Source organism: Pectobacterium carotovorum (assembly GCF_033898505.1).
In the GTDB taxonomy this organism is placed as follows: domain Bacteria; phylum Pseudomonadota; class Gammaproteobacteria; order Enterobacterales; family Enterobacteriaceae; genus Pectobacterium; species Pectobacterium carotovorum_J.
Window position 1 is genome coordinate 171024 of sequence record NZ_JAXAFK010000006.1, and the last position, 57671, is coordinate 228694.

Sequence of the window (57671 nt, forward strand, 5' to 3'; positions counted from 1 at the left end):
CAGATCTGCTGGCTGGTCTTTATTTTCGAAATGCGACTCCAATGCTTTTGATGCTATCCAAGCCTTATATAAATTCGTTCGCATTCTGGTTATTTCTTTTTGGTTCACAGCCAATGAGCATATATGGTTATTAATGTTTTCGATTTGAGTTAAAATTTCAGTAATAACTTCCCCTGGCCTTTTATAGGCAAGAGCATTTATGAAGCATTTGATATCAGCATCAAAGAGATCATCATTAGTTTCCACTTGAGATAGGTTATTAGATGCTCCAGATCTGATATGGAAAATATTGTTTTTTTTCATTTTTAACCCACTGCTATTTATTGATATCTATTGATGTGGCGCGGTCTTTCAGCCACTCATTTATTTCTACTGCATTGAATGCAGTTACGCGCTCAGAAATTTTTAAAGGGGATGGTAAGGTATGATTTTTCACCTTTCGCCAGATCGTAGACTCATGCACGCCTAGCAGTTCAGCTAATCGTTTAGGTCTGATGTAGCCGCTAGTGGGGATAGCTGTTTGTGATGCAGCTTGATTCTTCATGGTGGCCTGTTACTCCGTATAGGTGGTTATGCGAGGAACAGGCTTAATGATGTAAGGAAAAACAGTTGAATACAGGAAAACATCAGATGTTAATGGAAAAGATTGATGTTTTCCTAACGTGATTTAGCTCTTTTAATCCAATTTTCCAATGACTTGGATGCAAAATCTTTATAGGGAATACCTTTCTCACTGAATTTTCTTGTGATCTGAGTCTCAAGGCTCTCTCTACTTAACTTGTCGATCCCACCATCATCAATAAAAACTAACTGTAGGAGGGAATAAATGAAATCAGCCTGTACCGGAGATGTCTTAATTTTCCTGTCTTCATCATCCAATGGCGATTGTTTAATTTCGTCAGTGGGCATGGGATTACCACTGATGGAGTGGTTATATATCTTCTCAATATCATCTCGTGTTATGAAAATATCATTCCATTTATCAACTAATGATTCTTTCATTATTACAGAAACTGAATAATCATCGTTGGATAAACGGTAAATTCCCAAGGTCTGAGCAATTGATTGTGATGATAGTATTTTCCACAGTCCTCCTAACTTGCCAGTAACAGTATATAAAAACTCCCCTTTGTTTTCTATGAATCTCTTTTCTATTGGTATTGTTGGTTCATAAGTTAACATTATTCCATCTATCTTTAGCTCTTCGTATATGAAATCGTCCAACTCATGGTCAACATGTTTAACGCTTAATACATTGTTGTCCGAGTCCAAATCTCTTTTCGAATAAAAACGCATTGTACCTAAATAGCCTTTGGGGTTAATTAACAGTTCCAAAGCGCTTATGTCATGCCAATGTAAAAAGTCTTCTGCTTCACATTCCAATAATTTTGCAGCGCGCGTTATTGAGCAATATTCTAGTGGTGCAATTCTTTTATCCTTCCATATATTTTTTTTGTTCTGATTGTTATGTGATTCTGTCATAGCGTTACCTTTCACGCTGTGCCTTAAATAGGCGATTGGGCCAGATGGGTAAGGCTTCCCACTTTTCACCCCGTCGAGTTAGGCTCAATCTGTTCGGTTAATTTGTCTTTCTGATAGGTGTCACGTTGTAATCTTCGCCATGCTCCAGAGCCACCAGCAGGTTAGCCCACAGAGTTAATGCCGCCTTACGTTCGTCGAAATACTGGTAACGGTTATAAATCCCCTCAACGCCTTTTATCCGGTGATTCAGGCAACGTTCAGCCACCACGGGATCAACACCTAACGCGGCCAGATGAGTGCGTGCTGTACGCCGGAAATCGTGAATAGTGAAGTTAGGCACATCAGTCATTACTGCCCGTACTTTCACCAGTGCGACGGGAAGCGTGCTTTCCTGAATATGTGGGATCATGCGATTTTGCATCTTTCTAGCTGGAAGAACCCATGCGCTATTGCACGAAAACGAATGAAGCTCTCTCAACCATTCGAGTGCTGGTGGAGGGAGGGGAATATCTATTGGATCGCCGTTCTTGCTGCGTTCTTCTGGTAAATGCCAGATGGCAGCGTCTAAATCAAATTCTTCCCAGCGCGCTGCGCACAGTTCCATTTTACGCACACACAGTGTTAGCAATAATTTAAAGGTAAGCTCATTCTGGCGACTGAATCCCTTTGCTTTCCGCATAGCCTGAAACAGTTGGATAAGCTCATTCCGAGTGAGCCACCGTTCACGGGCCACCTCTTTGCCGCCAGCATCTGATACTTCAAAGGCTGAACACGGGTTTATTTCTAAAGCATGCCGTTTAATCCCATAGTCGAATATGCGACGTGTCCAGCGCAGAACGTCCGTTGCTATGGTTGGCGCTCCGCGATCTACGATGCCTTTTAGCATGTCATCAATATGGCGTGGTTTAACGTCATCGACCTTCATGTGACCAATGCAGGGGTTTATATCCTTGTCGATACGGCGGCGCAAAATGTCGGGGTGCTTCCAGCGGGGTAAAATCTGGCGTTCAAAGTATTCGGTAGCTAGGGCAGAAACACGCAGCGCGTTTTTTTCGGCATCCATCTTTGCTAATGCCTCGGCTTTTCGCGCCTGCTTCTCACCTGCTACGTCATGCCCCAGCGCAACGCGGGCGGATAACTCTTTGGCTGTTTCTCTGGCCTTTGCCAGTGATAATTGCGCATAAGAGCCAATTAGCATGGCACGGGGCTTCCCAGATAACTTGTAGCGAAATCTCCACGTGGGGGTTTTATCAGCCTCCCGGTATCTGAGGTAAAGCCCGTTACCGTCTGAGCGGCCTTCAAATCGCTCCCCTGCCTTTATCCAGGCGCGGATCTGCATATCTGTTAGTTTTGGCATTGCGAATACCTGAACATTCAATAATGGGGTGTACCCAAGTCACCTTGCATTTTTACTAATAGGTACACCTCTGTGTACACGGTAATCATGCGCTGTTGTGGTTCCTTATGCGAGTATATGATATTAAAAAAGCCCGGCATAGTGCGGGCTTATTGGTTTTTTGCTACTTTGTGAGAGTTTATGCGATTTTACTCGATATTCTGAATCTGTTCCCGCATTTGCTCGATCAGTACTTTCAATTCAATGGCTGAAGCGGTGACGTCGGCGTTGATGGATTTCGAGGCCAGCGTGTTCGATTCGCGGTTGAATTCCTGCATCATGAAGTCGAGGCGGCGGCCGACGGCTTCTTCTTTTTTCAGGATTTTGTAGGTTTCTTTGACGTGAGCGTCGAGGCGGTCGAGTTCTTCGGCGACGTCGACGCGCTGTGCCATCAGCACCAGTTCCTGTTCCAGACGGTTATTTTCCAGCTGTACCTGCGCATCTTCCAGCTTGCTTTGCAGGCGTTCGCGCTGCCAGAGCAGGATGTTCGGCATCTGGGCGCGGACTTTGACGACTTCGGCGCTGACGCCAGCCAGACGCTGTTCGATCAGCGCTTTCAGCGCGTTGCCTTCGCTTTCACGGGCGGCGATGAAGTCATCCAGCGCGCCTTCCAGTGCTTTCAGCAGTTCAGCGCTGATGGCGTCTAGATCCTGCTCTTCTGCCGACATTACGCCAGGCCAACGCAGAATATCAACCGGGTTGATTTCCCCTTCGTCGCTTTGCATTTTGACCCAGTTGGCGGCATTAACCAGCTGTTTCGCCAGCTTTTCGTTCAGGATCAGTGCACTTTGCGCACTCGGGTCGAGTTCAAAACGCAGGTTGCATTCGATTTTGCCACGGGTCAAACGAGCGCGGATGCGCTCACGGGCTACAGGTTCGAGGCTGCGGAATTGTTCCGGTAAACGAAGATAGGTTTCCAGATAGCGCTGGTTAACGGAACGCAGTTCCCAGGCTGCGCTTCCCCAGTTGCCCTTGATTTCTCGGCGGGCGTAAGCGGTCATGCTGCGAATCATTGGTGCATACCTGTAAAGCAAATGATGAGAAGGATTATAGCGTTGAGCCCCCGCAGGGGATAGGAAAAACCGTCCGCTGCGTGCCGCCTATCGTGAATCAGGCGGCGTTAAGCAAGGCCTCGTTCTGTCTGGCGATGTCGCGACAGCGGTTTTTCATCATCTGTTTCAGTTGTAGCGTCGCCTGTGATTGCGGGTTATCACGGCGGCTGATCAGCGTGACTTCAAAAGGCAGCGGCTGGTCGATAGGGACGATTTTTAGCTGATCCGCATAGCGACAGGCGGTAAAGAGATCGACGATGCCTGCACCGCCGCCCGCCAGTACCATGTCGGCAATCACCGAGTAGGTTTTGATGTAGAGCGAAGCGGCTGGCTGTAGCGCCTTGTCGCGTAACGCACGGTGCAGTACCTGACCGAGCGGATCCTGATGCTGCATCATTAGCAGGTTGTTGTTGCACAGCCATTCCAGCGAGACCGGGCCGTTTATCGGGCTGTCTTTCGGCAGCAGGGCGACCATGGTTGACTGGAACAGCGGTTCTGCCAGCAGCTCGGACGGCACCTGCTGACCAAAGATCAGCGCGAAATCGAGCTGGTTTTGCAGGATGTTCTGGCACAGCGTGCTGAAGTGTTCAGTGACGAGTTCGACGTTAACCGAGGCGGCCTGCTTATGAAACTCCACCAGCGTCGGCGCGACAATCATCTGGCCGAATGCATGTGCCGCGCCCAGCCGTACGGAGTGTGCTTTGCTGGTTTTGATTTGTTCGGTGAGGGAACTGATGCTCTGCAAATGGCTGAAAAGCTCCTGCACTTTCGGGATGAGGCGTAGTCCTTCTTCGGTGGCGACCATTCCCTGTGTGCGACGTTCAAACAGGGAAAAACCGAGCTGCTGCTCTGCGTGATTCAATACCCGGCTGACGTTCGGCTGCGACACGTTGAGCAAGCGGGCGGCGCCGCTGATGGTGCCTGCCTGAACAATGGCCTGGAAGATTTCAATATGGCGTAATCGCATGAGAGCAGGCTCCGGCTGACGCTTTCTGATGAGCATCGTATGAGTAATGACCAGAATGCCTGCAATTATTACGCCAGGTTATAAGCACCTGGTAATAGTGCATAAGCTGCCAATGAGAACAATTCACGCACTACCGTGATGCGCTAAAATGGTGCTAACGCACTTATTTTGTGCATTTATCGTTTATACCACTCGCCATTGCTAACTTAGCGATAGATATCGGCGACGGGCTCTTCGCCCACGTAGCCATAGCCGCGGTACATGCCTTCGCTGTTGAACGGCAGGGCGATGTTGCCGGCTTTGTCCACGGCAATCAGTCCGCCGCTGCCGTCCATCTGCACCAGTTTCTCCATCACCACGCGATCGCTGGCCTGCTGTAGCGTGAATCCGGCGTATTCCATCAGCGCCGAGACATCATAGGCGGCGACGGCACGCATAAAGACTTCGCCCGTGCCGGTGCAGGAAACGGCTACCGTCTGGTTATTGGCGTAGCAGCCTGCGCCGATAATCGGGCTGTCGCCCACGCGTCCGGCCTGCTTGTTGGTCATGCCGCCCGTTGAGGTGGCTGCCGCAAGATTTCCAGCGCTGTCGAGCGCGACCGCGCCGACGGTGCCGAATTTACGGTCGGGATCGATAGGGTCATTCTGGCCGTCATGGTCGAGGATGACGCGGCCTGATCCTGCCTGCGCGTTATGCAACTGCTGGCGGCGTTCGTCGGTGGAGAAAAACGCCGGGTCAACCATCTCCAGGCCGTGCAGTTGTGCAAAGGCTTCTGCGCCGTCGGCGGTAAACATCACATGCGGGCTGGCTTCGAGTACGGTACGCGCGGCCAGAATCGGGTTACGGATATGGCTAACACAGCTCACCGCACCGGCATCCAGCGAACGTCCGTCCATGATGCTGGCGTCCAGTTCGTGGGTCTCCGCGTGGGTGAAGACCGAGCCGTGTCCGGCGTTGAACAAGGGGCACTCTTCCAACAGGCGGACGGCTTCTGTCACGGCATCCAGCGCGCTGCCGTTTTCGGCCAGAATGCGTTGTCCACTGGCGACAATCTCGGACAATGCGGCCAGGTAGCGTTGCTCTTTTTCAGCGCTCATAGCCGAGCGGGTCAGCGCACCTGCGCCACCGTGGATCACAATCACGGGTTTCGTCATGCGATAAATTCTCTTTTCAATCGGTTTACGCCCCAGAACAGGGGCGGATAAACCGGAATCAGTTTTGCGTTGTCGCCAGATAGGAAAAGGCGCCCAGCAGGCTGGTGATTTCCCGCATGCTCTGCGCCGTATAACCTACGGTTATGGCATCCAAACGTTCAACGTTCGGCAGCAGACAGAATAGATCGGCCAGTACCGGTTTTGCCACCATCAGTTCGAGGCGGTAGGGGGCCTGAATCCGCGAGTTCAGCGTCCGGTGTGCTTTTTCCACCGCCGCTTTTGCCGCGTTACGAATCACCTGACGCGCCTGTTCGGTGCTGAGGGATTCCGCTGCGTGCTGCGAGATAGCGCGTTTGACGCAGGCGTAGTCGGTGGCGGGGTAGTAGCGGGCGATCCAGCTCTGGAGCGTGTCGTCGCCGCTGACCAGCCAGAGTGGCGTTTTTTGTTCCACGCCTGCGGCGGCGTAGATGTCGCTCTCGCCCATGATCTCACCGTTGATGCGCACGCGGTAGAAAGCACGACCGTTGATGGTATGCGACAGCACGCCAAACTCACCCGCCGCGCTGTGATAGCCGATGAACATCAGGCCATCAAACTGCTGCTGCTCTAACCCTTCAACCATCGAATAGCCGCGCGGTTTGCCCTGTACCAGCCGGGCACGGGCGTCGATATTCTCAGCACGTAGGTTGACCATGGCCGCATGGCTGTCGGCGACCACCACCTCGGTTGCGCCACCCGCGAACGCACCGTCAATCGCGGCGTTCACTTCCTGTTCCATCAGACCGCGTGCAAGTTGATATTCCGCAGTGCCGGGGCTGCACTGTTCCGGGCGCATCACGCCGGCGATCCCTTCGATATCAGCAGAGATAAACACTTTCATAATCAGTTTCCTACGGAAGAATTTGCTTATGGATAAAGAGCTGCGGCCAGTCGATCCAACGCCTGTGGCAGTGTCGGGCGGTGATGGCCGCGAAAACCGGTCACGGCGTCTGCCTGAAGCATGGCGTCGAGCACCGCGTGTTCAGTCGCGTCGGCGGCGGCGTTTAACAACGGTTCAAGCTGCGCATCCTCCGGCGGCTGCGGCTGCGGGCAGGTGGAGAACGCGACGGCGATATCACCGGAGCCGTGTCCCCAGTAGCTGCCGAGCCGACCTAATCCCGCACCGGCGCGCTTGGCGATGCGCTTGAGCTGGCGCGCATCGAGCGGGGCATCCGTCGCCATGATAATGATGATCGATCCGGCGTCCTGCTGCGGTGCAAGCTCCGGCAGGATGGGCGCGAGGGCGTTCCCCATCTGTACGCCGTCCAGCGTGAGCGCGGAAAGCGTGCCGAAGTTTGCCAGCACCAACACGCCAAGCGTGGCGTTCAATTCAGGAATCAGGCGTGATGCGGTGCCGATGCCGCCTTTCAGGCTAAAGCAGCTCATGCCACGTCCGGCACCGACGCTACCGCGTGTGAAACTCTCAGCCGCACTGTCCAACGCTTGTCGTGCCATGTGTTCTGTTACTGCCAGCGCCTGAATATCGTTTAGCCAGCCGTCGTTGCACTCCAGCGCCAGCGGGTTCACCGTCGGCAGTGTGCGACCTAGTTCAGGGTTGCGGGCAATGGCATCGCGCACCAGCGTGGTAAACAGCGTGCCGGTCGCCAGCGTGTTACTGAGCAGGATGGGCGTTTGCAACTGTCCCAGCTCCTCAATCTGTACCAGTCCGACGGGCTTGGCGAAGCCGTTCAGTACCGCCGCGCCGCAGGGCAGAGGACGGGTGAACAGGTTCTCGCCGGGCGGCACAATCGCCGTGACGCCAGTTTGCACTTCGCCTGCCGCCAGCGTGCAGTGGCCGACGCGCACGCCTGCCACATCACTGATACTGTTATGCGGTCCGCTAGCCGAGCGCGGCGTACCCAACTGCCGCGTCGTTTTCCAGCGTTGTAGCAACAGCGCCTGCTGCTGTTGCTGATAGTCGTTCATCTGGAGATCGCCGTGCATCGCCTTCCTCAGCTTTTCAGTTTGGGATCGAGCGTATCACGCAGCGCATCCCCAAGCAGGTTAAACGCCAGCACGGTGAAGAAAATCGCCAGACCTGGGAACACGCTGACATGCCAGGCACCCGCCATCATCAGGCTGCGGCTCATCGCCAGAATATTGCCCCATTCCGGTACGTCCGGCTCTGGGCCAAGGCCGATGAAGCTCAGACCTGCTGCGGTCAGGATGCTGGTGCCGATACGCATGGTGAAATAGACGATCACGTTAGGCAGCGTGCCGGGCAGGATGTGGCGCATCAGCACGATGCGATCCGGTGCGCCGGCGCAGCGTACCGCTTCCACATAAGCCGCCTGTTTCAGCGACAGCGTAGAAGCACGCACGATGCGGGCGAAGACCGGTACGCTGAAGACCGCGACAGCGATAATCACGTTGTTCAGGCCGGGGCCGAGGATCGCGACGACCGCAATGGCCAGCAGCATGCCGGGGAAGGCGAACAGCACGTCGGAACCGCGCATGATCAGCGTATCCACCCAGCGGCCATAGTAGCCTGCTAGCAGACCGAGCACGATGCCGACCAGCATGCCCAGCGTGACGGAAAAGATACCGATGTATAACGAGATGCGTGCGCCGTAGATGATACGGCTCATCACATCGCGCCCCAGATCGTCGGTGCCCATCCAGTGCGCCGCTGAAGGCGGTGAAGCCAGCGATACCCAATCTGGCTCCATCGGGTTCCACGGTGCCAGCCAGGGGGCGAAAATCGCGACTAGTACCAGCAGCAGAACGAAGCCGCTGGACACCAGCGCCATCGGGTTACGGATAAAGACCTGAACGAAATCGCGCCACGGCGAACGTATCGTCTCTTCATCAAGCGTGGCTGCGGCCACGACGGGTTCGGAAGGAAGGTTCATCGTGTCTCCTAACGTAGGCGAATCGCCGGATTGACCACCGCGTACAGCAGGTCCACCAACAGGTTAATGACAATAAATTCAAACACGAACAGCATCACCAGCGCCTGAATAACTGGCTGATCCTGCGTCTTGATGGATTCAATTAACAGCCAGCCCAGACCCGGCCAGCTAAACACGCTTTCAACCACGATGGATCCACCGAGCAGGAAGCCGAATTGCAGCCCCAGCATGGTGATGACCGGAATTAGCGCGTTACGCATCACGTGCTTCCAGGTGACCAGCCGATTGCGCAGCCCCTTGGAGCGAGCGGTGCGCACGTAGTCTTCCTGTGCGACTTCCAGAAACGCGGAGCGGGTAAAGCGCGCCATAACGGCAGCCACCGATGCCCCGAGCGTCAGGGCGGGCAGAATGATGTCGCTGGGCTGATTAAAGCCGCTGACGGAAAAGACGCCGAACGGCATGGCCACAAACTGAATCAGCAACAGGCCGAGCCAGAACGGTGGCATGGAAATCCCACCGACGGCGAAGCTCATCAGCGTCCAGTCCTGCCATTTGCCCCGCTTGAGCGCGGAAACCACGCCGATCAGCAGGCCGAGCAGCACCGACCAGACGAAGCCCGCCAGCGCCAGCCACATGGTGGGCATAAAGCTCTTGCTGATAACGTCGATGACCGGTTGCTGGGTGCGGTACGTCACACCCAGATCGCCGCTGAACAGGCCGCCGAGCCAGTGGACATACTGCTGCGGCAGCGGGTCATTTAACCCTAACTGCTGACGGGCGGCTTCCACCGCCTCAATCGTCGCATCAGCACCAGCGTAAATACGTGCCGGGTCACCCGGCAACAGCTTGATAAAACCGAACACTAACAGGGAGACCACCAGTAGAACCGGGATCATTTCCAGCAAACGTCGGACGATATAAGCAAACATGGCGTTCTCCCTGACCGATTACTTAAATTCAGCCTGATCGAAGATCAGTGAGCCGTCTGCCAGCATGTACACGCCATCGAGGTTCTTGGTTTTACCGACAATGTTGTCCGGCGAGCCCAGGAAGACCACAGGCGCATCCTGCCAAATCTGACGCTGTGCATCAGCGTAAGCCGCGGCACGTTTGTCGGCATCGGCCGTCGCCAACCCAGCGGTAATCGCTTTATCCGTTACCGGATTGCTGTAGTAGGAGACGTTATAGGCAACCGGCACCCAGGATTCGGTAGCGAACAGCGGACGCAGTGCCCAGTCAGCATCACCGGTAGACGGAGACCAGCCGTTGTAGAACAGGTCAAATTCGGCGTCTTTCGGATCTTTCACACCAAACAGTTTGGCGTTACGCATCCCGGAATCCATCGGCGTGACGGTGACTTTGACGCCGACCTGCTCTAGCTGCTGTTTGAAGAACTGCGCGCTACGGATGTAGTCGGTGCGGTTCGTCGTCCACAGTTTCAGGCTCAGGCCGTTGGCGTAGCCTGCTTCTTTCAGCAGCGCCTTGGCTTTCTCTGGGTTATAGGTGTAGTTCGGCGAGGTTTGGCGTGCGAAGAACTGCACGTCCGGTGCCATCGCAGAGGAAGCAGGAACGCCCATGCCGGCAAAGCCGACCTTCAGCCAGATATCGCGGTTGATGGCGTAGTTAAGCGCCTGACGCACGCGGATATCGTTCAGCGGCGGACGCAGGTTGTTCATCGCCAGCCAGAATTGATAAATACTTGGGTCGCGCTGAATCGCCAGCTTGCTGTCGCTTTGTACGGTGGCGATCAGATCGGAAGGCAGCGGATACACGGCATCGACCTGGCCGGATTTCAGTGACGCCACGCGGGTGGAATCTTCCGGCGTCGGGTAGAAGGTCACGCTGTCGACTTTCGGCCAGCCTTTCTGCCAGTAGTTGTCGAATTTTACCAGCTTCACGTCTTTACCCTGCTGCCATTCGGTGAACTTGAACGGACCCGTTCCGACCGGGTGTACGCGCAGCTGTGCTTCATCCGGGTATTTCTTCAGTGCTTCCGGGCTGTGCATGACGGCAGACGGGTGCGCCAGCGTGTTCACAAAGGCACCGAAGGATTTGTTCAGCTCGATTTTGACCTGCGTCGGCGACAGCACGGTGACGCTTTGCACCATGTTAAACAGGCTGTTGCGCTTCAGGCCCTTGCTCTGATCGGCCAGACGGTCGAGGTTGGCTTTAACGGCGTCGGCGTTGAATGGTGCGCCGTCCTGGAAGGTGATGCCTTCACGCAGCGTCACGACGAATTCGGTAGCGGTGTCGTTACTGGTGTAGCCCGTCGCCAGACGCGGTACCAGCTTCATTTTATTATCGAACTGGAACAGGCGCTCGAAGATGCCGCTCTGAATGGAGTAGCTCAGCGTGTCCGAGGTATCGTGCGGGTCGAGCCCGGTGATATCGGCATAGATGGAAATGCGAAGGTCTTGCGCCTGGGCAACAGCCGCCAGACACAGTGAGAGCCCGAGGGCAACGGCAGAGCGGCGAACAAATGGCTTCATGGTTATCTCTCCTGGTCAGCATTGAACGTGTGTTGTGTTTTATAAATACGTTGTTTTTTATAAATAAATTGTGTTTTATGGCTATTTTCTTGTCATGACGTCGTGTTTCAGGCGGCCGATTCGTTGTCGGCGACCCAGTGCTGCGGCGCGACCTCTCGGTAGCGCGTTTTGGCGACGGCCTCACCTGCTTTACGCAAAGGGGAGGGGATTTCGCTGTCGTCAAACTGGCGTGTACCGCGACGCGTTGGATCGGCAATGGGAACCGAGGCCAACAGGCGGCGGGTATACGGATGCTGGGGATCGTTAAATACCGACTGGCGCGGGCCGATCTCCACAATTTGGCCGAGGTACATCACCGCGACGCGGTTGGCGATACGCTCAACGACGGCCATATCGTGCGAGATGAAAATCCACGACACACCGGTTTTTTTCTGGAGATCCATCATCAGGTTGACGACCTGCGCCTGAATCGACACATCGAGCGCCGAAACGGCTTCGTCAGCAATGATGACCTGTGGCTGTAGCGCCATCGCGCGGGCAATCGCGATGCGCTGACGCTGCCCGCCGGAAAATTCGTGCGGATAACGGCGTGCATGTTCTGGCAACAGACCGACGCTTTTTAACAGCGCCTGCACCTGCGGTGTCGCTTCTTCCAGCGATTTCACCAGCCCGTGCAGCAGTAGCGGTTCAGCGATGGTGAAGCCGACCGTCAGGCGTGGGTTGAGTGAGGCGTACGGATCTTGAAACACCATCTGCATTTCCCGGCGCAGCGGCTGGAAATCACGCTCTTTCATCTGGGAAATTTCGTTGCCCTGAAAATGAATACTCTCGGCTTCGCTCTGTACCAGACGCAGCAGGGCACGTCCGGTGGTGGACTTGCCGCAGCCGCTTTCCCCGACGATAGCCAGCGTTTCGCCCGGCCAGACGTTGAAATCAATCTGTTCTACCGCGTGAACGTGGTGAGTAACGGTGGATAAAATCCCGCTGCGCATCGGGTAATACACTCGCAGCCCGCGAATATCCAACAGCGGTTCGGCGTCATAGCGGGCGGTGACCTGTTCACTATTTTCCGGATCGGCAGCCTGCCCCAGTAAAGGAAAGCGCTTCGGCCAGAGGCTATCGCGCATGTCGCCCAGCTTCGGTACGGCAGCCAGCAGCGATTGGGTATAAGGATGTTGCGGTGCGGCAAAAATCTGTTCGACGGTGCCTTGCTCCACGATCTCGCCGCGGTACATCACCACCACGCGGTCGGCGATTTCCGCCACCACGCCCATATCGTGCGTAATAAACAGCACCGCCATGTCGCTCTGCTGTTGTAGGTCGCGCAGGATTTGCAGAATGCGCGCCTGCACGGTGACGTCCAGCGCGGTGGTCGGTTCATCGGCAATCAACAGTTGTGGGTCACAGGCCAGCGCCTGTGCGATCATCACACGCTGACGCATCCCGCCGGACAGCGAGTGCGGGTAGCTTTTCATCACGCGATCGACGTCTGCAATACGCACCTTGTGCAGCAGTTCACGGGCTTTTTTGTCCGCGCTGGCGGCATCGCAAATTTTGTGATCCAGCAGTGCTTCGGTGAGCTGGTCGCCGACTTTCAGTACCGGATTGAGCGAGGTCATCGGTTCCTGGAAAATCATGGCGAGATCGCGGCCGCGCAGTTTACGACGCGCTTCCGCTTTCATGCTCAGCAGGTCATGTTGTTGACCGTCGCGCGCGGTGAAACGGAGCGCGCCGCGTTCGATGTTGGCAGAGTCCGCCAGCAGCCCCATCACGGTGAGTGACGTCACGGACTTGCCTGAGCCACTTTCGCCGACCACGGCGACGACTTCCCCTTTATTCACGGTAAAGGAAATACCTTTTAGCGCCTGATGCGTGCCGGAGCGGCCGCTAAAGCTGACGCTCAGATCGTCGATTTCCAGCACAGGTCTGGGGGCGTTACCGGGTGCTGTGGCGGCACCCGCGTGCATGATATCCGTCATGGTCACTCCGGTTGAAGGTTTTAGGGTTACTGCGGTTGATTGCGTCATAGCCAGATTCGGCCAAGGTTATAGGTCAGATAAGGCGAGCTGTCGGCGGCCAGCCAGATAGGGCCGTCGAGATCGACATGCTCGGCATCTGCGGCGACGGGCAGGGCGGCCTCCATCGCCATCGACGAACCCAGCGTGCAGCCGACCATAATGCGCAGGCCGTGAAAGTGAGCCTCACGTACCATCGCCAGCGCTTCGGTCAGCCCGCCACATTTGTCCAGCTTGATGTTGATCATGTCGTAACGGCGGCGCAGCCCGACGATGTCAGCGCTGTGGCGGCAGCTTTCATCCGCGCAGATGGGAATCGGATGGGTGAAACGCTGTAAATCTTCGTCTTTACCGACAGGAAGCGGTTGCTCAATCATGGCGACCTGATAAGGCAGCAGAGCCGTGGACAGGCTATGTAAATCCAGACCGCTCCAGCTTGCTCTTGCATCGATAATCAATCTGGCGTTGGGTGCGGCGGCACGAATGGCGGCGACTTTCTCCAGAATCAGCTCGCGATCCAGTTTGATTTTCAGCAGCAGGGCGCCGTGGGAAACAGCATTGGAGGCGGCCGCAGCCATTCTCTCCACGCTGTCGAGCGCCAACGTTTGCGCACAGACCACGGACGTGGGGGGATGAATGCCGATGCGCTGCCACAGCGTCTGTTTTTCCAATGCGGTGTTGAGCCGCCACAGCGCGCAGTCCAATGCATTTCTGGCCGCACCCGGCGATAAATCTTTCTGGAGTTGTTCGATGGTCAGGCCGTGTTCTATTGCCTCACGGATCGCTGAGAGCTGGCGACATACGCTGTCGGCGGACTCGCCATAATGGGCGACTGGCGTACACTCGCCTTGTCCAATAAATCCTTTTTCTTCCAACGCGACGCGAATAACGGTAACCGCGCGACGCGTACCGTTCTCAGCCGCCATAGGACGGGCTAGTGGCAGATTGACGGTTTCAATTTGCATATGCCGCATCATGATTTTTTCTCATCAACGCTCAGGGGATGAACGGACTATTTCATGATGCATCATCACTGACGAATACTTGTTCATCAGTAGGGTATAACCTCAGGTTATACCATAAGTTCAAGGTATGGCTTTCTGGTTGCGCTTTGCCGCAACGCGAAGGATTTCGTGTATAATACGCGCCAGTTTTCATTGATCCGCCGGAGATGAGCCATGCGCCCAACAGGCCGAAGTGCACAGCAAGTACGCCCCCTCAAATTAACCCGTCATTACACGAAACACGCCGAAGGTTCCGTTTTAGTCGAATTTGGCGACACCAAAGTGTTATGCAATGCCACGGTAGAAGAGGGTGTCCCGCGCTTTCTGAAAGGCCAGGGGCAAGGATGGGTCACCGCCGAATACGGCATGCTGCCGCGTGCGACGCATAGCCGCAACGCCCGTGAAGCCGCCAAAGGCAAACAGGGTGGGCGGACGCTGGAGATTCAGCGCCTGATTGCGCGTTCCCTGCGTGCGGCAATCGACCTGAAAGTGCTCGGCGAATATACCATTACGCTCGACTGCGACGTCTTGCAGGCGGACGGCGGCACGCGTACGGCGTCCATCACCGGTGCCTGCGTGGCGCTGGCCGATGCGCTGAACCAAATGGTTGCCAACGGCAAGCTGAAAAAGAACCCGATGAAAGGCATGGTCGCCGCCGTTTCCGTCGGTATCGTGAACGGCGAAGCGCTGTGCGATCTGGAATATGTGGAAGATTCTGCCGCTGAAACCGACATGAATGTGGTGATGACCGAAGATGGCCGCATGATTGAAGTACAGGGAACCGCCGAAGGCGAGCCGTTCAGCCACGAAGAATTGCTCTCCCTGCTGGCACTGGCCCGAGGGGGAATTGATATCATCGTTCAGGCGCAGAAAGCCGCCTTAATTGATTGATTTTATAAGCGACCAATTGGTCGCTTTTTTATACCCGTCATACTTCAAGCTGCATGTGCGTTGGCTTTCCTCGCTCACCCCAGTCACTTACTTGTGTAAGCTCCTGGGGACTTACTGCGTCGCCGCCTTCCTGCAACTCGAATTATTTAGGGTATATATAAATGACCAACAACATGATTAACCCGTAAGACGAGGAGATACCGTAATGAAAGCCTACCAGCGCCAGTTTATTGAGTTTGCACTCAGCAAACAGGTATTGAAGTTCGGTGAGTTCACCCTGAAATCTGGGCGTACCAGCCCCTATTTCTTCAACGCTGGGCTGTTTAATACCGGGCGCGATCTGGCCTTACTGGGGCGTTTTTATGCGGAAGCCCTGGTTGATTCCGGTGTGGAGTTCGATCTGCTGTTTGGGCCGGCTTACAAAGGCATTCCGATTGCCACCACCGCCGCGGTGGCGCTGGCAGAACACCACGATCGTGACCTACCGTACTGCTTTAACCGCAAAGAAGCCAAAGACCATGGCGAGGGCGGCAGCCTAGTCGGTAGCCCGTTACAGGGCCGCGTGATGCTGGTGGACGACGTGATTACGGCGGGAACGGCGATTCGCGAATCGATGGAGATCATCGGTGCACATGGAGCAACGCTGGCGGGGGTGATGATTGCGCTGGATCGTCAAGAGCGCGGTCGTGCTGATTTATCCGCGATTCAGGAAGTTGAACGTGACTATCAGTGCAAGGTGATTTCGATTATTACGCTGAAGGAGCTGATTGCCTATCTGGCGGAAAAACCAGAGATGGCGGCGCATCTGGATGCGGTGAAAGCCTATCGTGAGCAGTACGGGATTTAACGTGGTGAGTCAGGATTCCATCAGATACGCCTGATGGAGTCCTGTTTATTTAAGGTGTTGTGCAATTTAAAGGGCGGTGTTTAGTTCAGCTGTGCGGCCAACAGCGGCCAGCGGGTGTCGAATTCCTGCGTCGGGCGGTAGCGGAATTCAGAGCGAATGAAGCGCGACAGCATCCCCTCGCAAAATGCCAATAACTGGCTGGCTAGCAGCGTTTCGTCATGCTGGAAGCCTTTGCCATCGCGTAGCTTATGCTCACGCAGTACCTGACGCAGCTGTGATTCAATACGCTCAAACAGCTGGTTGATGCGCCCCTGCAAGCGATCCTGTTCAAACATCAGCGCGTGGCCGGTCATGATGCGAGTCAAACCCGGATTGCGTTCCGCAAACCCTAAAATCAGCAGCAAAATCAGACGAAGACGATTAAACGTTTCTTTTTCGTCTTGCAGAATCAGGTTAATGCGGGTGGTCAGGCTATCCTCAATAAATTCAATCAGGCTATCAAACATCCGCGTTTTACTGGGGAAATGCCGGTAGAGCGCCGCTTCGGACACGCCGACGTTCGCCGCCAGTTTTGCCGTGGTGATACGTTGGCTACCGTCGCTGGATTCCAGCATCTGTGCCAGCGCCTGCAAAATTTCCTCGCGGCGATTCCTTTTCGTACTTTCTTTTTCTGCCATGTCTGAAAAGACCCTTGCTAAATATTTGACTGACAAGCACCCGGTAGCGCCACAGTCGCCATTTCCTGTTGGATAGGCGCTGTGGCTTATATGAATTTTTTACACTATGGGGTGGCTGGAGCGCGTTAGCTACGGCCGGAGTGGCCGAAGCCGCCTTCTCCACGTTCGCTGCTGACGAAATCTTCGACCAGATTAAATTCGGCCTGAACGACGGGCACAAAGACCATTTGTGCGATGCGCTCGCCCGGCTCGACCGTAAACGCTTGTTGACCACGGTTCCAGACGGAAACCATCAGTTGCCCCTGATAGTCCGAATCAATCAGCCCAACCAGATTCCCCAGTACTACGCCGTGCTTGTGACCCAGTCCGGAACGGGGAAGGATGACCGCCGCCAGCCCGGTATCGGCAATGTGAATCGCCAGCCCGGTTGGGATAAGCGTGGTTTCCCCCGCTTTGAGTTCAATCGCCTGATCCAGACAGGCACGCAGATCGAGCCCGGCAGAACCCGGAGTCGCATAGGTTGGTAACGGGAATTGCTGCCCAACGCGTGGGTCAACAATCTTAACGTCGATTTTTTTCATCATAACGGCTGATAATCTCGTCGATTAATTTTTGGCCAAGAAGACGCTTGTCGCACTGCGGCAACGGCATGTCCCCACCTTGCCAAAAAAGGTGTAACGCATTGGTTTCACTGTTAAAACCATGCCCGGAAAGAGAGACGTTGTTCGCGCAAATCAGGTCCAGCTTTTTACGCGCCAGTTTTTGCCGGGCGTATTCTTCCACATTCTGGGTTTCGGCAGCAAACCCGACAACATAAGGACGATTTTTCGTCATGGCTGCGACACCGGCGATAATATCTGGATTTTTGACCAGAGTGAGAGTCATTTCATCGCCCTGCTGGTTCTGTTTTTTAATCTTCTCATCGGCGATGTGTTTGGCGCGATAGTCGGCAACCGCAGCGCAGCCGATCACAATGTGTTGCTGAGCCGCGTGTTCCATCACCGCGTGCTCCATCTCCAATGCGCTACCGACATCAATACGCGTGACGCCCTGCGGTGTAGCGAGCGAAACCGGGCCGCTTACCAATGTGACATTCGCGCCACGGGCTGCCGCGGCCTGCGCGATAGCAAAGCCCATTTTCCCGGAGCTGTGGTTGGTGATAAAGCGAACCGGATCCAGCGCTTCTCTCGTCGGCCCGGCGGTGACCAGAATGTTCAGATGTTGCAGATCGTTGATGGCAGAAAAATGACGCTGCGCCAGCCCAACAATTTCCAGCGGATCGATCATGCGGCCCGGTCCAACGTCGCCACACGCCTGACTGCCGCTATCCGGCCCCCAGATCGGTAAACCGCGAGCGGCCAGCGTGCGCAGATTGTCCTGCGTGGGTTCCGCGCGATACATCTGCTGATTCATCGCAGGGACAACGGCGATAGGGGCGGATGTCGCCAGACAAATCGTGGTCAGCAAGTCGTTCGCCATGCCGGCAGCGACTCGGGCGATCAGATCGGCGGTGGCCGGAGCGAGAATGACTAAATCAGCCCATTTCCCCAGTTCGATGTGACCCATTGAGGCTTCCGCCGCAGGGTCAAGCAGATCGTCTGATACCGGGTAACCGGAGACGGCTTGCAGCGTGAGCGGGGTGATGAAAGCTTTAGCGGCAGATGTCATGACAACCCGTACATCGGCTCCGGCATCGCGCAGACGCCGCACCAGTTCCGGGCACTTGTACGCGGCGATGCCGCCGCTGATACCCAGCACGATTCGTTTGCCGGAGAGTGCATTCAGGCTGGAAAATTCCGTCATCATCATGGTCCGATTGAAAGTCAGAAGATGCGCCATTTTACCATAACCTTGCAGCCAGATAGGAATCTTAAGCTCGCCGCTGCGGTTTCCCTAAGAAGATTGCGAAGCGCTTCGCAGCCCTTTAGCACAGCTATCGTCCTGTTTTTACGAGCGTGACATGATGCCATCGAGCGGTATAGGGAGAGTGCGATGGGCTGGGAAAAGGGATTGGCACCGCGTGAAAAACTGGTGCGATTAGGGGCCGAATCACTGACGGATGTTGAATTGCTGGCGATTTTTTTACGCACTGGATTACCGGGTGTGCATGTTATGCAACTGGCAGAGGATTTGCTGGCGCATTTTGGGTCGCTTTATCAACTGATGGCGGCCGATCAATCCGCGTTTCATAACGCCAGAGGCGTGGGGATATCGAAATATACGCAGCTCAAGGCGATTGCAGAGCTATCGCGGCGGCTATTTTTTTCTCGTCTGGCGAAAGAAGATGCCATGTTGAATCCGGAAATGACGGGACAATATTTGCAGCTGTTGCTGTCCCGACGTGAGCGTGAGGTTTTTTTAGTCCTGTTTTTGGACAATCAGCATCACGTTATTCGCCATCAGGAGATGTTTGTTGGTACGATTAACAGTGTGGAAGTACACCCGCGTGAAATTGTGCGTGAAGCGCTAAAGGCAAATGCCGCCGCGTTGATTTTGGCGCATAATCATCCGTCGGGAAAAGCGGAGCCGAGTCAGGCCGACCGTGCGATAACCGAACAGATTGTTAAAGCCTGTCTGTTAATGGAGATCCGCGTGCTCGATCATTTGGTCATTGGGCATGGCGAATACGTTTCTTTTGCTGAACGCGGCTGGATTTAACAGATATTTCCGCGATCCAATGGGATCTTTAGCTGTTCGGGACTTGAGCACTTACGCTTCAGAGCGTATACTACGCCACCTTTGAGAATCTTGGGTGTGGCGTTAAGAGCCTATCTCAGCAGGTTTATCCTGATGACAGAGTCTTTTCAGTGAAGTTGCTGAGATGGGCTCTAAAGCCTGACGAGGCGGCCAAACCCTATACGAAGCTCGAGCTGATTTGATTTTTGGAGAATAGACATGTCCCGAGTCTGCCAAGTTACTGGCAAGCGTCCGGTGGCCGGGAACAACCGTTCCCACGCACTGAATGCGACCAAACGCCGTTTTCTGCCGAACCTGCATTCACACCGTTTCTGGGTTGAAGGCGAGAAGCGCTTTGTAACACTGCGTGTATCTGCTAAAGGTATGCGTGTTATTGATAAGAAGGGTATTGAGACGGTTCTGGCCGATCTGCGTGCCCGTGGTGAAAAGTATTAAGGAACTGAATCATGGCTAAGGGTGTTCGCGAGAAGATCAAGCTGGTTTCTTCTGCTGGTACTGGTCACTTCTATACCACTACGAAGAACAAACGTACTAAACCGGAAAAATTGGAACTGAAGAAATTCGATCCAGTTGTCCGTCAGCACGTTGTCTACAAAGAAGCTAAAATTAAGTAATTTCTGCTTCTTGATAAAAACCCGGCCTTGGTCGGGTTTTTTTTCGTCATATGCCAGCTAGCGTGTCGATTTGGTTTAACTGTTTTGTGGTAAATACTGCGGGTAAAATACGCCAGCAGCGACTCTGTTTCCCGTCGCATTCTTTGTCTTGCGGGCTGTCACAGAGGGTATCCTGTCGTTTATGAAAATGTTGTTTATGCTAATGTAGCCACCTTTATCAGGAGACACACATGCCTGAATTACCTGAGGTTGAAACCAGTCGTCGGGGAATTTCACCGTATCTTGTCGATCACACCATCCTTTATGCTGAAGTGAGGAACTCGCGCCTGCGTTGGCCGGTATCGGCTGAGATTCTCTCGCTGAGCGATGAGCCGGTGCTCAGCGTGCGCCGGCGGGCAAAATATCTGCTGATCGAGCTGACTCGCGGTTGGATTATTGTGCATCTCGGCATGTCTGGCAGTCTTCGGGTGTTGCCGGAATATAGCGAACCGGAGAAGCACGATCATGTTGATTTGGTGATGGACAGCGGTAAGGTACTGCGTTACACCGATCCTCGGCGCTTTGGTGCCTGGCTGTGGACGGATAATCCTGAGACTTGCTCAGTATTGGCGCATCTGGGGCCAGAACCGTTAGAGGCGGAGTTCTCCGCGGATTATCTCTATCAGGCCTCACGCGGTAAAAAGACGGCAATCAAACAGTGGATTATGGATAACAAAGTGGTCGTTGGCGTAGGCAATATCTACGCGAGCGAATCGCTGTTTGCGGCTGGCATCCACCCTGACAGAGCGGCCGGATCGCTGAGTGAAAACGACGCAGCCGTATTGGTGGGCGTGATTAAACAGGTGCTACAGCTTTCGATTGAGCAGGGCGGTACGACGCTGCGCGACTTTTTGCAATCAGACGGTAAACCCGGCTATTTTGCGCAGGAACTGCGAGTCTATGGCCGTAATGGTGAACCTTGCCGGACATGTGGAACACCGATCGAAACCGCGAAACATGGGCAGCGCAGTACCTTTTTCTGTCGCCGCTGCCAGAAGTAATCGACGCTACGGATAAGAATTCAGAGAAATAATAATGATGATAATACTTATTAAGGGAAAAGAAGTATGCAGCGCATTTTGTTGATAAGAATCGATTTTCTGGGTGATATGGTATGCACTACAGCGTTGATTCACTCTCTGAAAAGAAAATGGCCGACTGCTGAAATTCATGTATTAGCGAATAAATATAATTCATACGCGCTTGATGATAATCCTGACATAGAAGAAGTACATCGTTATGTTTATAGCAAAAGCCGAGAGAGAAATAATCGTAGTGGTTTAATTAGCTCATTAATCGATAAATTTCTTTTGATTATGCGCTTAAAACGTTTGAATTTCGATTTGCTGATTATTCCTAATGGCGGAATGAATAAGAATGCAATCCAGTTTGCCAGATGGATGAATGTCCCTGACGCCCGGTGGCACAAGGCCGAGACAGAGTTTGACGACCGCAATATTGAACATGTTACCAATCGACCAATAAAACATGAAGTATTAGCGGGATATGACTTAATGCCGGAACTTGGCGTGACGAGCACTGATGATTTACGGCTGTATGTTTATCCTAAACCAGAATTAAAAAAACAGTGGTCAGAAAAATTAAAACATAACGGCAAAGCAAATATCGGTTTTTTTATATCGAATAAAGCATATGAACGTCGCTGGCCGTGGGCGAATTGGTATTCACTCGCTCAATCACTTAGCAGTGACTTCAATATTATTATTTTTTCTAATCCGGGTGAGAAGCCAGAGCAAGATGCGCTTAATGGCATTACGGTTCAGTGTATAGACACTGAAACAGTATCTGACCTTATAGCAGCGATGAGCCAATTAGATGTGGTTGTTTCGGCTGATAGTGCGCCAGTTCACCTTGGTGCGGCGTTGCAGATACCGGTTGTTGGTCTATTTGAAGCAAGACCAGAGAAATATTTGCGCTGGTATCCCATCGGTGTAAATCACGTGCTGCTGCATTCCGGTAAATGTATCGACAGCATCAGCGTGGCAGAAGTCAAAGACGCGGTTATTTCTCTTATCCCGTAAACGTATTATTAGCGGAGCTTTTCCATTAAGGCACTAACGATGGCATCGGGTAAGAAATGCGATACGTCACCGCCGTGACGAGCGACTTCTTTGACCAGAGAAGATGAAATAAACGACCACTCTTCAGATGGCATCAGGAAAACGCTTTCGAGAGTAGGCATCAGGTGGTGATTCATTTTTGCGAGCTGGAGTTCATATTCGAAATCGGCAACTGCTCGTAAACCACGCACGAGAATATTGGCGTTTTGCTGCTGTGCGAAGTGTGCCATGAGATCGCTGAAGCCGATGACTTCGACATTCGATAAGTGCTGTGTCGCGCCTTTTGCCAGCGCCACGCGCTCATCCAGTGTGAAAAGCGTATGTTTGCTCGGGCTGGCAGCGATGGCCAATACCACATGATCGAACATTCGTGCTGCACGTGTGAGCAGATCCAAATGGCCATTGGTTAATGGATCGAACGTTCCGGGATAAATCGCTTTGGTTGTCATCACGTCAGCCCTTCATTCACTGTTTAGGTAGCGGCTGCTTTACTGCGTCCGCTGGGGCAAATAAGGTTCCAGAAGCGTAAGCAGCATCTGTAGAGCACCCTGGTTTTGGTGTAACACTTCCACGGCGTGTCGACCATAGTAGAGGCGATAGTCTTCGTCAGCGAGCAGTTTCCCGACTTCTTTTCCAAGTGAGTCAGCATCGGTCACGGTAATCAATCCGTCAGCCTGATCGAGCTTGTTGCAGATATCTTTAAAATTGAACGTGTGTGGCCCCATCAATACCGGAATAGCATGGGCTGCGGCTTCTAGCGGATTATGCCCGCCTCGTTCAACCAAACTTCCACCAACAAAGGCCAGATCGGCGATGCCGTACAACAGCATCAGTTCGCCCATGGTGTCCCCAATTACCACCTGCGTGTTGGCAGAAGGCTGTTCACCACTGCTGCGCAGCGTGTAGGTGAATCCCAGATTTTCTGTCAATGCCTGCGTGGTGGCGAAACGTTCCGGATGACGAGGGACAAGAATCAGCAGTAAATCAGGATAGGTGGCAAGCAGTTGTCGGTGAGCAGCCAGAACGATCGCTTCTTCACCTTCGTGTGTACTGGTGGCTATCCATACCGGACGATGCGGCGCCCATTGTCGGCGTAATGTAATGGCTCGTGCCGCCAGTTCCGGCGTTACGGAAATATCAAATTTGAGGCTGCCGGTCACTTTCAGGCTGGAACGCTTCAGGCCAAGATCGATAAATCGATTCCCGTCCTCCTGATTCTGCGCAGCGACGAGGGTAATGCGTCGTAAGATATGGCGCATTAGCTTTCCGATCTTTTTATAACCCGCAGCAGAACGTTCTGACAGTCGGGCATTGGCAATAACCAGCGGAATTTCTCGCTTGTGCAACTCTGCAATCAGATTCGGCCACAGCTCGGTTTCCATAATGATGACGATTTTCGGACGAACCTGGTCAAAAAAGCGTCTCAGGGCACAGGGTAAATCATAAGGCAGGTAAACGTGATAGACCGTGTCGCCAAAAGCGGAGCGTACGCGCTCGGAACCAGTTGGCGTCATGGTTGTTACTGTGATCGGCAGATTGGGGTAACGATGGCGCAGTGCTCTCACTAAGGGAATGGCAGCCAGCGTTTCACCCACCGATACCGAGTGCAGCATGATACCGTCTGGCTTAACCTTCTCTGCACAAAAACCGTAACGTTCACCCCAGCGCCGACGATAGGCTGGCGCTTTGCGGCCACGAAGCCACAGGCGAAGCCAAATCAACGGTTGGATGAGGTACAGGATAATGGTGTAGAGAGTTTGTAGCATAAGGTTTACTGTTATCGGTTATCGCTGGGGTGATTTTATCGGGTTAGTGAGGATAAGGCTATGTTTGGTGGTATCACCCGTTTCTCACAACTTTATATTATTACGAGACCATAACCCAGCGTATTTATTGAATGTGTACTGCGCATTAATAATCGCGAGTAGAAAACCGTGTTTTCCATCCAAAAAACCAGCACGTAATATCCAGGTTTTTAAGAATGCCGAAGCCGTGTGCGTAAGGATACTAAGGTAGCGGCACTTTTTCCCCTGACGGTGTCGTTCTTCCGCCCATGCTGAAGCATAGCGTAGCTGTTTTTGTTGAAAAACGGCGAAGTCTCGGCAGGTTAGATGCAATAAATCACCTGATAAATGCGTCAATGTGGCTGAGCCATAATCAAGAGATTCGTGCACGCTGTTGTCGTTATAGCGGTAGCGCTGATTCGCATAGAGACGGATAACGTTATCGGGATACCATCCGCTATGCTTCATAAAGCGACCAAGGAAAAAATTGCGTCGTGAACAGCGGTAAACCGTATTATCACCAGCGTCTGGGGCAGTAAGCACGGATTCGATTGATTGCCGTAATTCGGGCGTCACTCGTTCATCCGCGTCAATCATGAAAATATAATCACCGCTGGCATAACTCTGTGCACGCTGTCGCTGCTTGCCATACCCCGGCCAGTCGTCGTGTTGATAGACTTTGGCACCGTATTGATGCGCTATTTCTATCGTGTCATCTGTGCTGCCGGAATCGACGACAATAATTTCATCTGCCCACGAGACAGACTGCAGGCAATCGGCGATCAGCTCCGTTTCATTTTTGGTAATCATGACGACGGATAAGCGTTTATGCGCGTTCACTATATGTCCTATGTGCTGGAAATGATGGAACAGGCAGAGAAAGGCGTTCTCTTGCCGCCTACGTGTTGAACCCAATGGCACGGGTGTTTTTAGGTGCCATTGGGTGAGCAGCATGATAATAGCGTAACGCTATTCTGACGTAACTATGATGGCGTACCGTGCTGTGGCGCTGCGTTTTTATTGCGCTTCACCAGTGGAATATGCTTCGCCAGCAGGAGTGCGGTCAGAATCACAAACAGGTGTCCTTCCGTTGAATCCAACAGGAATGAGTTAAAGAGGTTACCACTTAAATAAATGACCAGAAGGGTAACAAAAATGCTTTTCTCTCGCGGTGGCTGGTTCCACGCGGCAATAGCAAAGCTAGCCATCCATAGAAGGAATATGACAAGGCCGACGGCACCATTCTGTATCGTTTCCAGTAAATACTGGTTGTGTGGGTTATTTACGCTGTAGCCTGTTTCAGGGTTGTGGTACCAGAAACTTCCTGCGCCGTTGCCCAACAGCGGAGCCTGCTCAATGAGTTGCGTAGCCTGTAAAATAAATGCGGTTCGTTGCCCCATTGAACTGTCACAAGCAGAATAGGCATCGCCGGTTTTTTGCTGTAGACAGTTTTGTATTTCGTGGACACCAAGTGTAATGCGTTCGGCTGCACGGTTAGGAATCGTAAACAACAAGCAAATGACGACAACGCCAGATCCTATCGCGAGCAGGGCCTGACGCGGTTTCAGAGAGAGTAAGGCCCAAGCGGCAATACCTGCAATAAGGGCGATGTACCCGATTCTGCCTTGCACCATAAACAGTATATTGCAGCAAGCGGCTAGTGCTAATAGCAGGTAACCGATCCGTCCAGATCCCTGGCTGATTCTGGCTCGCTCAAGCCAGAGAAATACGGCCATGGCCATAAAAAAGTTGTGAGTAATCTGTAACTTAAAAACGGTCGGGTTCGCAGGGTCGATATGTCCAGGAAAGAGGTGGAACAAACCGCCAGCTATACTCAGTACAAGGACAATCCCATTTCCCAAGAGAAAGCCGCTGAATAACGCTTTGCTCTGTGCTGATTGGAGCACAAAGAATAAAGCAAGAGGCAGGACATACAGCAGCTTCTTGTATTTTTCGACCATCTCCGGCCCTGCCTCATGATGATGAGTGAGCAGGGATAGCGCTAATAAGCCGACCATCAATGCGGGAAGGATCACCATTGGATGAATAATCAGCTGACGCCAATACTTCATATCCCGGTATTTCAAGACGCAGATTAGTGCCAGGACCAACGCGACTTTCAGCAGTTGATTAGAGAGCGGCAGAGAAAGCCCAAGCAAGAAGGCGGTAATGGTGGGGAAATTTCTCTTATCAGCGTCCGTAAGGAATGCGGGTAAAAAATCAAGTTTCATACAATCTCACAGGTGTAAAAAGCGACTTGTTGGCGTCTTCTTAATTTACATATCAATGGGTTTAGGAAAGCCACTTACTGGTCGCAGCAATCACGTCAGAGACCGGAATGGCGTCAAGGTAACGCTCCTGTGTATTAGTATCAATTTCCTCGGGCTTGGGGAGTGGGCGATAGTCGCCAGCCCATAACAATGTGTGTGGTGCCTGCCATGGATGCCACTGTTTCAGGTTGCTCGGGCCAAATAGCGCAACAGAAGGGGTTTGTCGTGCTGCCGCCATGTGCATAGGTGCAGAATCAACGCCAATAAATAACTGTGCTTTATCAATCAGTATCGCGAGTTGAGGTAATTCCAACTGTCCGGTCAGATTTACAATTTGTGTCGGGTTTGCCACGTTGTTGATAATCGTTGTCGCTATCTGCAGTTCTTCGGCTGATGTTCCGCCAGCCAGAACAACGCGTTTTCCCTGATTTGTCAGATGATCAATTAATGCTGCGAAAGAGAGCGCAGACCAGGTTTTGAACGCCCAGCGAGCGCCTGGGTGGATCAATACATAGTCAGATAAGCTGTGCTGTTCGAGCAATTGGCTGACATATTTTTCATCTTCCGGTCGCCAGGACATCTTCACTGAGGTGTTCGTCTCAGGAAGTTCCAGGGGCGAGAGGATGGAAAGATTGTTTAAAACAGTGTGTTGCTCGTTGTACTGCGTCGTTTCAACCAACATATTATGGCAAGACTTCCATAAGAGGTTGTCCCTCTTTGGCCAACTGAAGCCAATGCTAATCGCAGAAGTGAGGAATTTACAGTAAAGCGCAGCACGCCATTGATCGGAAAGATTGATGATGAGGTCGTATTGTTGTGCTTTCAGCGCTTTCCAAAGCGTATTTTCTCCATGCCATTGTGCACGGATGCCTTCATGTTTGAGATTTCTGTCAACGGTGAAACAGGTGTGAATATCTGGATTACCGGAGAGCATGACCTCTGTACCGCTATAAACCAGTACATCAATCTGGGCGCTCTCGTAATGCTGTTTCAGCGTCCCTAATAACGGGGTGGTCAACAAGACGTCACCGAAATGCCGTAGTTTGATAACGAGAATTCGCTTAACGCGTTCTCTGGCTAGCCGTTTTTCTTTCGAATGCATATGCATTACCAAAACTCGTCGGTTATATAAGAGATTGTAATTGTTGAAAGATTGCTTGGGGTGAAATTGTATTCATGGAATTGTCACCAGACATTTCCACCACCTGATTCATTCCGTAGCCGCCAATCAACCCTGGGTCGGTTGGCCCGTATAAGGTGATGTTGGGACGATCCAGCGCTGCCGTCAGGTGGCTAAGCCCGGTATCGACGGAAACAACGGCTTTGGCGCCTGCTAATACCTCGGCGACCTGTTGCAGCGTGAGGCGCGGTAAGACCTCAACGTGGGAGAATTCTTCCGCCAGCCGTAATGCGCGCTGGTGCTCATGTTCCGCTCCCCAGGGGAGTTTGATGCGTAGTCCGCTCGGTGCCAATAGGGCAATCAGTTCACGCCAGTGCGCTTCCGGCCAGTGTTTTTCATCGCGCGTTGTGGCGTGGAGAAACACCAGATAGCAGTTGGCGTCTGCGGGCGGCTGGGAGAGGAAACGCGAGGCAATCGCATAATCGCCGCGCTCGGCGGGTTTCCGGTAGCCCAGACTGGCGGCAAACAGCTCTCGTACGCGCTCGACGGCATGCTGCTGACGGCTTATCGGGTGGCGATAGTTATAAAACCAGCTTGCCAGCGGCTCACGCGCGCTCTTGCAATCCAGTCCGTGTTTCTTTCCGTTAGCGAGTCGCGTCACCAGCAGCGCGCTTTTAATCAGCCCTTGCGCATCAATGACGGCATCATAGCGGTGCTGGCGTAGTTGGCGTTTAAATTCTGCACGTTCCTGACGTATCGGGGCGCTGAACCAGCTTTTGCGCCAGCGGCGTATCGCCACTGGAATCACGCGGGAAACCGCCGGGTGCCAGCTGGGAATCTGCGCGAAACCTTCTTCAACCACCCAGTCGAATTGAATACCGGGAATCACCTGCATGGCATCGGTCAAGGCTGGCAACGTATGCAGCACATCACCCATCGACGATGTTTTCACGATCAGCACTCTCATGCGTCAGCTCCCGGCACCCGGTTTTCTTCTGGAACGAGACTTTCTCTTGGAGTGAGACTGTCTTTTGTAACGATATAGTTATCCAGTGCGCTGATCACGCGTTCGGGCTGAATGTCGATCAAACTCTGGTGATAACCCTGTTCGGCATCCCCTTTGCGTACCCGGTGATAGCCTGTGATCAGCCGAATCACCTCGGCCTGATGGGACAGCGGCGGGGTAAAATCGGGGCTGCTCGGGCCATAAAGCGCGACAAGCGGACGATGAAGCGCTGCGGCAACGTGCATGAGCCCGGAGTCGTTGCTGACGACGGCGTGACAGGCGGCGATCAGCACCACCGCCTGTTCCAGCGAGGTTTTCCCCGCCAGATTGGCGCAATGCTGTCGAGCGTCTTCCGTCAACCCCTGAAGGATATCGTCACAGGCTGAACGGTCATTGGCGGAACCGAATAGCGCGATCTGGTAGCCGCGTTCAATCAGCGTTTGCGCCAGCGCAGCATAGTGATAATGCGGCCACCGTTTAGCGGGGCCGAATTCTGCCCCGGGGCAAAAGCCGATGATGGGGCGTGTATCGCTGAGATCGAAGGCCTGCATCATGTCCGCAATTTCGGCCTGATTGACCTGCAACTGTGGCCACAGTAACGGCTGCGGCAGATCCTCGGCACGACGAATACGGCTACGATCGTAGGCTAATGCGGCGTAACGCTGAACCATCAGCGGAAATGCGGCCTTATCCAGCACGCGTAAGTCGTTCAGCAGCCCGTAACGCATTTCGCCGCGCCAGCCTGTACGCTGCGGAATGTTGGCAAAGAACGGGACCAGCGCGGATTTAAAGGAGTTGGGCAGCACGTAAGCGCGATCGTAGCCTGCATCGCGCAGCGATACGCCAAGACGGCGACGTTCGCCCAGTTCTAGGGCGCCGTGACCGAGCGGCATGGCTAACGCCTGATTGACTTCCGGCATACGTGCCAGCAGCGGACGGCACCAGGCTGGTGCCATCACGTCAATAACCGCTTCCGGGTGTTCAGCCTTCAGGGTGCGATAAAGGCTGTGCGACATCATCATATCGCCGACCCAGGAAGGGCCGATGACCAAAATTTTCATACCGCTTATGAATCCTTATTTGGTTAAACGGTACGGTTCAGCCAGGCCATATATTCCGCTACGCCTTCGGCGACGGTTTTGAACGGCTTGTCATAACCTGCTGCACGCAAGTTGGTGAGGTCAGCCTGGGTGTAAGCCTGATAGCGGCCTTTCAGCTTCTCGGGGAACTCAATGTATTCCACGCTGCCTTTTTTGTGAAAAGCAAGCGTCGCGTCGGCGACAGCCTGGAAGGATTCGGCGCGGCCGGTACCGCAGTTGAAGATGCCGGAAACACCGTTTTGCCAGAACCACAGGTTGACGGCGGCGACATCACCGACGTAGATGAAGTCACGTTGGAAGTTCTCGCTACCGGAAAACAGCTTCGGATTTTCACCCTGATTAATCTGGTTATTCAGGTGGAATGCGACACTTGCCATGCTGCCTTTGTGGCCTTCGCGCGGTCCGTAGACGTTGAAATAGCGGAAGCCGCAGATCTGCGATTCTGCTTCAGGGAGAATTTCGCGCACGTACTGATCGAACAGGAATTTGGAGTAGCCATAGACGTTCAGCGGCTGCTCGTACTGACGTTCTTCGATAAAGTTATCGTTGCGACCACCGTAGGTCGCGGCAGAAGAGGCATACAGGAACGGAATGTTGCGATCGAGGCAATAGTGCAGCACGTCTTTAGAATACTGATAGTTGTTATCCATCATGTACTTGCCATCCCACTCGGTGGTGGAAGAGCAGGCACCTTCATGGAATACGGCATCGATATCGCCCAGATCGTCGCCTGCAACGATGCTGGCGATGAAGTCTTCCTTATCCATGTAATCTGCGATGTCCAGATCGACCAGATTGACGAATTTGGTGCCGTCTTTCAGGTTATCGACAACCAGGATGTCCCGATAGCCGATGTCATTCAGAGATTTTACGATATTGCTGCCGATAAAACCGGCACCGCCAGTAACGATAATCATGGGCGCGACCTTTGTTAATCTTGCTGGTGAGGCACCGCGCCCCACACTGTTTATGACCGCTATAATAGCATTTCATTTTACCGCAAGCAGCCAGAGCTTAATTTATCCCGTGTTGCCCCAACTTTTTTAAGATGATTCAGGCCGTGACGAAGCCAGCATTTTCAGACTGTTTACCCCGCATTTCTGCCCACATCCGCTAGCTTAAAAACCATAAAGCGATCTTTTTATGGGAGAGTAACGCTATGCCTGCCGCGTTTTATCAACAACTTACTACACAAATTATGGCAGCACGCACCGAAGGGGTGTTTAAAGAGGAGCGCATTATTACCTCTGCGCAGCAGGCTGAAATCGAGGTGATGGACAGCAACCGCCTGCTCAACTTCTGTGCCAATAATTATCTTGGTCTGGCAGATAGCCCAGAGCTGATTGCCGCTGCCAAAGCTGGATTAGACAGCCACGGTTTTGGCATGGCATCGGTGCGCTTTATCTGCGGCACGCAGGATATCCACAAGCAGCTGGAGCGTAAGCTGGCGGATTTTCTGGGAATGGATGACGCGATTCTCTATTCCTCCTGTTTTGATGCCAACGGCGGGCTATTTGAAACGCTGATGGAAGCGGAGGATGCGATTATTTCCGATGCGCTCAATCATGCCTCAATCATCGACGGTATTCGGCTATCGAAGGCGCGACGCTACCGCTATGCCAATAACGATATGAGTCAGTTGGAAGCGCAACTGCAACTGGCCAGAGCGGAAGGGGCAAGACACATCATGATCGCCACCGACGGCGTGTTCTCGATGGATGGCGTGATTGCCGATTTGCAGGGAATTTGCGATCTGGCGGATCGTTATGATGCGCTAGTGATGGTTGATGATTCCCATGCGGTGGGGTTTGTGGGCGAACAAGGGCGCGGAACGCATGAACACCGTGGGGTGATGGATCGCGTCGACATCATTACCGGGACGCTAGGCAAGGCGCTGGGGGGCGCGTCGGGGGGGTATACGGCGGGCAGACATGAGGTGATCGACTGGCTGCGCCAGCGCTCTCGACCCTATCTGTTTTCCAACTCGCTTGCGCCTGCGATTGTCACCGCATCGCTCAGCGTTCTCGATCTGCTGGAACAGAGTGGCGAACGGCGTGAACGTCTGTGGGCAAACGCTCGCCTGTTCCGTGAAAAGATGGCTGCCGCAGGGTTTACGTTGGCGGGAGCCGATCACGCCATTATTCCCGTGATGCTGGGCGAGGCGCAGCTGGCGCAGGATTTTGCGCAGGCGCTACAGCGGGAAGGTGTGTACGTCGCCGGCTTTTTCTATCCCGTAGTTCCCCTCGGTCAGGCGCGTATCCGCACTCAAATGTCGGCCGCCCATACGCCGCAGCAAATTCAATTCGCCGTCGAGGCTTTTACCCGCGTGGGCAAACGTCTGGGTGTAATCATCTGAGGAAACCGTCATGAAAGCATTGGCAAAACTGCGGCCGGAAGAGGGCATCTGGATGGTGGATTCCCCCACGCCGGGGCTCGGGCATAACGACATCATGATTAAAATCCGTAAAAGCGCGATTTGCGGAACGGATGTGCATATCTATAACTGGGACGAATGGTCGCAGAAGACCATTCCCGTTCCGATGGTTGTTGGGCATGAGTACGTTGGTGAAATTGTCGCTATCGGTCAGGAAGTTAACGGTTTTCATATTGGCGATCGGGTCTCCGGCGAAGGCCATATTACCTGCGGCTACTGCCGTAACTGCCGTGCCGGGCGACGTCATTTATGCCGCAATGCCATCGGCGTCGGGGTCAATCGCCCCGGTTCGTTCGCGGAATATCTGGTGATTCCTGCCTACAACGCGTTTCGCATTCCCGACAATATTTCTGACGAACTGGCTGCCATTTTCGATCCCTTCGGCAACGCGGTGCATACCGCGCTTTCCTTTGATTTAGTGGGGGAAGATGTCTTGATTGCCGGCGCAGGGCCGATAGGCATGATGGCGGCGGCGGTGTGCCGTCACGTTGGCGCAAGGAATGTCGTCATTACCGATGTCAATGCGTACCGACTGGAGCTGGCCAGTAAAATGGGGGCTACACGTGCCGTCAATGTGGCACAGGAAAATCTGGCTGACGTGATGATCGAGCTGGGCATGACCGAGGGGTTTGATATCGGCCTGGAGATGTCCGGTGCGCCAGCGGCCTTTCGCGCCATGCTGAAAGCGATGAATCACGGTGGACGCATCGCCATGCTGGGTATTCCGCACGAACCGATGTCGATTGACTGGGGAGAGGTGATTTTTAAAGGACTGTTTATCAAAGGTATCTACGGACGGGAAATGTTCGAAACCTGGTACAAAATGTCGGCGCTGATTCAGTCCGGGTTGGATTTATCTCCGATTATTACCCACCGCTTTCACATTGATGAGTTTCAGAAAGGCTTTGATGCCATGCGCTCGGGTCAGTCGGGCAAGGTTATTCTCAATTGGGATGAAATATAACCCTGCCGTGACGAATTCGTGCGATGGCAAAAGGGAAACGCACGCTCGGCGTTACGGCTGCGCGGGCGTTTCGGTCTCGGCTGGTGCCACCCAGGTCTGCCAGCGGTGCTTGATAAACATCACTGGGGCGCTTTCCTGAATGCCGCTGCTCACCAGCCTGAAGAACACATCGTTCTTCGCCGGTTCCGGCGGCTGCTTGACCCGACACTGCTGTATGCCACGGAACGGATTACGCGGTTTGGCTGGCTGCTGTGGCTGAGGCTCGTACTGCCGCGTCGGCTCATTCAGCAACTGGCTGGGGCGGACTAAGATAATATCGGCATCCAGCGTGGGTAGCATCTGCTGCAAGACGCGGATGGTTGACGGATGTGGATGCCCGATAGCGATGGCGGAACCGCTACGGCGGGCGATTTGTACTGCGCGAGTAAACTGCTTACGGATCTCGGCTTCGTTTTGCGAATCATCCAGGAAGACTTTGCGTTTGATGACTTTGACGCCCGTTCCTGCTGCCGCCTGACTCGATTGGCTGCTGCCAATGGTCATGCTATCAAGGAAATAGAGCTGGTAGGCGCTCAGCGCCTGCATGACTTTTTGCATGCCGGGCAGGCTGGCGGTCATCGCGCTGCCCATGTGGTTGTTCAACCCCACGGCGTAAGGCACGTTATTGACCGATTGGCGAATAATGCGCTGAATTTCGTCACTGCTCATGTCCGGGCGTAACGTGTCACGCTCCAGCGGCTGCTTGCTCATCGGGGCCATTGGCAGATGAATCAATACCTCTCGCCCTTGTTGGTGAGCTTTGGTTGCCATTTCACGGGCGTATGGCGCGTTGGGCAATACCGCGACGGAAATCGCCGTTGGCATTGCCAGAATCTGGTTCTCATTATGCGGGCGATAGCCGAAATCATCGATGACGATGGAAAGTTTTCCGGCTAGTGCCAAAGGAGACAGAGTGAGCAGACCCAATGCCAGTAACGGTGTTTTGGTTAAATATGACAAGACTATCTTCCCAGCCAAGGTTGTGGATTGACCGCCTGACCCTGACGACGGATTTCAAAATACAGCCCGGGCTGGCTCTGCCCGCCGCTGGTACCAACCAGCGCAATAGGTTGACCGGCTTTGACCTGAGCGCCAACGGAGACCAGCGCGCTCTGGTTATAGCCGTACAGGCTCATATCGCCTTTACCATGCTGCACAACAACGACCAGCCCGTAGCCCTGTAGCCAGTCGGCCATCAGTACAGTACCGTCGGCGATGGCTTTCACTTCCGTTCCTTCCGGCGCGGCAATCACCAGGCCTTTCCAGCGCAGTTCGCCCTGTAGCGGTTCGCCGAAACGGTGCTCGATACGGCCATTAACTGGCCAGATGGCTTGACCTGAAGGTCGCCCTAAACCGCCGGTGCGGGCCATGAGTGAGCGTTCACCTTCAGTGGGTTTGTAGCTGCTGCCGCTGCGTTTGGCCTGTTCTTCTTTGGCGCGAACTTTGGCGGCCTCACGCGCTTCCCGTTCGGCGCGGGCTTTCGCTTCTCGCTCGGCGCGAGCGATCTGGTCGCGCAATCGGGTTTCATTCTGGCGCAGCTCCGTCAACTGCTGCCGATCTTTTTCCAGCGAACTTTCCAGCGTCGACAGCGTTTTTTTCCGATCGGACTGCGCCTGCTCCAGCGTCTGCTGTTGCTGCTGTTGGTCACTCAGCAGCGTTTTTTGCTGCGTCTGTTTTTGTTCCAACTGACGTTTTTGGTCAGCCAGCTCCACGCGGGTTTGCTGCAACTCGTGGATGGATTTCTGGCGGGCTTCATTCAGGTAGCCGAAGTAGGCGAGGATGCGCTCGTTGCGCTGGCTTTCCTCTCCGCTCAGCATTAATTGCAGCGCGCTGTGCTGGCCTTGCCGGAAGGCGGCGTCAAGCTGGCGGGAGAGCAGCGTTTGTTGCTTATCCTGCTGAGATTGCAGTTTTGCGATAGAGGCGCTGAGGCCGGTTAATTCTTTATTTAGCGTGGACAGCGTATTGCGCGTTTCATGCAGTTGACGACTGGCCTGAGAGATCGACTGCTCCTGCTTTTTCAACTGCTGGACTAACGCACTGCGCTGCTTTTGCTGCTCTTGGACGCTTTTTTCTTTTGCGGCGATATCTTGTTGCAGAGTCTTGAGCTGCGCCTGATTATCTTCCGCCTGGCCGAGCGCGGGCAACAGCAAAACGCCAACGCAGAGTGCGCTGACGCAGCGGGTGAGTAGCCTTTGTAATGCGGATAAATGGCGATCGGCGCTACATGCCACTCGACTCTGTACAAATAACGCGTTTTTACTCATAGCGGTGAATTATTCCACGATGAACAGCGGCTTACCAGTTGTCTCTTGTCTGATTTCTATTTCCAGACGTGACAAGCATGGCACAAAGACGGGCATCTATGCGTATCAATAATGGATAAATGGAAAGCTCTGCGCATAAAATGGGGGAATGGCATTATTTGGTACGCCAGTTTCTGTGGCTGCTGTCTCTGGCTGGTGCCTGTGTGGGCCTGCGTCGGGATAGCGTCAAACCTCTATCCTGGAATTTTTTGGGTATCGCGCCGCAGATTCGATACGCTATGTTGGCTTACTGGCTGTAATTGCCGTATCGCGCAGGTATACTCAGGAACCTTATATTTTTGTTGATTAACTGATCCGGGAGTCGTTACACCCCATGCAAGAGATTATGCCATTCATTAGCAAGCACCCTATTTTGAGCATTTCCTGGGTTGCACTGTTGGTTGCGGTTATTGTGCTTACTGTGAAGAGTAAACTGTCGAACGTGAAAGACGTGGTTCGCGGTGAAGCGATCCGCCTGATTAATAAAGAAGATGCTGTCATCGTTGATATCCGTAACCGTGACGACTATCGCCGTGGCCATATTGCCAACGCATTTAACCTGTTGCCGAACGACATTAAGAACGGCAGTGTAGGTGAACTTGAAAAACATAAGTCGCAACCGATTATCGTGGTATGCGCCAACGGCCTCTCTTCACGCGAAGCGGCCGAGAATTTGTTCAAAGCGGGTTTTGAGCGTGTGCAGGTGCTGAAAGACGGCCTGGCTGGCTGGAGTGGTGAGAATCTGCCTTTAGTCCGCGGCAAGTAAAACGGTTTGTGGTAAAACTATCCTCGTCGTGCCGTGTGTGATAAGTCATAGTGTTGTGGTAAGTCATAGTGCGATAAGTCATACGCAGCAAAAATGGCAACGATTTGGCAGGATAACCGACAGGCTGATTGCAGTACGATAATGACAGAACTGTGCTGACGTCCGCCTACTTATGACGACGGAAGACGTCAAGAAAATCTAACAAAAGGGTATTACTTAACATGTCTGAACAAAACAACACAGAAATGGCTTTCCAAATCCAGCGCATCTACACCAAAGATATCTCTTTTGAAGCGCCGAATGCGCCTCAGGTGTTCCAGCAGGAATGGCAGCCCGAAGTAAAACTGGATCTGGATACGGCTTCCAGCCAACTGGCTGATGACATCTATGAAGTTGTTCTGCGTGTGACCGTAACGGCTTCTCTGGGTGAAGAAACTGCGTTTCTGTGTGAAGTTCAGCAAGGTGGTATCTTTACCGTTGGCGGTATTGAAGGGACCCAACTGGCGCACTGCCTGGGCGCATACTGCCCGAACATTCTGTTCCCTTACGCGCGTGAGTGCATCACCAGTCTGGTTTCTCGCGGTACCTTCCCGCAGCTGAACCTGGCACCGGTTAACTTTGATGCGCTGTTCATGAACTACCTGCAGCAGCAGACCGAAGGTGAAGGCGCTGCGCAGCATCAGGATGCCTGATGAACGCGTCTGACGCTTCCATGACCGTCATCGGTGCTGGTTCGTACGGCACCGCACTGGCCATTACGCTGGCGCGTAATGGCCATCGAGTTGTGCTGTGGGGCCACAACCCTGCACACATTCAGGCGTTACAGGCCGCTCGCTGTAATCAGGCGTTTCTGCCGGATGTGCCTTTCCCCGATTCGCTACAGCTGGAAACCAATCTGGCGCAGGCGCTCGCTGCCAGCAGAAACGTGCTGGTTGTGGTGCCGAGCCATGTGTTTGGTGATGTTCTGCGTCAGTTGAAACCGCATTTGCGGGCCGACGCGCGTATCGTGTGGGCGACAAAAGGACTGGAAGCGGAAACGGGACGCCTGTTGCAGGATGTCGCCCGCGAAGCGTTGGGCGAAACCATTCCGCTTGCGGTGGTATCCGGCCCGACATTTGCCAAAGAATTAGCGGCCGGTATGCCGACGGCTATTGCTCTGGCATCAACGGACAGTGAATTTGCCGACGACCTACAGCGACTGCTGCATTGTGGAAAGAGTTTCCGTGTGTACAGCAACCCGGATTTTATCGGCGTGCAGCTGGGCGGGGCGGTGAAAAACGTCATCGCTATCGGTGCTGGAATGTCTGACGGCATTGGGTTTGGCGCTAATGCGCGTACCGCATTGATCACTCGCGGGCTGGCGGAAATGACCCGACTTGGCACGGCGCTGGGTGCAGATCCCTCGACCTTCATGGGGATGGCTGGGCTTGGCGATCTGGTGCTGACTTGTACTGATAATCAGTCCCGTAACCGGCGCTTCGGTATGATGCTGGGGCAGGGAATGGATGTACAGAGCGCGCAGGATAGCATTGGTCAGGTTGTTGAAGGGTATCGCAATACGAAAGAGGTGCTGGCGTTAGCGCAGCGCTACGGCGTTGAAATGCCGATTACCGAACAACTCTGGCAAGTTCTGTATTGTGGAAAAGACGCCCGAGAGGCGGCGCTGAGCCTATTGGGGCGCACGCGTAAAGACGAAACCGCCAAGTTATAAAACACGTCGTTCTATGCTGAACTGGGCTTCCTAATCTGGGAGGCTCATAGTATCTTCATTTTCTTGTATGCGAGCGGTGGTGCTATTAAGCCTGCCGTTTGAGAACAGATATACGTTGTGGTGTGTGGTATCTCGGAGAGTAAGGCAATGTCGACAGAAGAACTGGAACTGGTCTGGACCAATATCAAGGCAGAAGCGCGCAGTCTTGCAGACTGTGAACCGATGCTGGCCAGCTTTTTTCATGCCACGTTGCTGAAGCACGAGAATCTGGGTAGCGCACTGAGCTATATGCTGGCGAACAAGCTGGCAAATGCGATCATGCCCGCCATTGCCATTCGTGAAGTGGTGGAAGAAGCTTACCATGCCGATCCGCAGATGATCGTTTCTGCCGCGCGCGATATCCAGGCTGTCTGCCTGCGCGATCCAGCGGTGGATAAATATTCGACGCCGCTGCTCTACCTGAAAGGGTTTCATGCGTTGCAGGCGTATCGTATTGGCCACTGGCTTTGGTCGCAGGATCGTAAAGCGCTGGCGGTCTATTTCCAGAACCAGATCTCGGTTTCTTTCGGTGTCGATATCCACCCAGCGGCGAGAATCGGTTGCGGGATCATGCTCGATCATGCCACGGGTATTGTGATCGGCGAAACCGCCGTGGTTGAAAATGATGTCTCCATTCTGCAATCCGTGACGCTGGGCGGGACGGGTAAAACGAGCGGCGATCGTCACCCTAAAATTCGCGAAGGCGTGATGATTGGTGCTGGTGCGAAGATTCTGGGGAACATTGAGGTGGGATGTGGCGCGAAAATTGGCGCCGGTTCTGTCGTGCTGCAATCCGTTCCTCCACACACGACGGCGGCAGGTGTTCCAGCTCGTATCGTCGGTCGACCAGAAAGCGATAAACCTGCTATGGACATGGATCAGTATTTCAACGGCATCAATCGTGGCTTCGAATACGGCGATGGAATCTAACCTCGCTGTGTAGGCGATTCACCGTTCTGTTTATCTATCTCGAACGGTTCCCCATCAGAGCATAAACCACCGATAAATAAGGTGGTTTTTTGTTATTTCGGCTAAGAAACGTCTGAAATCAGCGCTGAATTCACTATCTATTTAGGTAAAGTTGCTCTTTATCCCCTCATAATAGGCTGTTTTAGTTTCCCGTTTATATAGGCAGATTGCGTAAACTGAACTATATATTTTGGTAACAACCAAGAATAGCTTTGCCTGGATTACCTTTGTTTGAATGGAATCGTGACGCTGTTACAGAGAACCTTATATGTACTTGAAGCGAATTTTAATCACGTTGAGTGTGGTTACACTACCCGTTGTGCCTTTTTTGAGCTATGCAGCAGAAAGCGTAAATAATGTAGGGACAAATAATACGAACAGCACGGTAAATCTTGCCCCTGTCGCGGTTGATTCCAATGGTTCGGCATCGGATAAGCAGAGTGAAAGCTGGTGGCAGAGAAGTAAAAATAACCTGTCTACGACTTGGAATTCACCGCAGAGCCACGACATTTATATCCCGGCAATTACCTGGCATAACCGCTGGACGTACGATAAAGAAAAGACGGATAGATATAATGAAAGGCCGTGGGGCGCGGGTTACGGTGTCTCCCGTTTGGATAAGGACGGGGATTGGCACGGGCTTTATATCATGGCTTTTAAAGATTCCTTTAATAAATGGGAACCTATCGGTGGCTATGGTTATGAAAAACGCTGGCGACCAACCAGCGATCAGGATTTTCAACTGGGGCTGGGTTTTACGGCTGGCGTAACGATGCGTGACAACTGGAACTATATTCCGATCCCTGTATTGCTGCCTCTGGCATCAATAAGTTATAACAAACTCTCTTTCCAGGCGACTTACATCCCTGGCACATATAATAACGGTAATGTTTTCTTTGCCTGGTTAAGATGGCAGATTTAGTGGTCTTTTCTTTTCATCAAGAATATTTTGATGTAAAGAAATGAATCCTAATACAGCCTGTTAACGATCCCGTATTACTGGGATCGTTACTGCTTCGAATGGTTATAGGTTAACGAAATCGTATTATTCTACAATTCTTTGCTAAGTATTTATATTTTCTAATACTATTTAGATTTTTATTATATGGCGTAGTTATTGAATTTTTTATTGATGAAACTATACTCAATCATTGGTTTGGGCTTGTTAAATTTTAGATGAAATTTATAGCATGCTATAATTTTTGTGATATTTATTAATCGTGGATGTATCTAATAGATATTTAAAATGTATTTTTAACGCATTCTCTTAACGAGTAAAAGTAATTTTTTTAGGTTTTATGGATTAACTGAGATAAAGGGATTTTATATGGCAAATAATATTTATCTAACGTTGACGGGAAATCAACAAGGGAAAATATCTGCTGAGTGTGGCACCATCGACTCGATTGGTAATAAGTATCAGATAAGGCATCAAGACCAAATTTTTGTTTTGCAATTCGATCATGCTATCAGTCGTAACCAAAATATTAATCATCAACCTATAACGTTCTGTAAACCCATTGATAAATCATCTCCGCTCTTGGGTAATGCTATAGCAAATAATGAAAAACTTGAGCTTTTGTTCGACTTTTACCGAACAGCGCAGACTGGAGTACAGGAGAAATATTATTCTGTTAAACTTATTGGAGCAGTTATAAGAAACATTGCCGTTTCCTATCCACACGCTTTAACCCATGCAGAGAATCAACCAGAAGAAATGATATCTGTTGCTTATCAAAGCATAGATTGGCAACACCACATTGCTGGAACTGGTGGCTATAGTCTATGGGAAGAAAAGGTGTATTAATATAAAAGGAACGATGGTGAAAGAAAATATTATCGTACGAAATAAATTTTGTGATATTTCTAAGGTTAGATTTAGAAAATGGGACGAAATTGATGTTCTTTTCTGGAAGTTTGGTAAAAGCAATCCTGAAAGAAAGAGTGGTGGGTATTATTTAAATGCATATAAAGACTCATATATTCAGTACAATAAAGAAAAAATAATAAAGTACTCCCATCAAGCTGGAATTCTTCCTGAGTTGCTCGGTGGTGTTGCTTGGATTGAGTCAGGTGGAATGCCAGAAGAATATAAATTTCAGGTTTTTGAGGTAAAACGGATTTTGAGATTAAAGTCATCCCCTGAAAATAAAACCTCTTTTGGTTCTGTTGCTATGCAAATTCAAGTTGCAGCCAGAAATTTAGGATTAAATCCGGACACTTTGACAACGCGAGATCAGCTTGAATTAGCTACTTGTTTGATGGAGGACGACTTTAACCTCTGGATTGTTGCCCAGCATCTAAGAGATATGATCCTCTATGATTATCCTGATGTAGCAGCGCTTTACTTGAATGATGAACAGTACATGATGGCAGGAGTTCGTTACAACCGGGGTATACAGAGAAAGCTGAGTGAGTTTATTCGTTTCATTGATGCTAAACCGGAACGTGGCTCTATTGAATTCGACTACATTTCTTATGGAATACGATTACTGCAAATTAGAAACCATATAAGAAAACTCCTGGGGCTTGATATCTGAATGAAAATCAGTAAGGAAAATATTGTAGATGTTATCTCTATGGTGGGATATTTGGCATTTGCCTATTTTTCACTGGAGTTATTTTCGATCAACAAATATGACTGGATGATAGAACCGGGAGATTCTGTCTGTAGTATTCTCCATCAGTCTTTCAGTAACCGTCTCTTACAGGCGGGTTTGGCGGCTCTATTTTTAATAACACCTCTATTTATTGCGCTAGCGCGTAATCTTTATATGAGAAACCGCTATAAAACAGTTTATTACATGGTTGGTATACTGTGTGTCACTTTATACGGTGGTTGGCTTTTTTTTGGGCGGTTTGCGCTATGTGAATGACGGATTTCGTCAAAATGATCTGATGTCATTGTAATTAATAACTATTAAAAAATTTTTAATACCTTTATGAATATCATGGGTAATAGCAATTTACTCTCAGAGGATAATGATATGAGCATCTGATGCTTTCAATTGTCCATTATTCACCCTGATGTAAACCATATTGACTGAAATTCATTCAGTCATCTCCGTTACAATGGCGAGACTTTTTCCTAAGCGGATGTTGTTGTGCCATTACTTACTATTACCACTATCTTGTGGGCATTTTCATTCAGCCTGATTGGCGAATATCTGGCAGGTCAGGTTGATAGCTGGTTTTCTGCGATGTTCCGCCTGACGGCGGCGGCAGTGGTGTTTTTGCCGTTCTTACGTCTGCGCGGCTACGCGCCACGCGTCATTTTCTTGTACCTGTTAGTTGGTGCTTGCCAACTAGGTATCATGTACCTGTTCGTCTTCCAGGCTTATCTGTACCTGACCGTACCTGAGTTTTTACTCTTTACGGTGATGACGCCGCTGTACGTCACGCTGATTTATGATTTGCTTGCCCGGCAGCGTTTGCGCTGGGGCTATGTCATGAGCGCTCTGCTGGCGGTATTCGGCGCAGCCGTGATCCACTATCACGGTGTGAGTGAGCATTTCTGGTGGGGATTCCTGCTGGTACAGGCGGCTAACGTGTGTTTTGCTGCAGGTCAGGTTGGCTACAAGCGCCTGATGGAGCTCTATCCCGTACCGCAGCACTGTGCGTTTTCCTGGTTTTATCTGGGCGCGGCGATCGTGACGATAACCGCGTGGCTGCTCTTCGGCAATCTGGATAAATTACCCACCACAACCTTGCAGTGGGGCGTACTGCTCTGGTTGGGGGTGGGTGCTTCCGGCCTGGGTTATTTTATGTGGAACTACGGTGCAACTCAGGTGGATGCCGGAACGCTCAGCATAATGAATAACTTCCACGTGCCAGCGGGGCTCCTGGTCAACTTCGCTATCTGGCATAAAACGCCAGACTGGCTGAGCTTTATCGTGGGGACGATAATTATCACGTCCTCACTGTGGGTACACCAGCGCTGGGTCGTGAAGCGTCCTTCACAAACGGTAAGTGCTCACAAGCGTGCTGACGCGCCGAACGAATAAACGCATCAATCACCGGTTGACGCTGCTCTCCGTCACGCACGGCGGCGTACAACCGGCTCCAAAGCCCATCACCCAGCGATTTGGTTACAATCAGCCCCTGGCGCTCGAAGCTTTCCACCACCCAGTGCGGTAGCGCGGCGATGCCCATGCGAGCGGCAACCATCTGAATCAACAGCAGTGTATTGTCCACGCTTTTCAGCGTAGGGCTGACGCCTGCCGGCTGCAAAAAGTGACGCCAGACATCCAGCCGTTGCCGCTGTACCGGATAGATCATTAGGGTCTCGGCGGTGAAATCCTCCGGTTCGATTTTCTCCTTTTTGGCCAGCGGATGCTCGGGAGCCAGCACCAATCTGACTTCAAAATCAAACAGAGGCGAATAGTGCAGGCCACTGCGCGGCATGATGTCGGAAGTCATGACCAGATCTAGCTCGCCTTGCTGGAGCGCTGGCTGAGGATCGAACGTCACGCCCGATTTAAAGTCCATCACTACCTGCGGCCAGTGCTGATGGAACTCGTCTAGCGCAGGCGTCAGCCACTGAATACAGCTATGGCACTCAATGGCCAAACGCAGCATGGTTTGGTGCGGCTCATGGCAGGCCTGCAACGCCTGCTGGATTTGCGGTAACACCTGCTCTGCCAACTGCAACAGAATTTCTCCCTGAGGCGTAAAGCGCAACGGCTGGCTTTTACGCACGAATAGCCTGAACCCAAGGCGCTGTTCCAGATCGCTGAACTGGTGGGATAACGCCGATTGAGTTTGGTGAAGTGCAGCGGCAGCGGCGGCTAACGATCCGGTATTGCGCAGTGCTTGCAGCGTTCGCAGGTGTTTAAATTCGATCATGAGAGTCCTTCACAGTGACAGTGAATAAATTGCGCTTGTGGTTACTACACTACCTGCGGATTATGGATGTGTAAACATCTGGACGGCTAAATGAGGAATTAACGATGGCGATTGTGAATCACACACTGGGTTTTCCGCGCGTTGGATTACGCCGTGAACTAAAAAAAGCGCAGGAAAGCTACTGGGCAGGTAACGCGACACAGGAAGAGTTGCTGACCGTTGGACGTGAGCTGCGTGCGCGTCATTGGCAACAACAGAAGGATGCTGGCGTTGATCTGCTGCCAGTGGGTGATTTCGCCTGGTACGACCATGTACTGACCACCAGTCTGCTGCTGGGTAATGTACCTGCACGTCATCAGAATGAAGACGGCTCGGTCGATCTGGACACGCTGTTCCGTATTGGCCGTGGACGTGCGCCAACCGGTCAGCCTGCCGCGGCGGCTGAAATGACCAAGTGGTTCAACACTAACTATCACTACATGGTGCCAGAGTTCACTAAAGGGCAGCAGTTCAAGCTGACCTGGACACAGCTGCTGGATGAAGTTGATGAAGCTCTGGCACTGGGCCATAACGTGAAGCCTGTTCTGTTAGGTCCGGTTACCTATCTGTGGCTGGGTAAAGTGAAAGGTGAGCAGTTTGACCGTCTGTCGCTGCTGCAGGATATTTTGCCAGTTTATCAGCAGGTGCTGGCTGAACTGGCGAAACGCGGTATCGAGTGGGTGCAGATCGATGAACCTGCGCTGGCGCTGGAACTGCCGCAAGCGTGGCTGGCCGCGTTTAAACCGGCTTACGATGCGTTGCAGGGGCAGGTGAAACTGCTGCTGACGACCTATTTCGATAGCGTTAGCCAGAATCTGGAAACGATCAAAGCGCTGCCAGTTCAGGGGCTGCATATCGATCTGGTTCACGGTAAGGATGACGCCGCGACGCTGAGTGGCCAACTGCCTGCTAACTGGGTACTGTCTCTGGGTGTGATTAACGGCCGTAACGTATGGCGCGCCGATCTGAGCAGCTGGTTCGAGCGTCTGCAACCGCTGGTGGGAACGCGCGATCTGTGGCTGGGCAGCTCATGCTCGCTGCTGCATAGCCCTATCGATCTGAGCGTGGAAGTGCGTCTGGATGATGAAGTGAAGAGCTGGTTTGCCTTTGCGATTCAGAAATGTGCGGAGCTGTCACTGTTGTCTCAGGCTCTGAACAGCGGCAACGGGCAGGCACTGGAAGCCTACAGTGCGCCGATTCGCGACCGTCGTACCTCAACGCGTGTGAATAACGCCGCCGTTGCGCAGCGTCTGGCAGCCATTACCGCACAGGACAGCCAGCGTCAGAATGTGTATTCGGTGCGTGCGGATGCTCAGCGCGAGCGTTTTAATCTGCCAGCATGGCCGACGACCACGATCGGTTCTTTCCCGCAGACCACTGAAATTCGCGGCCTGCGTCTGGATTTCAAACAGGGTCGTCTGGATAGCAATAACTACCGCACCGGCATTGCCGAGCACATTAAGCAAGCTGTGGTTGAGCAAGAGCGTCTGGGTCTGGATGTGCTGGTGCATGGTGAAGCTGAGCGTAACGACATGGTGGAGTACTTCGGTGAGCATCTGGATGGGTTTATCTTTACCCAGAATGGCTGGGTGCAGAGCTACGGTTCTCGCTGTGTGAAGCCGCCTGTCATCATTGGTGATGTGAGCCGCCCAGAAGCGATCACCGTTGAGTGGGCGAAATACGCGCAGTCCCTGACCGACAAGCCGATGAAAGGCATGCTGACCGGTCCGGTGACCATCCTGTGCTGGTCGTTCCCGCGTGAAGACGTCACGCGTGAAACCATCGCTAAGCAGATTGCACTGGCACTGCGTGATGAAGTCGCAGATTTGGAAGCCGCAGGTATTGGCATCATCCAGATTGACGAACCGGCGCTGCGTGAAGGCCTGCCGCTGCACCGCTCGGACTGGGACGCTTATCTGACCTGGGCAGTGGATGCCTTCCGCCTGAATGCCGCCGTGGCGAAAGATGACACGCAGATCCATACCCATATGTGTTATTGCGAGTTCAACGACATCATGGATTCTATCGCCGCGCTGGATGCAGACGTGATTACGATTGAAACCTCTCGTTCCGATATGGAATTGCTGGAGTCGTTTGAAGAATTCGAATACCCGAACGAAATCGGTCCCGGTGTTTATGATATCCACTCCCCGAACGTACCGAGCGTGGAATGGATGGAAGACCTGCTGAAGAAAGCGGCGCAGCGTATTCCCGCTGAACGCCTGTGGGTGAATCCGGATTGCGGTCTGAAAACTCGCGGCTGGCCGGAAACGCGTCAGGCTCTGGCGAATATGGTTCAGGCAGCACAGCGTCTGCGTGAAACCCAGTAATAGTGAATGGCTGATGAAACCAGAGAGGCTATAGCCTCTCTGGTTTTTTATATCTGACGAACAGATAAAATACGTACTATTTTTCGTCGCGTCTCGACTGTTTATTATTTCTTCCCTGCAAGTTTTCTCCTTTCCCGAAAATTAACTATATTGTCTTTCCTTTAATAAAATTGCCGCACTATACCGCTTATTTTTCTGCATCAACTGGTCGGTTATTTGCCGAAAATGAATATTCATCCGCCATCGATATATCTATTCCGCAAAGGATTTAAACGACACCGTCATAAAGCTCAGAAGTCTTGTGCCGATAAGGTAAACGGCATAGAGGCAGCTCAGGGCGTACGAATAGAGTGAGGTTGTTTGTATTTTCTAACGTTTTTCTGATGTTGAAAGTGCACCTGCAATTACTCTCTTATGGGTATATTTAATATGCCTATAAAGCATATTTATTTTTCCCGAAAACGATTATTTCCCCCACTCTGCGAGGTTATTAGACGATAACCGTGCGCAGTAGTCATTATTATGTATTACCTAAAAGGAGTGAGATGTGAATTTAGCGAATTGGCGTATTGGCTATCGATTAGGAAGCGGGTTTGCCATCTTAATTCTGATGTTGTTTACCGTGAGTATTTTTTCTCTGTCTAAACTGTCCGGCTTTCAGGATGGTGCCAGAGATATCGTCAAAGACGTTTATCCACAAACGGTGGATGCTAATGACCTCATCGATAATGTGAATGGGCACTTTGTCGCTTATTTGCAGATGATGCTGGTATCCGGCCAAGAACAGCGTCAAGGGTATGTTGAGCGGATTATGGCGTACCGCAAGGAGATTAGCCGTCTGCTTGATAATCTGGAAAAGAATGCCTCAGGAGAGCTTGCCCGTAAGCAGGTAGGGGTTATCCGCGGGTTTCGTGCTGAGTTCATCAAGTCCGGCGATAAAATTATTAGCGATGCGCTGGCGGGTAATAATGACGTCGCCATAGCGGAATTCAATAACACCCTGAACGTAATTCAGCGCAATTATCGTGACTCGGTGAAGCAGTTGGTGAATTACCAAAATGATGCGATGGATAACTCTGTCGAGACCATGGCTGAGGTGTACAACAGCACTCGCATGATTTTACTGCTGATTTTGGCGCTGGGTGCCGTATTTGGGGCGCTGATTGCCTGGGCGATCACGCGTAGCGTAACCCGCCCGATAGAGCAGGCGCTGCAAGTGGCCGATCGCGTGGCACAGGGCGATCTGACCTCACGTATCACGGTGACCAGCAAAGATGAAACCGGATTACTGCTGCAATCGTTGGATCGCATGAACACCAGCCTGAGCGCGATTGTCGGCCAGGTACGCGATGGGGCGGAAACTATCTCGACGGCGGCGTCACAAATCACGGCGGGCAATCAGGATCTGTCATCGCGCACGGAAGAACAGGCAAGTTCACTGGAAGAAACGGCAGCCTCCATGGAGCAACTGGCATCCACCATTAAAAACACGGCGGAGAACACCCAGCAGGCGACGGAGATTGCTAATAAAGCGACCGGTGCGGCAAAACAAAGTGGCGATGTCATGCTTTCCGTGACGCAGAAAATGCGCGGCATTCGCGATTCGTCTCAGCGTATGGCGGAGATCATCGGTGTGATTGACGGCATTGCATTCCAAACCAATATTCTGGCGCTGAACGCGGCGGTTGAAGCCGCGCGTGCAGGTGAGCAGGGGCGTGGCTTTGCAGTGGTGGCGGGAGAAGTCCGTTCACTGGCGCAGCGCAGCGCGACCGCTGCACGAGAGATCAAGGATTTGATTGACGACTCGGTGAGCAAAATTCGCGAGGGAATGGATCTTGTCGATACTGCTGAAGAAACCATGGGCGGATTGACGGCCCACGTGAAGGACGTACACGACATTATCAGCGAGATTTCACAGGCCAGCCGTGAACAGAGCGACGGGATTAACCAGATGAATCTGGCGATTGGACAGATTGACACCACGACTCAGCAGAACGCGGCTCTGGTTGAAGAATCTGCCTCTGCAGCTCTGTCTCTGCAATCGCAGGCCTCCGTTCTGGCGGAAGCGGTGAGCGCATTTAAAATACAGTCGTATAACAACGGTAGCTATGGGTCTTATGCACCGATGAACACGCCAACGCTGTCTCTGGCGCTGGCAAGTAAAGAGTAAATTTACGGCTAGCGTTTGGTCGCGTTGCTGCGCGGCGCCTATTCCAACAGGGGAGCAGCCGCTCCCCTGATTCGCTCTATATAGGGTATAGAGCAAATGCAGTTTTTTCTCTTCTTATTCAGCTTGTTATTCTTTACTAAGAAATATTCTCATCTCTTTATTTTTAATATCAAATATGTCTGACTATCCTTTTATGTAATTGAGGCGTTATTTATGTTAATTATTGGTTGATTAACCTGTGATTTTTCCGATCGAAACTTAACTTTCGATAGTTAATATCTATTTATTGTATGTTTTTGAATGATTTAAACGATCAATTCGTAAAGTTCAGAAACACGTTGCCGATAAAAATGGATAACACAGGAGCGGCTATGGCTGCATGAGTCCGGAGAGGGAAGACCACTATTATCACTTCAATCACGCCTCTGCGGTCTTATCAGTTGTATTTGTAGCATTGTTAGATTTATTTCCACTTTTGCACCTCAACACCCGAGGGAAACTATTTGATTTTTGATAGCGCCTCTCATGCTGAGAGCGTGCGTAAAAATGCCTGCCTCAAGGTATCTCTGGCGCGTCAGAAGGTTTTTCCCCTTTGGATCGCCAATCATTCTCCGCCCTGTGGTTCCATCAAGCTGCGACATGTGCGCAATTGACATTGCTATGCATTACCTAAAAGGAGTGAGACATGAATTTAGCGAATTGGCGTATTGGCTATCGACTGGGAGCCGGATTTGCCGTCCTGATTTTGATGCTGTTTGTCGTGAGTATTTTTTCCCTGTCTAAGCTATCCGGTTTCCAGGATGGTGCCAGAGATATTGTGAAAGAGGTTTATCCACAAACGGTTGATTCCAATAGTCTTATCGATAATGTGAACAGCATTCTGGTCGCGTATCAGCGGCTGATGCTGGTTTCGGGTGAGGATAAAATCAAGGAAAACGTCGATCGTGTGAACGGATTCCGTCAGGAAATTGGCCGCCTGCTGGATAAGCTGGAAAGCCAGACGGTTGAAGAGCGTTCCGTCTCCCAGCTACGTACTATCCGCGCGATTCGTACCGAATTTTTGAAATCCGGTGACAAGATTATCAGCGAGGTGGTAGCGGGCAATCGGGATGCGGCGATTGAGGAATTCAACAACAATCTGAATGTCATCCAGCGTCAATACCGTGATGCAGTAAGACAGTTGGTTAACTATCAGGATGATGCGATGGATACCTCTGTTGAAGCCATGGCTGAGGTATACAGCGAGACCCGCATTATTCTGCTGCTTATTTTGGCACTGGGTGCCGTATTTGGGGCACTGATTGCCTGGTCAATTACGCGCAGCGTAACCCGACCGATTCAGCAGGCTTTGCAAGTGGCAGACAGAGTGGCACAGGGCGACCTGACCTCACGTATCACTGTTACCAGCAAAGATGAAACCGGATTGCTGCTGCAATCGTTGGATCACATGAACACCAGTCTGAGCACGATTGTTGGGCAAGTTCGTGATGGGGCGGAAACTATCTCGACGGCAGCCTCGCAAATTGCCGCAGGTAATCAGGATCTGTCAGCGCGTACGGAAGAACAGGCCAGCTCGCTGGAAGAAACGGCAGCGTCGATGGAACAGCTGACGTCTACGATTAAAAACACGGCGGAAAACACCCAGCAGGCGACGGATATCGCAAATAAAGCCTCTGGTGCGGCGAAGCAAAGCGGCGACGTTATGGTTTCCGTGACGCAGAAAATGCGCGGCATTCGCGATTCGTCCCAGCGTATGGCGGAGATCATCGGTGTGATTGATGGCATTGCCTTCCAGACCAATATTCTGGCGCTGAACGCCGCGGTTGAAGCGGCGCGTGCGGGCGAGCAAGGCCGCGGCTTTGCGGTGGTGGCAGGGGAAGTGCGTTCTCTGGCGCAGCGCAGTGCGACCGCTGCGCGGGAGATCAAGGATTTGATCGACGACTCCGTGAGCAAGATTCAGGAAGGCATGTCGCTGGTGGATACTGCTGAAGAAACGATGGGCGGGTTAACGGGCTATGTGCGGGATGTGAATGAGATTATCAGTGAAATCTCGCAGGCCAGCCGTGAACAAAGCGACGGGATTAACCAGATGAATCTGGCCGTTGGACAGATTGATACCACGACCCAACAGAACGCGGCTCTGGTTGAAGAATCTGCTTCTGCGGCTCTGTCTCTGCAAGCGCAGGCCTCCGTTCTGGCGGAAGCAGTGAGTGCGTTTAAGCTTCTGTCTTATGGCAGTGGCAAAACCGCCTCGTATGCCTCAGCGCCCGTGCGTACCCCAACGCTGTCTTTAGCGCCTGCGGCGGCAAAAGATCAGGGTAATAACGGCGATTGGACGTCGTTCTAACGCTGCCTGTCTTTGTCACGTGGTCAAACACAACGTCACACGGTAAAACACAAACGCCACCAGTTGCCGGTGGCGTTTTAGCAAGTAGATAAGCACGAAAATGGTGTGATGACGTTACGCCACGCCGTTTTTCTGGAACCATGCCAGCATACGCTGCCAGCCGTCTTGTGCGGATTCTTCATGGTAGCTGGGGCGGTAATCGGCATGGAAAGCATGACCGGCATCGGGGTAGACGATGATATCTGCCACCGCATTGGCAGCGCGTAGCGCTTGCCGCATCGTATCAACCTGTGTCAACGGAATCCCTTCGTCCTTCGCGCCATATAACCCCAGTACAGGGGCTTCCAATTCCGTTGCAATATCGACCGGATGTTTGGGGCTATTCAGCGTTTTTTCACCGGTAAACTTACCGTACCAGGCTACGCCTGCCTTGAGCTGCGGGTTGTGCGCGGCGTAGAGCCAGGTGATGCGGCCACCCCAACAGAAGCCCGTGATTGCCAGCTTACTGGCATCGCCACCCTGTTTAATCGCCCAGTTGGCCGTGCGATCAAGATCGGACAGCACCTGCGTATCAGGCACCTTATACACCAGCTCGGTCAGGATCCGCTGAATGTCGTTATAGTGGCTAGGGTTGCCCTGACGGAAATACAGCTCTGGCGCAATGGCCATATAGCCCTGTTTGGCCAGCCTGCGGCAAACGTCCTGAATGTGTTGATGAACGCCGAAAATCTCCTGCACCACCAGAACGATAGGGAGCGGCTTGTCATGGTTCGCCGGTCTGGCGATATACGCGGGCAACTGCTCACCCTGAGAAGAAATGGTGGTTTCACTGGCAATGATGCCGACAGAATCCGTGGTAATGATGGAGGAGGTCTGCGGTTCCACCGCCGGGGACAGCCCCTGAGGAAGATGTTTGAAGGTCGTCTGTTCATCAGTCTTCATTACGCGCTCTCCTGTTATCGATGAATCGTAGCTGGCAGTATTGTGCCTACAGCGTGCTGAGATAGTCTTCGAAGCGTTTTCCTTTCTCTGGCCTGAAGTATAGGCCGGTCTCCGCCACTGAAGTGATGTTATCTACCCTTAGATTACGAAAGTCTGAACGAGTTTCACACCATATCGTGAGCAGCCATACGGCATCAAACAGGGTTAAACCAAGGGGACGGGCGACTCTATCGCTCTCTCTTCCTTGCAGATCAACATAGGTAATACGCAGTTGGCGCCTGTTACGAATGGCCAGACGAAGAAAAGCCAGATGGTTTATGGCCCTCTCATTTTCCGCGGTATGCCGAGAAACCGCTCTGAGAGGAAGCAGCTTATAGGTATCTGCTTTTTTGACACCAATCGCCGCGCTGATTTTTGCTGAAACCCGGCTGGCCGCTGCGGAAAGCATGTTATCGCCTCGGGCACCTATCAGCCGCATTCCCAGCATAATGGCGTCCAGTTCATCTGGGTCAAAGTTAAGTGGGGGAAGGAAGTAGTCTTTTTCAAGTAGGTAACCGAGTCCCGATTCACCGCGAATAGGGGCGCCGATGGTTTGTAGTGCCGCCATATCCCTGTAGATCGTTCTGACCGATACATTCAACGCTTGAGCTAATATTTCCGCTGATACCGGGTGTACGCGGCCGCGAAGATGGTCAAGTAAAGAGAGTAGCCGAATCGTTTTCATGAGAAGAGCTTACACCACCCTGACAAGTTCTGTCAGGGTGGTGTAATACGATTCAGACTTCATATCATCCTGATAACGGAGTTCATTATGGCTACCCCATGTTACGAAATAGTCACTTATACGGTAAAAACCCAGCAAGAGGCCGATTCAGCGCGCGCATCGGCACAGCGTCTGTTAAAGCATTTCCCTGGGTTTATCGACTGGATCGCATTTTCAGGCATCGATATTTCCGCCGAGCGTGTCGATCTTGTGGTGTGGAATAGTCTTGAAGCTGCACGGGCTGCGGCAAAAGCGGTTGAAAGCCAACCGGAATTTTCCTGTTTCAGATCTTCTGTCAGGGCGTTGCACAGCATCGGGCACTATACCGCCCAAATGGAGCACGCACCGTCAGTAAAAATAAGAGGCGGTATCGAAATAGGACGATTTCGTCTAAAGCAGGGTATTCAGGAGAGTGACATGCGCCATGCTTATAATCAGATGGTAGAACGTCACCTTTCGCTTCAGCCTGGCTGGAAAAGCCAGTATTTAGTCAGTTTAGGTAATGGCGTCTTTATTGATCTTGCCTTTGCCGACAGTCAACCGTGTGCAGAAGCGATTTGTGCATCGTGGCAGGGGCAAGCGGTATGTAATGCCTTCTTGGAAATGATTGAGCCGGAAAGTATCGAGTTTGGTTCGCTGTGGTAACCGATAAGGCTAAAGAATCTACACTAGAAGACAATTAATCGGCAAAAGCGAATTCCTTACCTGATAAATAGTGATTTAAATCACATATTTTATGTATGTTGATGTTTGTTTCTTTTTTATCGGTGACTCTCGTCACTTAAAAAAACGTAGTGATGCGCTAGAGTCTTTTTATTGAACGGACGCCTACAGGCCGTGTTTATGAGGCGTCCAGCGCGATTTCTCTGAATACCCAATTGATTGCCCGGGAGGCAGTTATGTCTACATCTGATGTGTTCCATCTTGGTCTGGTCAAGAACGATTTACAGGGCGCGACGCTGGCTATCGTGCCCGGCGATCCTGAGCGTGTCGAAAAAATTGCTCGCCTGATGGATAACCCGGTACATCTGGCATCACACCGTGAATTTACGTCCTGGCGTGCAGAGTTGGACGGCAAGGCAGTGATTGTTTGCTCGACCGGTATCGGCGGCCCGTCAACGTCAATCGCGGTAGAAGAGTTGGCACAGCTCGGCATTCGTACTTTCCTGCGCGTGGGTACAACAGGGGCGATTCAGTCTGGTATCAATGTTGGTGATGTGTTGGTGACCACCGCCGCTGTCCGTCTTGATGGGGCGAGCCTGCACTTCGCGCCGATGGAATTCCCAGCTGTTGCTGATTTCGGCTGTACCACTGCGCTGGTGGAAGCGGCGAAGGCGTCGGGGGCGGCGTTGCACGTGGGCATCACCGCGTCTTCCGATACGTTCTACCCGGGTCAGGAGCGCTATGACACCTTCTCTGGACGCGTTGTACGTCGCTTCCGCGGCTCGATGGAAGAGTGGCAGAGCATGGGCGTGCTGAACTACGAAATGGAATCTGCCACGCTGCTGACCATGTGCGCCAGTCAGGGGTTAAAAGCGGGCATGATCGCGGGCGTGATCGTGAACCGTACTCAGCAGGAAATCCCGGATGCGGCGACCATGAAGTTAGCCGAAACCACCGTGATTAAGGTGCTACTGGACGCCACTCGCCGGTTGTTAGCCGCTGAATAAGCGAAAAAATTGATGTTATTTTGGGCTGGTCATCGCAGAGACCAGCCTTTATCCTGATAGCCTCTTCAGGTTCATCGGGTTAACCTGCACCGTGCTTAGCGCGTGTAATACGGTTGCCTTGCTCGCCTTTCAACCTCGCAAGGAGATGTATGACCGAACCAACGTTGCTTCATCCCTCTTTATTACCGCTGGACGGCGGAATCAACTTCCGCGATTTAGGCGGCAACCGCGCTGCTGATGGGCGGCTTATCCGACACGGCAAACTTTTTCGCTCCGGCTCGCTGGATCTGCTGAGTCAGGCTGACTGTGAACATCTTGCTGGCGTGCCGATTTCCCACGTGGTGGATTATCGGGATGCCGATGAAATTGCGCAGAAACCCGATGTCTTGTGGACGGGCGCTAATTATCACGCCTACCCGGCCAATCCATTGCGTCACGAAGTGACGGCCAATCTGGACTCGCTGGGATCTGATGTGCTGGCGGCATTTGATTCCCGGGCGTTTATGTTGGAACTTTATCGCCGTTTACCTTTCAATAATTCGGCCTATAAGCAACTGGTATCGCTGCTATTACGGCCGGATGAGGGCGGGTTGGTACAGCACTGCGCGGTGGGTAAAGACCGCACGGGTATCGGCTCGGCGCTGGTGATGTTTGCGCTGGGTGCGGATGAGCAGACGGTGATGGAAGATTACCTGCTTACGGAAACGACGCTGACGCCCTTCCGCCAGCAACTGCTGACGCATTTGTCGGAAACGCTGAATGAGAAAGCGCTTGGACAGTTCTCTTATGTGCTGTCGGTGCAGGAAGAGTTCATCGTGACGGCGTTGCAGGCCATCTACGAACGACACGGTTCGATCGATAGCTGGCTTGAGGTGGAATACGGGCTGGATAATCGCGCGCGGCATTATTTGCAGGATAAATACTTGGTTGCAGGATAACTATCTGGCGTGAAGTTTTTGTTTTAGGCCGGTCAACTGACCGGCCTTTGTTTTTGCTGTGTAGAGTTTTACTGTCTGTGTAGTTTTTGCTACTCGCGCAATTAACCCGTATTACGCATACCTGCCGCGACACCGGCGATGGTGACCATCAGCGCCAGCTCCAGATCGGCATCCGGTTGTTCCTGCTGACGTGAACGATGCAGCAACTCGGCCTGCAACACGTTCAGGGGATCGGTGTAGACGTTACGCAGGGCGATCGATTCCGCGATCCACGGCAGATCCGCCATCAGGTGATCGTCGTTAGAGATCGCCAGCACGATGTTGATATCGGCGGCCAGCTGATCGCGCAGCTGTTTCCCTAACGGCCACAGCTTCTCTTCGACCAGACGCTGATCGTAATACTCCGCCAGCCACAGGTCGGCTTTGGCGAATACCATCTCCAGCATACCGATACGCGTTGAGAAGAACGGCCAGTCGCGACACATTTCTTCCAGCTGTTCCTGTTTGCCGTCATCCACCACTTTCTGCAACGCGGCACCCGCACCGAGCCAGGCTGGCAGCATCAGACGGTTCTGCGTCCAGGCGAAAATCCACGGGATAGCACGCAGACTTTCTACGCCGCCGTTCGGACGACGCTTGGCCGGACGTGATCCCAGCGGCAGTTTGCCCAGCTCCAGCTCCGGCGTAGCGGCGCGGAAGTAAGGGACGAAATCCGGGTTCTCACGCACGTATCCACGGTACATATCACAGGACACGCGGGACAGCTCATCCATCACCTCGTGCCATTCCTGTTTTGGTTCCGGTGGTGGCAGCAGGTTCGCTTCCAGAATGGCGCCGGTATACAGCGCCAGACTGCTGATGGTGACTTCCGGCAGGCCGTATTTAAAGCGGATCATCTCGCCCTGTTCCGTCACGCGCAGGCCGCCTTTCAGACTGCCCGGCGGTTGTGACAGCAGCGCAGCATGAGCCGGTGCGCCACCGCGACCGATGGAACCGCCGCGTCCGTGGAACAGCGTCAGTGCGATACCCGCTTTCTCACAGGTTTTGATCAGCGCGTCCTGTGCACGATATTGCGCCCAGGAGGCAGCCATCACGCCCGCGTCTTTTGCGGAGTCGGAATAGCCGATCATGACCATTTGCTTGCCCTGGATAAAGCCGCGATACCAGTCGATGCTCAGCAATTGCGTCATGACATCATCGGCGTTGTTCAGGTCGTCCAGCGTTTCAAACAGCGGCGCGACTGGCAGGGCAAACGGGCAGCCCGCCTCTTTGAGCAGCAGGTGAACGGCCAGCACGTCGGAAGGCGTGCGCGCCATTGAAATAACGTAAGCGGCGATAGAGCCCTGCGGCGCTTTGGCGATGACCCGACAGGTATCCAGCACTTCTTTGGTATCCGCACTCGGTTCCCAGTAGCGCGGCAGAAGCGGGCGCTTGGAGCTCAGTTCACGGATCAGGAAGGCTTGCTTGTCGGATTCTGACCAGCTTTCGTAGTCGCCCAGACCCAGATAACGGGTAATCTCAGCCAGTGCTTCGGTGTGGCGGGTGCTTTCCTGACGGACATCGATGCGGACCAAAGGCACGCCGAAGCAGCGCACGCGGCGCAGCGTATCCAGCAGGCGACCATCGGCGATGATGCCCATGCCGCAGGTTTTCAGTGATTGGTAGCAGGCGTGGAGAGGTTCCCAAAGCTGTTCGTTGGTAATCAGCAGATCTTTAGGGGGCAGACGTTCTTCACCCGTCAAGCGCGCTTCCAGGTAACTCAGCGTACTGCTCAACTGCGAACGCAGTGATTTCATGATGGCGCGGTACGGTTCCTGAACCTCGCTACCACCGGCCAGCTCCAGCAGCTCTGGCGTACATTCGGACATCGACAGCTCGGAAACCAGCACCTGAATATCACGCAGGAACAGATCGGCCGCTTTCCAACGGCTGAGTAGCAGAACATGGCGAGTCACTTCCGCCGTGACGTTCGGGTTACCGTCACGGTCGCCGCCCATCCAGGAGGTAAAACGCACCGGAACGGCGTCAACGGGCAGACGGTAGCCGAAAGCCTGTTCCAGCTGTTCATCCAGCTCGCGTAAAAACGCGGGTACGCCTTCCCACAGACTGTTTTCCACCACGGCGAAGCCCCATTTGGCTTCATCTACCGGGGTAGGACGAATTTTACGGATTTCATCGGTATGCCAGGACTGTGCGATCAGCTGGCGCAGACGACGCATGATCTGATTACGTTCATAATCAGCCAGATCGTTATGGTCGAGCTGCTTGAGGCAGGTATTCACTTCCACCAGCTTGTGGATCAGCGTCCGGCGGGTAATTTCGGTTGGGTGGGCGGTCAACACCAGTTCGATCGACAGTGACTCCACGGCATCGCGGATATCGCGCTCGGTCAGATCGTTGCTTTCCTTCAGGCGCTCAAAGGCGTTGGAAAGCAGCGCCGGGTTACTCGCCGCTTCACCATGCGGTGAAATCGTATGGTATTGCTCGGCGGTATTGGTCAGGTTAAGGAACTGGCTGAATGCGCGGGCAACGGGCAACAGTTCATCGTTAGACAGGTTTTGCAGCGTGGTCAGCAGCTCCTGACGATGTTTTTCATTACCTGCGCGGGAAGACTTTGACAACTTGCGGATTGTTTCGACTTTATCAAGGATGTTCTCACCCAGAGCTTCCTTGATGGTATCGCCGAGCAGTTTGCCGAGCATACTGACGTTACTGCGCATTGCGGAATATTGTTCGTTCATAGTTACCCTGACCCATCCCTACCATTTTTGTAAGTTTATTTCACTTGACATATTTTGACGCACTGCCTCCATCTAGCCACGATAA

56 protein-coding genes (1 of these 56 only partly in view) are annotated in these 57671 nt (G+C 52.6%); 25 read left to right on the top strand and 31 right to left on the bottom strand.

What is annotated here, in order from left to right:
- The 14 genes from R9X49_RS20485 to ycjG all read right to left on the bottom strand — a co-directional run.
- Positions 1–303: the 5' portion of a hypothetical protein gene (locus R9X49_RS20485; protein WP_319850130.1), read on the bottom strand. 9 nt of this gene lie to the left of the window's left edge; 303 of the gene's 312 nt are visible here — the first part of the coding sequence; it begins with the start codon at positions 301–303; the stop codon falls past the left edge of the window.
- Positions 304–316: 13 nt separating this feature from the next.
- The gene (locus R9X49_RS20490) at positions 317–544 is read right to left on the bottom strand and encodes a helix-turn-helix transcriptional regulator (RefSeq protein ID WP_319850131.1); all 228 of its coding nucleotides are present in this window, start codon (positions 542–544) and stop codon (positions 317–319) included.
- 113 nt (positions 545–657) lie between these two features.
- A complete protein-coding gene (locus R9X49_RS20495; RefSeq protein WP_319850132.1) occupies positions 658–1482 on the bottom strand; it encodes a hypothetical protein in 825 nt (274 codons plus the stop codon).
- Between the two features lie 97 nt (positions 1483–1579).
- Positions 1580–2839, bottom strand: a complete 1260-nt coding sequence (locus R9X49_RS20500) for a tyrosine-type recombinase/integrase (RefSeq protein ID WP_319850133.1) — start codon at positions 2837–2839, stop codon at positions 1580–1582.
- 188 nt (positions 2840–3027) lie between these two features.
- Positions 3028–3891, bottom strand: a complete 864-nt coding sequence (locus tag R9X49_RS20505; RefSeq protein ID WP_107169060.1) for a YicC/YloC family endoribonuclease — start codon at positions 3889–3891, stop codon at positions 3028–3030.
- 97 nt (positions 3892–3988) lie between these two features.
- Complete coding sequence (locus tag R9X49_RS20510; protein ID WP_319850134.1) at positions 3989–4897, bottom strand: LysR family transcriptional regulator; 909 nt, start codon at positions 4895–4897, stop codon at positions 3989–3991.
- Positions 4898–5103: 206 nt separating this feature from the next.
- A complete protein-coding gene (locus R9X49_RS20515; protein WP_319850135.1) occupies positions 5104–6051 on the bottom strand; it encodes an isoaspartyl peptidase/L-asparaginase family protein in 948 nt (315 codons plus the stop codon).
- A 58-nt stretch (positions 6052–6109) separates the two neighbouring features.
- Entirely contained in the window at positions 6110–6931 is an 822-nt protein-coding gene (locus R9X49_RS20520) for a M55 family metallopeptidase (protein ID WP_319850136.1), read from the bottom strand.
- 26 nt (positions 6932–6957) lie between these two features.
- Positions 6958–8016, bottom strand: a complete 1059-nt coding sequence (locus tag R9X49_RS20525) for a P1 family peptidase (RefSeq protein ID WP_319850202.1) — start codon at positions 8014–8016, stop codon at positions 6958–6960.
- A 26-nt stretch (positions 8017–8042) separates the two neighbouring features.
- The gene (locus tag R9X49_RS20530; protein WP_319850137.1) at positions 8043–8942 is read right to left on the bottom strand and encodes an ABC transporter permease subunit; all 900 of its coding nucleotides are present in this window, start codon (positions 8940–8942) and stop codon (positions 8043–8045) included.
- Positions 8943–8950: 8 nt separating this feature from the next.
- Positions 8951–9871, bottom strand: a complete 921-nt coding sequence (locus tag R9X49_RS20535) for an ABC transporter permease (protein ID WP_014913740.1) — start codon at positions 9869–9871, stop codon at positions 8951–8953.
- A gap of 18 nt (positions 9872–9889) precedes the next feature.
- Positions 9890–11431, bottom strand: a complete 1542-nt coding sequence (locus R9X49_RS20540) for a glutathione ABC transporter substrate-binding protein (RefSeq protein ID WP_319850138.1) — start codon at positions 11429–11431, stop codon at positions 9890–9892.
- Between the two features lie 107 nt (positions 11432–11538).
- Positions 11539–13410, bottom strand: a complete 1872-nt coding sequence (locus R9X49_RS20545; protein WP_263058307.1) for an ABC transporter ATP-binding protein — start codon at positions 13408–13410, stop codon at positions 11539–11541.
- A 44-nt stretch (positions 13411–13454) separates the two neighbouring features.
- A complete protein-coding gene (gene ycjG / locus R9X49_RS20550; RefSeq protein WP_319850203.1) occupies positions 13455–14420 on the bottom strand; it encodes an L-Ala-D/L-Glu epimerase in 966 nt (321 codons plus the stop codon).
- A 204-nt stretch (positions 14421–14624) separates the two neighbouring features.
- Between ycjG and rph the strand changes: the two genes are divergently transcribed.
- A complete protein-coding gene (gene rph, locus R9X49_RS20555) occupies positions 14625–15341 on the top strand; it encodes a ribonuclease PH (RefSeq protein WP_319850139.1) in 717 nt (238 codons plus the stop codon).
- Between the two features lie 205 nt (positions 15342–15546).
- Positions 15547–16188 (top strand): orotate phosphoribosyltransferase, encoded by a 642-nt coding sequence (gene pyrE, locus R9X49_RS20560; protein WP_319850140.1) that lies wholly within the window; start codon positions 15547–15549, stop codon positions 16186–16188.
- Between the two features lie 80 nt (positions 16189–16268).
- Here pyrE and slmA read toward each other — a convergent pair whose 3' ends face one another.
- From slmA to coaBC, 3 genes are all read right to left on the bottom strand, one after another.
- Positions 16269–16865 (bottom strand): nucleoid occlusion factor SlmA, encoded by a 597-nt coding sequence (slmA, locus tag R9X49_RS20565; protein ID WP_039347914.1) that lies wholly within the window; start codon positions 16863–16865, stop codon positions 16269–16271.
- 125 nt (positions 16866–16990) lie between these two features.
- The gene (gene dut / locus R9X49_RS20570) at positions 16991–17449 is read right to left on the bottom strand and encodes a dUTP diphosphatase (protein ID WP_319850141.1); all 459 of its coding nucleotides are present in this window, start codon (positions 17447–17449) and stop codon (positions 16991–16993) included.
- The gene (coaBC, locus tag R9X49_RS20575) at positions 17427–18704 is read right to left on the bottom strand and encodes a bifunctional phosphopantothenoylcysteine decarboxylase/phosphopantothenate--cysteine ligase CoaBC (RefSeq protein WP_413775904.1); all 1278 of its coding nucleotides are present in this window, start codon (positions 18702–18704) and stop codon (positions 17427–17429) included. Before coaBC ends, dut begins: the two co-directional genes overlap by 23 nt.
- A 153-nt stretch (positions 18705–18857) precedes the next feature.
- Here coaBC and radC point away from each other — a divergent pair, with 153 nt between their 5' ends.
- From radC to R9X49_RS20600, 5 genes are all read left to right on the top strand, one after another.
- Positions 18858–19523, top strand: a complete 666-nt coding sequence (radC, locus tag R9X49_RS20580) for a RadC family protein (RefSeq protein WP_319850142.1) — start codon at positions 18858–18860, stop codon at positions 19521–19523.
- Positions 19524–19760: 237 nt separating this feature from the next.
- Positions 19761–19997: a 50S ribosomal protein L28 gene (gene rpmB / locus R9X49_RS20585; protein ID WP_005967968.1), complete on the top strand. Its 237-nt coding sequence runs from the start codon at positions 19761–19763 to the stop codon at positions 19995–19997.
- 11 nt (positions 19998–20008) lie between these two features.
- Positions 20009–20176 carry a 50S ribosomal protein L33 gene (gene rpmG / locus R9X49_RS20590; protein ID WP_002442576.1) on the top strand — a complete coding sequence of 56 codons (168 nt, stop codon included), beginning with the start codon at positions 20009–20011 and terminating at the stop codon, positions 20174–20176.
- A gap of 230 nt (positions 20177–20406) precedes the next feature.
- Entirely contained in the window at positions 20407–21216 is an 810-nt protein-coding gene (gene mutM / locus R9X49_RS20595; protein ID WP_319850143.1) for a bifunctional DNA-formamidopyrimidine glycosylase/DNA-(apurinic or apyrimidinic site) lyase, read from the top strand.
- A gap of 66 nt (positions 21217–21282) precedes the next feature.
- Positions 21283–22257, top strand: a complete 975-nt coding sequence (locus tag R9X49_RS20600) for a glycosyltransferase family 9 protein (protein ID WP_319850144.1) — start codon at positions 21283–21285, stop codon at positions 22255–22257.
- Between the two features lie 8 nt (positions 22258–22265).
- Here the strand turns inward: R9X49_RS20600 and coaD are convergent, their stop codons facing one another.
- The 8 genes from coaD to rfaD all read right to left on the bottom strand — a co-directional run bounded on the left by coaD (position 22266) and on the right by rfaD (position 30493).
- Entirely contained in the window at positions 22266–22745 is a 480-nt protein-coding gene (gene coaD, locus R9X49_RS20605; protein WP_319850205.1) for a pantetheine-phosphate adenylyltransferase, read from the bottom strand.
- Between the two features lie 39 nt (positions 22746–22784).
- Complete coding sequence (gene waaA / locus R9X49_RS20610; protein WP_319850145.1) at positions 22785–24062, bottom strand: lipid IV(A) 3-deoxy-D-manno-octulosonic acid transferase; 1278 nt, start codon at positions 24060–24062, stop codon at positions 22785–22787.
- An 84-nt stretch (positions 24063–24146) separates the two neighbouring features.
- Positions 24147–24920, bottom strand: coding sequence for a glycosyltransferase family 2 protein (locus R9X49_RS20615; protein WP_319850206.1), 774 nt, complete (start codon positions 24918–24920; stop codon positions 24147–24149).
- Between the two features lie 143 nt (positions 24921–25063).
- The gene (locus R9X49_RS20620) at positions 25064–26311 is read right to left on the bottom strand and encodes an O-antigen ligase family protein (RefSeq protein ID WP_319850146.1); all 1248 of its coding nucleotides are present in this window, start codon (positions 26309–26311) and stop codon (positions 25064–25066) included.
- Positions 26312–26372: 61 nt separating this feature from the next.
- Positions 26373–27458, bottom strand: coding sequence for a putative lipopolysaccharide heptosyltransferase III (rfaQ, locus tag R9X49_RS20625; protein ID WP_319850147.1), 1086 nt, complete (start codon positions 27456–27458; stop codon positions 26373–26375).
- A gap of 16 nt (positions 27459–27474) precedes the next feature.
- Positions 27475–28437, bottom strand: a complete 963-nt coding sequence (rfaC, locus tag R9X49_RS20630; protein WP_319850148.1) for a lipopolysaccharide heptosyltransferase RfaC — start codon at positions 28435–28437, stop codon at positions 27475–27477.
- Positions 28434–29537: an ADP-heptose--LPS heptosyltransferase RfaF gene (gene rfaF / locus R9X49_RS20635; RefSeq protein WP_319850149.1), complete on the bottom strand. Its 1104-nt coding sequence runs from the start codon at positions 29535–29537 to the stop codon at positions 28434–28436. The genes rfaC and rfaF overlap by 4 nt, the downstream gene beginning before the upstream one ends.
- A gap of 23 nt (positions 29538–29560) precedes the next feature.
- Positions 29561–30493, bottom strand: coding sequence for an ADP-glyceromanno-heptose 6-epimerase (rfaD, locus tag R9X49_RS20640; protein WP_225086193.1), 933 nt, complete (start codon positions 30491–30493; stop codon positions 29561–29563).
- 242 nt (positions 30494–30735) lie between these two features.
- Between rfaD and R9X49_RS20645 the strand changes: the two genes are divergently transcribed.
- Both R9X49_RS20645 and tdh read left to right on the top strand, forming a co-directional pair.
- Positions 30736–31932 carry a glycine C-acetyltransferase gene (locus tag R9X49_RS20645; RefSeq protein ID WP_319850151.1) on the top strand — a complete coding sequence of 399 codons (1197 nt, stop codon included), beginning with the start codon at positions 30736–30738 and terminating at the stop codon, positions 31930–31932.
- Between the two features lie 10 nt (positions 31933–31942).
- On the top strand, positions 31943–32974 hold the full coding sequence (tdh, locus tag R9X49_RS20650) for an L-threonine 3-dehydrogenase (RefSeq protein WP_319850152.1): 1032 nt from the start codon (positions 31943–31945) through the stop codon (positions 32972–32974).
- A gap of 51 nt (positions 32975–33025) precedes the next feature.
- Here the strand turns inward: tdh and R9X49_RS20655 are convergent, their stop codons facing one another.
- Both R9X49_RS20655 and envC read right to left on the bottom strand, forming a co-directional pair.
- Positions 33026–33973 carry a divergent polysaccharide deacetylase family protein gene (locus tag R9X49_RS20655; protein WP_319850153.1) on the bottom strand — a complete coding sequence of 316 codons (948 nt, stop codon included), beginning with the start codon at positions 33971–33973 and terminating at the stop codon, positions 33026–33028.
- A gap of 2 nt (positions 33974–33975) precedes the next feature.
- Entirely contained in the window at positions 33976–35277 is a 1302-nt protein-coding gene (envC, locus tag R9X49_RS20660) for a murein hydrolase activator EnvC (protein ID WP_319850154.1), read from the bottom strand.
- 119 nt (positions 35278–35396) lie between these two features.
- Between envC and R9X49_RS20665 the strand changes: the two genes are divergently transcribed.
- From R9X49_RS20665 to R9X49_RS20710, 10 genes are all read left to right on the top strand, one after another.
- Positions 35397–35576 carry a hypothetical protein gene (locus tag R9X49_RS20665; RefSeq protein ID WP_319850155.1) on the top strand — a complete coding sequence of 60 codons (180 nt, stop codon included), beginning with the start codon at positions 35397–35399 and terminating at the stop codon, positions 35574–35576.
- Between the two features lie 74 nt (positions 35577–35650).
- The gene (locus R9X49_RS20670) at positions 35651–36082 is read left to right on the top strand and encodes a rhodanese-like domain-containing protein (RefSeq protein WP_319850156.1); all 432 of its coding nucleotides are present in this window, start codon (positions 35651–35653) and stop codon (positions 36080–36082) included.
- 221 nt (positions 36083–36303) lie between these two features.
- Positions 36304–36774, top strand: a complete 471-nt coding sequence (gene secB / locus R9X49_RS20675; protein WP_014913761.1) for a protein-export chaperone SecB — start codon at positions 36304–36306, stop codon at positions 36772–36774.
- Positions 36774–37793 carry an NAD(P)H-dependent glycerol-3-phosphate dehydrogenase gene (gene gpsA / locus R9X49_RS20680; protein WP_319850157.1) on the top strand — a complete coding sequence of 340 codons (1020 nt, stop codon included), beginning with the start codon at positions 36774–36776 and terminating at the stop codon, positions 37791–37793. The genes secB and gpsA overlap by 1 nt, the downstream gene beginning before the upstream one ends.
- A 147-nt stretch (positions 37794–37940) precedes the next feature.
- Positions 37941–38762 carry a serine O-acetyltransferase gene (gene cysE / locus R9X49_RS20685; protein ID WP_271875080.1) on the top strand — a complete coding sequence of 274 codons (822 nt, stop codon included), beginning with the start codon at positions 37941–37943 and terminating at the stop codon, positions 38760–38762.
- Positions 38763–39069: 307 nt separating this feature from the next.
- Positions 39070–39723 (top strand): lipid IV(A) palmitoyltransferase PagP, encoded by a 654-nt coding sequence (gene pagP, locus R9X49_RS20690; RefSeq protein ID WP_413775905.1) that lies wholly within the window; start codon positions 39070–39072, stop codon positions 39721–39723.
- A gap of 405 nt (positions 39724–40128) precedes the next feature.
- Positions 40129–40608, top strand: a complete 480-nt coding sequence (locus tag R9X49_RS20695; protein ID WP_319850158.1) for an Hcp family type VI secretion system effector — start codon at positions 40129–40131, stop codon at positions 40606–40608.
- 16 nt (positions 40609–40624) lie between these two features.
- Positions 40625–41341: a hypothetical protein gene (locus R9X49_RS20700; protein WP_319850159.1), complete on the top strand. Its 717-nt coding sequence runs from the start codon at positions 40625–40627 to the stop codon at positions 41339–41341.
- Entirely contained in the window at positions 41342–41677 is a 336-nt protein-coding gene (locus R9X49_RS20705; protein ID WP_319850160.1) for a DUF2645 family protein, read from the top strand.
- A 228-nt stretch (positions 41678–41905) separates the two neighbouring features.
- On the top strand, positions 41906–42805 hold the full coding sequence (locus R9X49_RS20710; protein ID WP_319850161.1) for a carboxylate/amino acid/amine transporter: 900 nt from the start codon (positions 41906–41908) through the stop codon (positions 42803–42805).
- Here R9X49_RS20710 and metR read toward each other — a convergent pair.
- Complete coding sequence (gene metR / locus R9X49_RS20715; RefSeq protein ID WP_319850162.1) at positions 42711–43646, bottom strand: HTH-type transcriptional regulator MetR; 936 nt, start codon at positions 43644–43646, stop codon at positions 42711–42713. The two genes, R9X49_RS20710 and metR, sit on opposite strands and share 95 nt — an antisense overlap.
- Before the next feature lie 104 nt (positions 43647–43750).
- On the opposite strand from metR, the gene metE reads away from it, so the two are divergent.
- The 3 genes from metE to R9X49_RS20730 all read left to right on the top strand — a co-directional run bounded on the left by metE (position 43751) and on the right by R9X49_RS20730 (position 50532).
- Positions 43751–46015, top strand: coding sequence for a 5-methyltetrahydropteroyltriglutamate--homocysteine S-methyltransferase (gene metE, locus R9X49_RS20720; RefSeq protein ID WP_319850163.1), 2265 nt, complete (start codon positions 43751–43753; stop codon positions 46013–46015).
- A gap of 547 nt (positions 46016–46562) precedes the next feature.
- A complete protein-coding gene (locus tag R9X49_RS20725) occupies positions 46563–48185 on the top strand; it encodes a methyl-accepting chemotaxis protein (RefSeq protein ID WP_319850164.1) in 1623 nt (540 codons plus the stop codon).
- 685 nt (positions 48186–48870) lie between these two features.
- Complete coding sequence (locus R9X49_RS20730; RefSeq protein ID WP_319850165.1) at positions 48871–50532, top strand: methyl-accepting chemotaxis protein; 1662 nt, start codon at positions 48871–48873, stop codon at positions 50530–50532.
- 114 nt (positions 50533–50646) lie between these two features.
- Here the strand turns inward: R9X49_RS20730 and R9X49_RS20735 are convergent, their stop codons facing one another.
- Complete coding sequence (locus R9X49_RS20735) at positions 50647–51474, bottom strand: dienelactone hydrolase family protein (protein ID WP_319850166.1); 828 nt, start codon at positions 51472–51474, stop codon at positions 50647–50649.
- 46 nt (positions 51475–51520) lie between these two features.
- Positions 51521–52198 (bottom strand): YafY family protein, encoded by a 678-nt coding sequence (locus tag R9X49_RS20740; RefSeq protein WP_319850167.1) that lies wholly within the window; start codon positions 52196–52198, stop codon positions 51521–51523.
- An 87-nt stretch (positions 52199–52285) separates the two neighbouring features.
- Between R9X49_RS20740 and R9X49_RS20745 the strand changes: the two genes are divergently transcribed.
- The 3 genes from R9X49_RS20745 to R9X49_RS20755 all read left to right on the top strand — a co-directional run bounded on the left by R9X49_RS20745 (position 52286) and on the right by R9X49_RS20755 (position 54845).
- On the top strand, positions 52286–52882 hold the full coding sequence (locus tag R9X49_RS20745; protein WP_319850168.1) for a hypothetical protein: 597 nt from the start codon (positions 52286–52288) through the stop codon (positions 52880–52882).
- 254 nt (positions 52883–53136) lie between these two features.
- Positions 53137–53907: a uridine phosphorylase gene (gene udp / locus R9X49_RS20750; RefSeq protein WP_010283777.1), complete on the top strand. Its 771-nt coding sequence runs from the start codon at positions 53137–53139 to the stop codon at positions 53905–53907.
- A gap of 149 nt (positions 53908–54056) precedes the next feature.
- Positions 54057–54845, top strand: a complete 789-nt coding sequence (locus R9X49_RS20755; protein WP_319850169.1) for a tyrosine-protein phosphatase — start codon at positions 54057–54059, stop codon at positions 54843–54845.
- A gap of 101 nt (positions 54846–54946) precedes the next feature.
- Here R9X49_RS20755 and ppc read toward each other — a convergent pair whose 3' ends face one another.
- Positions 54947–57586 (bottom strand): phosphoenolpyruvate carboxylase, encoded by a 2640-nt coding sequence (ppc, locus tag R9X49_RS20760; protein WP_319850170.1) that lies wholly within the window; start codon positions 57584–57586, stop codon positions 54947–54949.
- Positions 57587–57671 lie beyond the last annotated feature (85 nt).

Bases quoted from the DNA above. Each gene is read 5' to 3' on its own strand.
- R9X49_RS20530 (WP_319850137.1), bottom strand. From the start codon at position 8,942: ATGAACCTTCCTTCCGAACCCGTCGTGGCCGCAGCCACGCTTGATGAA.
- R9X49_RS20740 (WP_319850167.1), bottom strand. From the start codon at position 52,198: ATGAAAACGATTCGGCTACTCTCTTTACTTGACCATCTTCGCGGCCGC.
- gpsA (WP_319850157.1), top strand. From the start codon at position 36,774: ATGAACGCGTCTGACGCTTCCATGACCGTCATCGGTGCTGGTTCGTAC.
- R9X49_RS20495 (WP_319850132.1), bottom strand. From the start codon at position 1,482: ATGACAGAATCACATAACAATCAGAACAAAAAAAATATATGGAAGGAT.
- metE (WP_319850163.1), top strand. From the start codon at position 43,751: ATGGCGATTGTGAATCACACACTGGGTTTTCCGCGCGTTGGATTACGC.
- R9X49_RS20600 (WP_319850144.1), top strand. From the start codon at position 21,283: ATGCAGCGCATTTTGTTGATAAGAATCGATTTTCTGGGTGATATGGTA.
- R9X49_RS20620 (WP_319850146.1), bottom strand. From the start codon at position 26,311: ATGAAACTTGATTTTTTACCCGCATTCCTTACGGACGCTGATAAGAGA.
- R9X49_RS20645 (WP_319850151.1), top strand. From the start codon at position 30,736: ATGCCTGCCGCGTTTTATCAACAACTTACTACACAAATTATGGCAGCA.
- R9X49_RS20745 (WP_319850168.1), top strand. From the start codon at position 52,286: ATGGCTACCCCATGTTACGAAATAGTCACTTATACGGTAAAAACCCAG.
- rph (WP_319850139.1), top strand. From the start codon at position 14,625: ATGCGCCCAACAGGCCGAAGTGCACAGCAAGTACGCCCCCTCAAATTA.
- R9X49_RS20730 (WP_319850165.1), top strand. From the start codon at position 48,871: ATGAATTTAGCGAATTGGCGTATTGGCTATCGACTGGGAGCCGGATTT.
- R9X49_RS20510 (WP_319850134.1), bottom strand. From the start codon at position 4,897: ATGCGATTACGCCATATTGAAATCTTCCAGGCCATTGTTCAGGCAGGC.
- cysE (WP_271875080.1), top strand. From the start codon at position 37,941: ATGTCGACAGAAGAACTGGAACTGGTCTGGACCAATATCAAGGCAGAA.
- R9X49_RS20505 (WP_107169060.1), bottom strand. From the start codon at position 3,891: ATGATTCGCAGCATGACCGCTTACGCCCGCCGAGAAATCAAGGGCAAC.
- rpmB (WP_005967968.1), top strand. From the start codon at position 19,761: ATGTCCCGAGTCTGCCAAGTTACTGGCAAGCGTCCGGTGGCCGGGAAC.
- R9X49_RS20490 (WP_319850131.1), bottom strand. From the start codon at position 544: ATGAAGAATCAAGCTGCATCACAAACAGCTATCCCCACTAGCGGCTAC.
- R9X49_RS20500 (WP_319850133.1), bottom strand. From the start codon at position 2,839: ATGCCAAAACTAACAGATATGCAGATCCGCGCCTGGATAAAGGCAGGG.
- R9X49_RS20535 (WP_014913740.1), bottom strand. From the start codon at position 9,871: ATGTTTGCTTATATCGTCCGACGTTTGCTGGAAATGATCCCGGTTCTA.
- R9X49_RS20705 (WP_319850160.1), top strand. From the start codon at position 41,342: ATGAAAATCAGTAAGGAAAATATTGTAGATGTTATCTCTATGGTGGGA.
- slmA (WP_039347914.1), bottom strand. From the start codon at position 16,865: ATGGCAGAAAAAGAAAGTACGAAAAGGAATCGCCGCGAGGAAATTTTG.
- radC (WP_319850142.1), top strand. From the start codon at position 18,858: ATGGGCTGGGAAAAGGGATTGGCACCGCGTGAAAAACTGGTGCGATTA.
- R9X49_RS20545 (WP_263058307.1), bottom strand. From the start codon at position 13,410: ATGACGGATATCATGCACGCGGGTGCCGCCACAGCACCCGGTAACGCC.
- coaD (WP_319850205.1), bottom strand. From the start codon at position 22,745: ATGACAACCAAAGCGATTTATCCCGGAACGTTCGATCCATTAACCAAT.
- rfaD (WP_225086193.1), bottom strand. From the start codon at position 30,493: ATGATTATCGTTACTGGCGGTGCCGGTTTTATCGGCAGCAATATCGTA.
- R9X49_RS20665 (WP_319850155.1), top strand. From the start codon at position 35,397: ATGGAAAGCTCTGCGCATAAAATGGGGGAATGGCATTATTTGGTACGC.
- R9X49_RS20515 (WP_319850135.1), bottom strand. From the start codon at position 6,051: ATGACGAAACCCGTGATTGTGATCCACGGTGGCGCAGGTGCGCTGACC.
- rfaQ (WP_319850147.1), bottom strand. From the start codon at position 27,458: ATGCATATGCATTCGAAAGAAAAACGGCTAGCCAGAGAACGCGTTAAG.
- rfaC (WP_319850148.1), bottom strand. From the start codon at position 28,437: ATGAGAGTGCTGATCGTGAAAACATCGTCGATGGGTGATGTGCTGCAT.
- pyrE (WP_319850140.1), top strand. From the start codon at position 15,547: ATGAAAGCCTACCAGCGCCAGTTTATTGAGTTTGCACTCAGCAAACAG.
- rfaF (WP_319850149.1), bottom strand. From the start codon at position 29,537: ATGAAAATTTTGGTCATCGGCCCTTCCTGGGTCGGCGATATGATGATG.
- udp (WP_010283777.1), top strand. From the start codon at position 53,137: ATGTCTACATCTGATGTGTTCCATCTTGGTCTGGTCAAGAACGATTTA.
- metR (WP_319850162.1), bottom strand. From the start codon at position 43,646: ATGATCGAATTTAAACACCTGCGAACGCTGCAAGCACTGCGCAATACC.
- dut (WP_319850141.1), bottom strand. From the start codon at position 17,449: ATGATGAAAAAAATCGACGTTAAGATTGTTGACCCACGCGTTGGGCAG.
- rpmG (WP_002442576.1), top strand. From the start codon at position 20,009: ATGGCTAAGGGTGTTCGCGAGAAGATCAAGCTGGTTTCTTCTGCTGGT.
- coaBC (WP_413775904.1), bottom strand. From the start codon at position 18,704: ATGGCGCATCTTCTGACTTTCAATCGGACCATGATGATGACGGAATTT.
- secB (WP_014913761.1), top strand. From the start codon at position 36,304: ATGTCTGAACAAAACAACACAGAAATGGCTTTCCAAATCCAGCGCATC.
- R9X49_RS20755 (WP_319850169.1), top strand. From the start codon at position 54,057: ATGACCGAACCAACGTTGCTTCATCCCTCTTTATTACCGCTGGACGGC.
- R9X49_RS20525 (WP_319850202.1), bottom strand. From the start codon at position 8,016: ATGAACGACTATCAGCAACAGCAGCAGGCGCTGTTGCTACAACGCTGG.
- tdh (WP_319850152.1), top strand. From the start codon at position 31,943: ATGAAAGCATTGGCAAAACTGCGGCCGGAAGAGGGCATCTGGATGGTG.
- pagP (WP_413775905.1), top strand. From the start codon at position 39,070: ATGTACTTGAAGCGAATTTTAATCACGTTGAGTGTGGTTACACTACCC.
- R9X49_RS20735 (WP_319850166.1), bottom strand. From the start codon at position 51,474: ATGAAGACTGATGAACAGACGACCTTCAAACATCTTCCTCAGGGGCTG.
- R9X49_RS20695 (WP_319850158.1), top strand. From the start codon at position 40,129: ATGGCAAATAATATTTATCTAACGTTGACGGGAAATCAACAAGGGAAA.
- ycjG (WP_319850203.1), bottom strand. From the start codon at position 14,420: ATGCGGCATATGCAAATTGAAACCGTCAATCTGCCACTAGCCCGTCCT.
- mutM (WP_319850143.1), top strand. From the start codon at position 20,407: ATGCCTGAATTACCTGAGGTTGAAACCAGTCGTCGGGGAATTTCACCG.
- envC (WP_319850154.1), bottom strand. From the start codon at position 35,277: ATGAGTAAAAACGCGTTATTTGTACAGAGTCGAGTGGCATGTAGCGCC.
- R9X49_RS20520 (WP_319850136.1), bottom strand. From the start codon at position 6,931: ATGAAAGTGTTTATCTCTGCTGATATCGAAGGGATCGCCGGCGTGATG.
- waaA (WP_319850145.1), bottom strand. From the start codon at position 24,062: ATGCTACAAACTCTCTACACCATTATCCTGTACCTCATCCAACCGTTG.
- R9X49_RS20540 (WP_319850138.1), bottom strand. From the start codon at position 11,431: ATGAAGCCATTTGTTCGCCGCTCTGCCGTTGCCCTCGGGCTCTCACTG.
- ppc (WP_319850170.1), bottom strand. From the start codon at position 57,586: ATGAACGAACAATATTCCGCAATGCGCAGTAACGTCAGTATGCTCGGC.
- R9X49_RS20670 (WP_319850156.1), top strand. From the start codon at position 35,651: ATGCAAGAGATTATGCCATTCATTAGCAAGCACCCTATTTTGAGCATT.